This is a genomic window from Streptomyces sp. NPDC002309 (genome assembly GCF_053593375.1).
Genome location: NZ_JBSFCI010000016.1, coordinates 1 through 57401, shown reverse-complemented (window position 1 = coordinate 57401; position 57401 = coordinate 1). Strand labels below are relative to the sequence as shown.

48 protein-coding genes and 2 pseudogenes (1 of these 50 running past the window's edge) are annotated in these 57401 nt (G+C 71.6%); 27 read left to right on the top strand and 23 right to left on the bottom strand.

Annotated elements, in window-relative coordinates; genetic code table 11:
• Positions 1–800, bottom strand: partial view of a DeoR/GlpR family DNA-binding transcription regulator gene (locus tag ACWCPM_RS15565; RefSeq protein WP_450976690.1) — the 5' portion only. 31 nt of this gene lie to the left of the window's left edge; 800 of the gene's 831 nt are visible here — the first part of the coding sequence; its start codon is at positions 798–800; its stop codon lies off the left edge, out of view.
• 303 nt (positions 801–1103) lie between these two features.
• Between ACWCPM_RS15565 and ACWCPM_RS15560 the strand changes: the two genes are divergently transcribed.
• On the top strand, positions 1104–3437 hold the full coding sequence (locus tag ACWCPM_RS15560) for a hypothetical protein (RefSeq protein ID WP_450976689.1): 2334 nt from the start codon (positions 1104–1106) through the stop codon (positions 3435–3437).
• A 9-nt stretch (positions 3438–3446) separates the two neighbouring features.
• Here ACWCPM_RS15560 and ACWCPM_RS15555 read toward each other — a convergent pair whose 3' ends face one another.
• The 4 genes from ACWCPM_RS15555 to ACWCPM_RS15540 form a co-directional block, all read right to left on the bottom strand.
• Complete coding sequence (locus tag ACWCPM_RS15555) at positions 3447–5888, bottom strand: right-handed parallel beta-helix repeat-containing protein (RefSeq protein ID WP_450976688.1); 2442 nt, start codon at positions 5886–5888, stop codon at positions 3447–3449.
• A gap of 239 nt (positions 5889–6127) precedes the next feature.
• Positions 6128–6730 carry an Rv1733c family protein gene (locus ACWCPM_RS15550; protein WP_450976687.1) on the bottom strand — a complete coding sequence of 201 codons (603 nt, stop codon included), beginning with the start codon at positions 6728–6730 and terminating at the stop codon, positions 6128–6130.
• 176 nt (positions 6731–6906) lie between these two features.
• Positions 6907–7728: an MOSC domain-containing protein gene (locus ACWCPM_RS15545; RefSeq protein WP_450976686.1), complete on the bottom strand. Its 822-nt coding sequence runs from the start codon at positions 7726–7728 to the stop codon at positions 6907–6909.
• A 64-nt stretch (positions 7729–7792) separates the two neighbouring features.
• Positions 7793–8218 (bottom strand): DUF6643 family protein, encoded by a 426-nt coding sequence (locus ACWCPM_RS15540; protein ID WP_450976685.1) that lies wholly within the window; start codon positions 8216–8218, stop codon positions 7793–7795.
• Positions 8219–8530: 312 nt separating this feature from the next.
• Between ACWCPM_RS15540 and ACWCPM_RS15535 the strand changes: the two genes are divergently transcribed.
• The gene (locus ACWCPM_RS15535; RefSeq protein ID WP_450976780.1) at positions 8531–9790 is read left to right on the top strand and encodes a TerD family protein; all 1260 of its coding nucleotides are present in this window, start codon (positions 8531–8533) and stop codon (positions 9788–9790) included.
• A gap of 13 nt (positions 9791–9803) precedes the next feature.
• On the opposite strand, the gene ACWCPM_RS15530 is transcribed toward ACWCPM_RS15535, so the two are convergent.
• Entirely contained in the window at positions 9804–10997 is a 1194-nt protein-coding gene (locus ACWCPM_RS15530; protein ID WP_450976684.1) for a glycosyltransferase, read from the bottom strand.
• A gap of 39 nt (positions 10998–11036) precedes the next feature.
• Between ACWCPM_RS15530 and ACWCPM_RS15525 the strand changes: the two genes are divergently transcribed.
• Both ACWCPM_RS15525 and ACWCPM_RS15520 read left to right on the top strand, forming a co-directional pair.
• Positions 11037–11822, top strand: coding sequence for a glutamate racemase (locus ACWCPM_RS15525; RefSeq protein WP_450976683.1), 786 nt, complete (start codon positions 11037–11039; stop codon positions 11820–11822).
• Positions 11823–11929: 107 nt separating this feature from the next.
• Positions 11930–12478, top strand: coding sequence for a hypothetical protein (locus ACWCPM_RS15520; protein WP_450976682.1), 549 nt, complete (start codon positions 11930–11932; stop codon positions 12476–12478).
• Between the two features lie 77 nt (positions 12479–12555).
• On the opposite strand, the gene ACWCPM_RS15515 is transcribed toward ACWCPM_RS15520, so the two are convergent.
• Positions 12556–13611: an O-antigen ligase family protein gene (locus ACWCPM_RS15515; RefSeq protein WP_450976681.1), complete on the bottom strand. Its 1056-nt coding sequence runs from the start codon at positions 13609–13611 to the stop codon at positions 12556–12558.
• Positions 13612–13840: 229 nt separating this feature from the next.
• On the opposite strand from ACWCPM_RS15515, the gene lnt reads away from it, so the two are divergent.
• The 4 genes from lnt (at position 13841) to ACWCPM_RS15495 (ending at position 18881) form a co-directional block, all read left to right on the top strand.
• Positions 13841–15451 carry an apolipoprotein N-acyltransferase gene (lnt, locus tag ACWCPM_RS15510; protein ID WP_450976680.1) on the top strand — a complete coding sequence of 537 codons (1611 nt, stop codon included), beginning with the start codon at positions 13841–13843 and terminating at the stop codon, positions 15449–15451.
• Between the two features lie 68 nt (positions 15452–15519).
• A complete protein-coding gene (locus ACWCPM_RS15505) occupies positions 15520–15996 on the top strand; it encodes an NUDIX hydrolase (protein ID WP_450976679.1) in 477 nt (158 codons plus the stop codon).
• Positions 15997–16054: 58 nt separating this feature from the next.
• The gene (locus ACWCPM_RS15500; protein ID WP_450976678.1) at positions 16055–16855 is read left to right on the top strand and encodes a 3-hydroxybutyrate dehydrogenase; all 801 of its coding nucleotides are present in this window, start codon (positions 16055–16057) and stop codon (positions 16853–16855) included.
• Positions 16856–16931: 76 nt separating this feature from the next.
• Positions 16932–18881, top strand: a complete 1950-nt coding sequence (locus tag ACWCPM_RS15495) for a helix-turn-helix domain-containing protein (protein ID WP_450976677.1) — start codon at positions 16932–16934, stop codon at positions 18879–18881.
• 43 nt (positions 18882–18924) lie between these two features.
• Here the strand turns inward: ACWCPM_RS15495 and ACWCPM_RS15490 are convergent, their stop codons facing one another.
• On the bottom strand, positions 18925–20310 hold the full coding sequence (locus ACWCPM_RS15490; RefSeq protein ID WP_450976676.1) for an MFS transporter: 1386 nt from the start codon (positions 20308–20310) through the stop codon (positions 18925–18927).
• A 1224-nt stretch (positions 20311–21534) separates the two neighbouring features.
• Between ACWCPM_RS15490 and ACWCPM_RS15485 the strand changes: the two genes are divergently transcribed.
• The 7 genes and pseudogenes from ACWCPM_RS15485 to ACWCPM_RS15455 all read left to right on the top strand — a co-directional run bounded on the left by ACWCPM_RS15485 (position 21535) and on the right by ACWCPM_RS15455 (position 27647).
• Positions 21535–22023: a GNAT family N-acetyltransferase gene (locus tag ACWCPM_RS15485; protein WP_450976675.1), complete on the top strand. Its 489-nt coding sequence runs from the start codon at positions 21535–21537 to the stop codon at positions 22021–22023.
• A gap of 239 nt (positions 22024–22262) precedes the next feature.
• Positions 22263–22481: pseudogene (locus tag ACWCPM_RS15480) on the top strand (putative dsRNA-binding protein); the annotation flags it as partial.
• Positions 22482–22628: 147 nt separating this feature from the next.
• Positions 22629–24173, top strand: coding sequence for a hypothetical protein (locus tag ACWCPM_RS15475; RefSeq protein ID WP_450976787.1), 1545 nt, complete (start codon positions 22629–22631; stop codon positions 24171–24173).
• Positions 24174–24496: 323 nt separating this feature from the next.
• Complete coding sequence (locus ACWCPM_RS15470) at positions 24497–24706, top strand: DUF6243 family protein (protein WP_450976674.1); 210 nt, start codon at positions 24497–24499, stop codon at positions 24704–24706.
• A gap of 646 nt (positions 24707–25352) precedes the next feature.
• Positions 25353–25643: pseudogene (locus tag ACWCPM_RS15465) on the top strand (DUF4365 domain-containing protein); the annotation flags it as partial.
• Between the two features lie 97 nt (positions 25644–25740).
• Complete coding sequence (locus ACWCPM_RS15460; protein WP_450976673.1) at positions 25741–26844, top strand: hypothetical protein; 1104 nt, start codon at positions 25741–25743, stop codon at positions 26842–26844.
• On the top strand, positions 26841–27647 hold the full coding sequence (locus tag ACWCPM_RS15455; RefSeq protein ID WP_450976672.1) for a hypothetical protein: 807 nt from the start codon (positions 26841–26843) through the stop codon (positions 27645–27647). The genes ACWCPM_RS15460 and ACWCPM_RS15455 overlap by 4 nt, the downstream gene beginning before the upstream one ends.
• A gap of 213 nt (positions 27648–27860) precedes the next feature.
• Here the strand turns inward: ACWCPM_RS15455 and ACWCPM_RS15450 are convergent, their stop codons facing one another.
• The 3 genes from ACWCPM_RS15450 to ACWCPM_RS15440 form a co-directional block, all read right to left on the bottom strand.
• Positions 27861–28043, bottom strand: coding sequence for a helix-turn-helix domain-containing protein (locus ACWCPM_RS15450; RefSeq protein WP_450976671.1), 183 nt, complete (start codon positions 28041–28043; stop codon positions 27861–27863).
• Positions 28044–28113: 70 nt separating this feature from the next.
• Positions 28114–28326: a DUF4287 domain-containing protein gene (locus tag ACWCPM_RS15445; RefSeq protein ID WP_450976670.1), complete on the bottom strand. Its 213-nt coding sequence runs from the start codon at positions 28324–28326 to the stop codon at positions 28114–28116.
• Between the two features lie 73 nt (positions 28327–28399).
• On the bottom strand, positions 28400–29074 hold the full coding sequence (locus tag ACWCPM_RS15440) for a DUF998 domain-containing protein (protein WP_450976669.1): 675 nt from the start codon (positions 29072–29074) through the stop codon (positions 28400–28402).
• A gap of 102 nt (positions 29075–29176) precedes the next feature.
• Between ACWCPM_RS15440 and ACWCPM_RS15435 the strand changes: the two genes are divergently transcribed.
• From ACWCPM_RS15435 to ACWCPM_RS15425, 3 genes are all read left to right on the top strand, one after another.
• Entirely contained in the window at positions 29177–29797 is a 621-nt protein-coding gene (locus tag ACWCPM_RS15435) for a TetR/AcrR family transcriptional regulator (RefSeq protein WP_450976668.1), read from the top strand.
• Between the two features lie 378 nt (positions 29798–30175).
• Positions 30176–30349 carry a hypothetical protein gene (locus tag ACWCPM_RS15430; protein ID WP_450976667.1) on the top strand — a complete coding sequence of 58 codons (174 nt, stop codon included), beginning with the start codon at positions 30176–30178 and terminating at the stop codon, positions 30347–30349.
• 158 nt (positions 30350–30507) lie between these two features.
• On the top strand, positions 30508–30993 hold the full coding sequence (locus ACWCPM_RS15425; RefSeq protein ID WP_450976666.1) for a hypothetical protein: 486 nt from the start codon (positions 30508–30510) through the stop codon (positions 30991–30993).
• A 222-nt stretch (positions 30994–31215) separates the two neighbouring features.
• Here the strand turns inward: ACWCPM_RS15425 and wrbA are convergent, their stop codons facing one another.
• From wrbA to ACWCPM_RS15405, 4 genes are all read right to left on the bottom strand, one after another.
• Positions 31216–31818, bottom strand: coding sequence for an NAD(P)H:quinone oxidoreductase (wrbA, locus tag ACWCPM_RS15420; RefSeq protein WP_450976665.1), 603 nt, complete (start codon positions 31816–31818; stop codon positions 31216–31218).
• Between the two features lie 129 nt (positions 31819–31947).
• The gene (gene fmdA / locus ACWCPM_RS15415) at positions 31948–33198 is read right to left on the bottom strand and encodes a formamidase (protein ID WP_450976664.1); all 1251 of its coding nucleotides are present in this window, start codon (positions 33196–33198) and stop codon (positions 31948–31950) included.
• 24 nt (positions 33199–33222) lie between these two features.
• Positions 33223–33852 (bottom strand): AmiS/UreI family transporter, encoded by a 630-nt coding sequence (locus tag ACWCPM_RS15410; protein WP_450976663.1) that lies wholly within the window; start codon positions 33850–33852, stop codon positions 33223–33225.
• Between the two features lie 80 nt (positions 33853–33932).
• The gene (locus tag ACWCPM_RS15405; protein ID WP_450976662.1) at positions 33933–34211 is read right to left on the bottom strand and encodes an FmdB family zinc ribbon protein; all 279 of its coding nucleotides are present in this window, start codon (positions 34209–34211) and stop codon (positions 33933–33935) included.
• A 547-nt stretch (positions 34212–34758) separates the two neighbouring features.
• Here ACWCPM_RS15405 and ACWCPM_RS15400 point away from each other — a divergent pair.
• Both ACWCPM_RS15400 and ACWCPM_RS15395 read left to right on the top strand, forming a co-directional pair.
• The gene (locus ACWCPM_RS15400; protein WP_450976779.1) at positions 34759–35181 is read left to right on the top strand and encodes a hypothetical protein; all 423 of its coding nucleotides are present in this window, start codon (positions 34759–34761) and stop codon (positions 35179–35181) included.
• Positions 35182–35593: 412 nt separating this feature from the next.
• The gene (locus tag ACWCPM_RS15395; protein WP_450976661.1) at positions 35594–36604 is read left to right on the top strand and encodes a serine/threonine-protein kinase; all 1011 of its coding nucleotides are present in this window, start codon (positions 35594–35596) and stop codon (positions 36602–36604) included.
• Positions 36605–36695: 91 nt separating this feature from the next.
• Here ACWCPM_RS15395 and ACWCPM_RS15390 read toward each other — a convergent pair whose 3' ends face one another.
• A complete protein-coding gene (locus ACWCPM_RS15390) occupies positions 36696–36926 on the bottom strand; it encodes a response regulator transcription factor (RefSeq protein ID WP_450976660.1) in 231 nt (76 codons plus the stop codon).
• Between the two features lie 202 nt (positions 36927–37128).
• Positions 37129–39564: a SpoIIE family protein phosphatase gene (locus tag ACWCPM_RS15385; RefSeq protein WP_450976659.1), complete on the bottom strand. Its 2436-nt coding sequence runs from the start codon at positions 39562–39564 to the stop codon at positions 37129–37131.
• Positions 39565–39963: 399 nt separating this feature from the next.
• Between ACWCPM_RS15385 and ACWCPM_RS15380 the strand changes: the two genes are divergently transcribed.
• From ACWCPM_RS15380 to ACWCPM_RS15365, 4 genes are all read left to right on the top strand, one after another.
• Complete coding sequence (locus tag ACWCPM_RS15380; protein WP_450976658.1) at positions 39964–40545, top strand: hypothetical protein; 582 nt, start codon at positions 39964–39966, stop codon at positions 40543–40545.
• A 437-nt stretch (positions 40546–40982) separates the two neighbouring features.
• A complete protein-coding gene (locus ACWCPM_RS15375; protein ID WP_450976657.1) occupies positions 40983–42515 on the top strand; it encodes a DUF6777 domain-containing protein in 1533 nt (510 codons plus the stop codon).
• Positions 42516–43080: 565 nt separating this feature from the next.
• On the top strand, positions 43081–44718 hold the full coding sequence (locus ACWCPM_RS15370; protein WP_450976656.1) for a sigma-70 family RNA polymerase sigma factor: 1638 nt from the start codon (positions 43081–43083) through the stop codon (positions 44716–44718).
• Positions 44719–45313: 595 nt separating this feature from the next.
• On the top strand, positions 45314–47068 hold the full coding sequence (locus ACWCPM_RS15365) for an alpha/beta hydrolase (RefSeq protein WP_450976655.1): 1755 nt from the start codon (positions 45314–45316) through the stop codon (positions 47066–47068).
• A 382-nt stretch (positions 47069–47450) separates the two neighbouring features.
• Here the strand turns inward: ACWCPM_RS15365 and ACWCPM_RS15360 are convergent, their stop codons facing one another.
• The 6 genes from ACWCPM_RS15360 to ACWCPM_RS15335 all read right to left on the bottom strand — a co-directional run bounded on the left by ACWCPM_RS15360 (position 47451) and on the right by ACWCPM_RS15335 (position 52928).
• A complete protein-coding gene (locus tag ACWCPM_RS15360; RefSeq protein ID WP_450976654.1) occupies positions 47451–48188 on the bottom strand; it encodes a hypothetical protein in 738 nt (245 codons plus the stop codon).
• 43 nt (positions 48189–48231) lie between these two features.
• On the bottom strand, positions 48232–49170 hold the full coding sequence (locus ACWCPM_RS15355; RefSeq protein WP_450976653.1) for an ABC transporter permease: 939 nt from the start codon (positions 49168–49170) through the stop codon (positions 48232–48234).
• Positions 49157–49954, bottom strand: coding sequence for an ABC transporter ATP-binding protein (locus tag ACWCPM_RS15350; RefSeq protein ID WP_450976652.1), 798 nt, complete (start codon positions 49952–49954; stop codon positions 49157–49159). The genes ACWCPM_RS15355 and ACWCPM_RS15350 overlap by 14 nt, the downstream gene beginning before the upstream one ends.
• A gap of 40 nt (positions 49955–49994) precedes the next feature.
• Positions 49995–51101: an ABC transporter substrate-binding protein gene (locus ACWCPM_RS15345; RefSeq protein ID WP_450976651.1), complete on the bottom strand. Its 1107-nt coding sequence runs from the start codon at positions 51099–51101 to the stop codon at positions 49995–49997.
• Between the two features lie 195 nt (positions 51102–51296).
• Entirely contained in the window at positions 51297–51416 is a 120-nt protein-coding gene (locus ACWCPM_RS15340) for a putative leader peptide (protein WP_450976650.1), read from the bottom strand.
• Positions 51417–51641: 225 nt separating this feature from the next.
• Positions 51642–52928, bottom strand: a complete 1287-nt coding sequence (locus tag ACWCPM_RS15335) for an acyl-CoA dehydrogenase family protein (protein WP_450976649.1) — start codon at positions 52926–52928, stop codon at positions 51642–51644.
• Positions 52929–53496: 568 nt separating this feature from the next.
• On the opposite strand from ACWCPM_RS15335, the gene ACWCPM_RS15330 reads away from it, so the two are divergent.
• The 3 genes from ACWCPM_RS15330 to ACWCPM_RS15320 are packed head-to-tail and all read left to right on the top strand — an operon-like array spanning position 53497 to position 57372.
• Positions 53497–54327: an ABC transporter ATP-binding protein gene (locus tag ACWCPM_RS15330; protein ID WP_450976648.1), complete on the top strand. Its 831-nt coding sequence runs from the start codon at positions 53497–53499 to the stop codon at positions 54325–54327.
• Positions 54324–55304, top strand: a complete 981-nt coding sequence (locus ACWCPM_RS15325; RefSeq protein WP_450976647.1) for an iron-siderophore ABC transporter substrate-binding protein — start codon at positions 54324–54326, stop codon at positions 55302–55304. Before ACWCPM_RS15330 ends, ACWCPM_RS15325 begins: the two co-directional genes overlap by 4 nt.
• 4 nt (positions 55305–55308) lie before the next feature.
• Positions 55309–57372 (top strand): iron ABC transporter permease, encoded by a 2064-nt coding sequence (locus ACWCPM_RS15320; protein WP_450976646.1) that lies wholly within the window; start codon positions 55309–55311, stop codon positions 57370–57372.
• The last annotated feature ends 29 nt before the right edge of the window (positions 57373–57401 follow it).

Sequence of the window (57401 nt, the reverse complement as noted above, 5' to 3'; positions counted from 1 at the left end):
GCGACGATCAGCTGCCGCAGATGCTCCGCGATCTCCTGGCGTGCCTCGTCGGCCAGCCGGGAGTCGGTCACCAGCGTGTCGACCTGGTCGAGGGTCGCGAACGAACTCAGCCCCACCGTCCCCCACTTGGTGTGGTCGGCGACCACCACGACCCGCCGCGCCGACTGCACCAGCCGCCGGTTGGTCTCGGCCTCCGCGAGATTCGGGGTCGACAGACCGGCCTCCGCCGATATCCCGTGCACGCCGAGGAACAGCACGTCGAAGTGGAGCGTGGCGATCGCCTGGTCCGCGACCGGTCCCACCAGCGAGTCGGAGGGCGTGCGCACCCCGCCGGTCAGCACGACGGTGGCGGCGCCCTGGCGCTGACCGGAGGAGCGCTGCGCCGCGTGGAAGACGTCGGCCACCCGCACGGAGTTCGTGACCACGGTGAGGTCGGCGACCTCCTGCAGCTGATGCGCCAGCGCGTAGGTCGTCGTCCCGCCCGACAGCGCGATCGCCGAGCCCGGCGCCACCAACTGCGCCGCGGCCTTAGCGATGTCCTCCTTGGCGCTCAGCTCCAGGCCCGACTTCGCCTCGAAGCCCGGCTCGTGGGTGCTCGCCTCCGGCACCGGCACCGCGCCGCCGTGCACCTTCTCCAGGACACCCTGGCGGGCCAGCGCGTCCAGATCGCGGCGGACGGTCATGTCGGACACGCCGAGCTTGCGGGTCAGCTCGTTGACGCGCACGCCGCCGCGCCGCCGCACCTCGTCGAGGATCAGGGCGCGCCGCTGCTCCGCGAGGAGGTTCTGATTCTCACTCACGTACGCTCCGGTCCTTTCCTCGAGCCGTCCTGCAGACCCCCGCACCTGCTCCCACTAGGACATTCTCGCGCCCCCGGTGCGTGAGCGTCCCATGTTCGCACGGCTGGACCCGCGTCGCGCCACCGGCTGCGCGACGCGCACATGTCACCTGGGTCTCGTCCGTCGCCCGCCCCCTCACACGGATCGGGGAGATTCCGTGACGAGGGGTGTGCAACGCCTCCCCACGGGAGATCCTGGTGCCGCATGGACATGCTGACGGCGTGTCCCGGGGACGTGCGAACGACAACGGGGGAAGTGCGGAGAGTGGACAGCGCGCAGGAACGCGGCCTGGACGACAGGGCGGCAGGCCCCGCGGCACGGTCGGCGGAAACCGGAGCCACCCTGGAACTCCTGGTCCACGGCGTGGGCGGCGCCACGCCCGAGCACATGCTGGACGATCCGCGCACCGTGCGCGTCTCCGGCGACGACACGGCCGCGGTCTTCCGCCGCGCCGACGACGTGGACGCGGAGAACCGCCCCGCCGGCCACGCGACCGACGGCCGCCCGGTGCCCGAGGCCTACGTCTGGTGCAACCTCACCTCCGGGAACGGCGCACGAGCCCTGTGGCTGCTCTTGGTGCCGTTCATGGTGGCCAACCTCGCCCACTGGATGCGTCCCTCGGCCCGCGACCGCGCCCGCACGATCCGCCTCTACGGGCTGCTGGTGCGGCTCGTCGGTCTCAGCCTGACGGTGCTCCTGGTCGCGGCCGCGTGCGAGGTCGCGCTGGACCTCACCGCCTGGCAGTGCGCGGGCACGCGCGCGTGCTCCGAACGGCACACCTGGCTGGGCTTCCTGTCGCCCACCGCGTCCGGCGACGGCTGGTGGAGCCCGCCGGGCCGCCGTCTGGCCCTCGCGTCCCTGGTGCCCGCCGCCCTGGTCGGTCTGCTCTGGTACCTCTCCCGGCGCACCTGGAGCGCGTACGAGTCGGAGCAGCCGCTCGTCCGTGAACCCGCCGAGGAGCCCGCCCGCAGCGCGCTCGGCCGCCCCGGCTTCTGGTACGGCCGGCGCCTGGTCGCCCGGCTGCGCGGCGCCCACACCGCAGCCGGTCTGCTCACCGTGGCCGCCGCGGTCGTCCAGGCAGCCGCCCGCCGCGACCGTGAGACGGGCGGCCCGGCGGCCCTGGAGGCGACGGGCCGGGTGCTGGAGGCGGCGCTCGTCCTCGCCGCGGTCGCGGTGGTCGTGGTGGTCTGCCGGCGCGGCCGCAGCGAGAAGCACCTCGACCGGGAGATCGACGCCACCCTCGTACGGCACCTGCCGCTCGCCGCCCTGGTCCTGCTCGTCCTCACCCTGGTCCACGCCTGCTGGGAACGCCCGGCGTGGGAGTCGTCCGGCCGGCTGCCCGGCCACGCGGCCTTCGGAGGCATCGCCCTGGCCCAGGGACTGCTGGTGATCGTCCTCGCGGTCGTCGCCCACCTGCTCCACCGCAGCGACCCCGACCCGCGCGCCGCGATGCGGGGCCTCGCCGGACCCGCGGTCGCGATGCTGGCCTGCGCGCTGGGCGGCGTGATGTCCGGCGGACTCTCACAGCGCGTGGCCGACTGGCTGGACGGCACCCGGGCCTCCCTGCCCGGCCCGCCGGTCGTGCTGACCTGGCAGGCATCGGTGATCCCGCCGCTGCTCGTGATCCTGCTCCTGCTCGCCGGCTGGCAGGCGTGGCGCACCCTGCGGCAGGTCCGCGCCGAGCGCGCCGTCGTCGAGGAGGACTACGCGGGTGAGGCCAAGGATCCCGACCGCACCCGCCGTATCGCCCGCACGCGCGCGATGGCCACCCTCACCGACCGCGGTCCCCTCCTCGTCGCGGCCGTCGCCGTCGTCTCCCTGATCCTGGGCACCGGCGCGCTGGTCGGTGCGCTGGCCACGGACAAGGCCCCCGGAGCGGCGGCGCGGCACACCCACCCGATCGTCCACGGCGTCGCGGACACCTCCCAGGCACTCGGCTCCTGGCTGGTCGGCTTCGGCTTCATCCTGTTCGTCACCCTGGGCAGACGCGCCTACAAGGACATGTCCGCGCGGCGCACCGTCGGCGTTCTGTGGGACGTCGGCACCTTCTGGCCGCGCGCCGCGCACCCCTTCTCACCGCCCTGCTACGCCGAGCGCGCGGTGCCCGACCTGACCTGGCGGATCACCACCTGGACCCGCACGACCGGCGGCCGGCTGGTCATCTCCGGCCACTCCCAGGGCAGTGTCCTCGCCGCCGCCGCTGCCTGGCAGTTGACGCCGGCCGTGCGCGGCCGCGTCGCGCTGCTGACCTACGGCTCACCGCTGGAGCGGCTGTACGGCCGCTGGTTCCCCGCCCACTTCGGCCCGGCCCCGCTCGCCGCCCTGCACGAGGAGGTCGACCGCTGGCGCAACCTGTACCGGCTCACCGACCCGATCGGCGGCCCCGTTCACGTGCCCGGCGGCGACGGTCCCGAGGTCGACTGCGAGCCGATGCGCGACCCCCTCGCCCACGCCCGCGGCGATCTCCATCCGCTGCCCGCCCCGATCCTCGGCCACTCCGACTACCAGGCCGACCCGGCCTTCGACCGGGAACGCGGCCGCCTGCTCGACCGGCTCCACCCGGGGCTGCCCGGCCAGCGCCCCGGGGACACGCCCTGACGCGCACGCTCAGGTCGGCTCGGGCAGATCCTCCGCGTAGAGCAGGGTCAGCTCGTCCGTGCTCGGCTCGTCGACCTGGGCGACACGGCTCGCGTGGCGTTCCACCATCGCCTCGAAGGTCTGCCGCGCGGTACGGCCGTTGCCGAACGCGGGGCCCTTCGGCAGGTCCGTGAAGTACTTCAGCAGCGCCTCCGCGGCGCCCGGCGCGAGCCGGTACTCGTGCTCCTCGGCCTGCTGCTCCACGATCCGCAGCAGTTCGCCCGGACCGTAGTCGCCGAAGGTGATGGTGCGTGAGAAGCGGGACGCCACACCGGGGTTGACGGACAGGAAGCGCTCCATCTCGGCCGTGTAGCCCGCGACGATCACCACGACCGCGTCCCGGTGGTCCTCCATGAGCTTCACCAGTGTGTCGATGGCCTCCTTGCCGAAGTCCCGCCCCGCGTCCTCCGGGGACAGCGCGTACGCCTCGTCGATGAACAGCACGCCGCCCCGCGCCCGTTCGAACGCCTCCTGGGTGCGGATGGCGGTCGAGCCGATGTGCTCGCCCACCAGATCGACACGGGACACCTCGACCAGATGGCCCTTGTCCAGCACCCCGAGCGAGGCGAGGATCTCGCCGTACAGCCGCGCGACCGTGGTCTTGCCGGTACCGGGGGAGCCCGTGAAGACCAGGTGCCGCTTGACCGACGCGGCCTTCAGACCCGCCTGCTGCCGGCGCCGGCCCACCTCGATCATGTCGGTGAGCGCCCGCACCTCGCGCTTGACGCTGTCCAGGCCCACCAGGGCGTCCAGTTCACCCATGACGGCCTGGGAGGTCCTGCCCGGTGTCTGCGGCTGCGCGGCGGTGACGAGAGGCTCCTGCTCGGTCGTGCGCTGCCCGGGGATCGCGCCGAGCAGCCCCGGTGCCTGACCCGTCGTCTGGACGGCCGGCTCGGGGGGTGCCGTGGGGCTGCGCAGCCCGGCGCTCTCGTCGCTGGTGCAGTCCTCCACGACCGGTCCCGTTCCCGACTCGGCGTCGGGGCCGCCGTCCGCGAACTCGTAACCGCCGCGCGCGCACCGCTCCGTGCGGCACTTGCGGAGCGTCGTACGGCAGCCGTCGAGCACATGGAAGCCGTATCCGCCGCTGCCCCGCACCCGGCAGTCGAGGAAGCTGCCGCGACCGCCCGCCGAGACGTAGAACCCGGCCTCGGCGGGGGAGTCGACCGTGCACCGCTCGATGGTGGGGTCGGCCCCCTTGGTGACGATGACGCCGGTCTGGGTGCCGTCCAGCGTGCAGTTGCCGAGGGTGCCGCCGCTGCCGTGGTCCCGGAACCACGCGCCGGTCGCGGCGTCCCTGATCCGGCAGTCGTCGAGCTGCGCGGTCGCGCCGTCGCTCACCGACACGGCCGTGTTGCGCACCTGGAACAGGTCGCTGTCGACGACGTCCGCGCGCGAGCCGCGGTCGAGGACGAACAGCGCGTCGGGCACGTCGTGCACTCGGCAGGAGTCCAGCACCGCCGTGGCGCCGTCGCTGACCCAGACCGCAGGGTAGTCGCCGGTGCTGTCGAAGATCTCGCACTGGTTGGCGTCCACGCGCGTGCCCGGGTCCCACACCGACAGGCCGTTGCGCCCGAACTGCCGCACGCTGGTGCGGGTCATCGTCAGGACGGAGCGGGAGCGCAGATCGACCGCGTTCTCGGGGATGTCGTGGATACGGCAGTCGGCGAGGGTGAGCACGGCGTCCGTGTCGAGGGTGACCCCGTCGCCCGTGGTGCGGTGCACGTCGCAGTCCGTGAGGTGGGCCGTGGCCCGGCCGGTGATCTGCACTCCGCTCCCGCGGACCTCGTAGACCTCGCACCCCACGGCCTCCAGCGCGGAGTTCTCCCCGGTCGCGGTGAGGCCCGAACCCGCGGCGTGGTGCACCCGGCAGCGTTCCAGACGCGGATGCGCGCCGCCGCGCACGGCCACCCCGGCCTGCCCGGCGGCGACGACCTCGCAGTCCTCGAACACCCCGGCGCCGCCGTCGACCACCGCGATCCCGATGCCCGCCGGGTTGTCGACGGTGCACCGGCGCACGGTCGGCCGGGCGCTGCCGCGCACCTCGATCCCGGTGGCGGACCGGGTGACGACCCGGACGTCGGTCAGCTCCGGCGTGCCCTCCTCGACGAGCAGCGCGGGTGCCGCCGCGTCCTGGCCCTCCACGTGCAGGTCCTGGATCACCGCGGAGGCGCGCACGGTGAGCGGCACCCCGTCGGCGGGCGCGATCCGCACCGATCCGGGGGAGCCCTCGGGTCCGCGCAGGGTCACCGCCCGCTGCACGACGAGGTTCTCCCGGTAGGTCCCCGGGGCGATGGTGAGGATGTCACCGTCGGCCGCGGCCTCCAGGGCGGCGGCGAGCGAGGCGTACTCACCTGTGCGGCGCCGCCACCGCGAGGTACCCGCGTGCGTCACCTGGACCGTGCCCTGTGCCATGGCGTTGCCGTGCCCCCACCTCGGTCGTACTGATGCTCGATCGCCCGCGGCCACCACGGCCACCACGGCCGGTGCGGACCCGCGACCGCGCCCCGGCCCCTGTGACCGTCGCACGCTCGCGCGCTCGACACCGGCGCGCCCCTGAAGCAGGCTCGCGCGCAGGTCGATGCCGAAATTCGCTTCGGCCGGTCCACCGTAGCGTGCGCGCGGACGCCGGGTTGACCGGAGCCGGAAGGCCGTCAGATGCCGGTGCCGGTCCTGCCCCAGTCCGGGCCCACCCGGTCCCATTCCTGGTCCCAACGCGCGTACCGGCGAAGGACCATGCGCCACACGACGAGCCGTCTGCCGCCCTCGATCACGCACAGGGTCAGCAGTGCCGCGCCGAACCCGGCGAGCACGGCGTGCGTCGTCGCCGTCGCGGGGTCCAGGGGGCGCGCCACCGCACGCCCCTGCTCGTCGGCCCAGAACGTGAACCGGTCGCCCGGCGCGGGGTCCGTGAGCCGGGCGGCGACGGGCCCGTGCCGCTCGGTGCCGTCGGGGGCGGTCCAGTGGGCCCGCACCCACGTTCCGGTGTCCGCCGCCGCCGTCTCGGGGTCGGCGGCGAGCGTGGGCCTCTCCAGCTCCCGGATCACCGTGGCCGTCACCAGGTGACGGGACTCCTCCTGCTCCCGGACCGACCGGTGCAGGGCGTCCTGGGCGGCGGAGCCGGCGACAGCGCCGATGACGGGCGCGACGAGGAATACGAACAGCAGGGCGGCCAGTGCCACCCATGCCTCCCTGAGGTCGGTCGTGCGGCACAGCGGATTGTGCCGCCAGCGCCACAGGCCGCGAACAGCGAGCATCTTCCGCCCCCCTCCCGCTCCATGACACCCCCCGGCGGAGCCGTTCACCCCCCCCGTACCGGTCAAGGAGTGAGCGGCATCACCTGGTCCCCGGATCTCTCACGAACGCCTCACGGGATGTCCAACGCCCGGGTCACGCCCGCGGGTTCCCGCCCGGCGCACCCCGGCGGCATGGCCTACTCGAGGACGCGCACCGCGTCACCGACGCGGATCGTGCCCGGGGCGCGGGGCACGAGGTGCTGTCCGAAGATCAGGCGGCCGGCGATCCGGCGGTGCCGTCCGAGGGTGCGCAGGGGCTCCCGGCCGCGCTCGGCCGTCTCCTGGTCGGTGGTCGTCACGACGCACCGGCCGCACATCCTGGCGACCCGGAACTCGACCTCGCCGACGGCGATCCGCCGCCAGCCGTCCTCCGCCCAGGGCGCGCTACCTCCCACGACCACGTTCGGCCGGAACCGGTTCATCGGCAGGGGGCCCTCCTCGGCCGGACCGTCCTCGGCGATCAGCGAGTTCAGGGCGTCCAGCGAAGCGGCCGAGGTGAGCAGCACCGGGAAGGCGTCGGCGAACGAGACGGTCTCGCCGGGCAGCGCGTGGTCCGGATCGACCGGCCGGCGCGTGGCCGGGTCGTCCATGTGGACAAGGCGCGCAGACACACCGAGGTACGCGCTGCACCACGCGTGCGCGGACCCGTCGGCGAGGACCCCCTCCACCTTGTTGCCGAAGATGTCCAGCGTGACCGTGCCCGCCGCCTCCGGGACGGGCACGGTCAGCGGCTCCAGGCCGGGCCCGGACAGCCGGACGCCGCCGGGCACGAGCTCGGCGGCGGCAAGCGCGAGACGCGGGTGCTGACGTTGGGTGACGACCCTTCCCCCGTCGTCGATCAGCACCCAGCGTCTGTCCCCGGCCAGACCCCATGGCTCGACGACGGCCTCACGGGGCGCCAGGCCCCGGAACGCCTTGACCGGATGGACATGAATCGACAGCAGCTCCGCGTTCCCCATGAGGCCATCGTGCCAGCCGGCGCCGACGGCCTCACCGAGACCTCACCGAGAGATCACCGGGAGATCAGTAACCCCGGTACTGCTGGTTGTTGTAAGGGTCCTGGTACGGCGCCGGGTTGGGCCGGGGCGCCGCCGGGCGCATCGCCTCGTAACCCGTGCCGGGCGCGGCAGGGCGGGGCTGCTGCGGGCCGGGGTAGCCGCGCGGCGGGCCCGCCTGCTGCGGGATGTACGCCGTGGGTGCCTGCTGCAGCGGAGCGGGCTGCTGCGCCTGGGGGTAGCCGTACATGGGCTGAGAGGGGGCCGCCGGAAGGGCGGGCAGCGCGGACGGCAGGGCGGGCAGGTGGCTGCCGGGGGTGTCGTACGCGGCGGGGACCCGGATCGGGGCGATCTGCGGGGTGCCCCGTTCGGCCACGAGCGAGTCGTAGATCGGGGTGTCCGGGAAGGAGGCGGAGTAGTAGCCGCCGCCATAGGTGGAGCGGGGGGAGGTCATGGCACATAAGTTAAGCCAACGATGTGCTGGTTGGGGAGACCGATAAGAGGGTTGTTTTCCGTGTCGGCGGTGACGTGCGATCCCCAATGCGAGCGAACTTGGGAAAAAAGGGCATCGGGCGGTGTTCGGATCGTGTAAAGGCTCAGCTCCCGGGGGGTTACCGGCGGTTGACCATTCTCTTTCCGTACTCCTCCCGTACTCCTCATGTGCGTTCCGCGGGATGGGCAATACGTTGGGAGACGGCGACGAACGCGATGGGACGCCGGGGCGTGAGACCTGGCGTGGGGAGAGCTGATGGGGGCGGACATGTCAATGCCGAAGGGATCGAACGTCCCGGTGCCGACGACGGCGCTGCGGGTGGAACTGGGGTGGCGCTCCGGGCCGGGTGTGCCCGACACCGACGCCTCGGCGCTGCTGCTGGTGGGCGGGAAGGTCCGCTCGGACGCGGACTTCGTCTTCTACAACCAGCCGAGGCACTCCTCCGGGGCGGTCCGGCACGAGGGCAAGCGGGACGACGGCGGCCGGGTCACCGACACCCTGATCGTCGACCTCGCGCGCGTGGAGCCGGCCATCGAGACGGTCGTGCTCGTCGCGTCCTCCGACGGCGGGACGTTCGCGCAGGTGCCGGATCTGTACATCGAGGTCAAGGACGCCGGTCCGGGCACCGTGGCGGCGCGGTTCGACAGCACGGGCGCGACGGTCGAAACGGCGTACGTGCTCGGTGAGTTCTACCGGCGCCAGGGCGCCTGGAAGTTCCGTGCCGTCGGCCAGGGGTACAGCAGCGGACTGGAGGGCCTGGCCACGGACTACGGCATCACGGTGGACGAGCCGCAGCACACCGCGCCCGGCGCGCCGCCCGTCGCCCCCGCCCGGCCGTCGCACGTCACCCCGCCCCCCGCCCCGGTCGCGCCGCCGGTCGCCCCGCCCGCACCCGTCCAGCTCACCAAGGTCACGCTCACCAAGGCGTCCCCCTCGGTCTCGCTCACCAAGCAGGGCGGAACGTCGGGTGCCATGCGCGTGAACCTCAACTGGCAGGTGCGCAAACAGTTCTCGGGATGGGGCAGCAAGCGCGGTCGCGCGGTCGCCCTGCACGCGGACCTCGACCTCGACCTGTGCGCCCTGTTCGAACTCAGCGACGGCAGCAAAGGCGTCGTACAGGCCCTCGGCAACACCTTCGGGTCGCTGAACCGACCGCCGTACATCCACCTCGACGGCGACGACCGCACCGGTGCCGCGGCCGACGGCGAGAACCTCACCATCAACCTCGACCACAAGCAGGCGTTCCGGCGCATCCTCGTCTTCGTCACCATCTACGAGGGCGCCCGCTCCTTCGCCGACCTGCATGCCACGGTCACCCTGCGTCCGCAGTTCGGCGCACCGATCGAGTTCTCCCTCGACGAGTGCACGGTCCCCTCCCCGGTGTGCGCGCTCGCGCTCATCACGAACACCGGCCAGGACCTGGTCGTCCAGCGCGAGGCCCGCTATCTGGTCCCCGACCGCGGGGTGAGCATGCAGCGCGCCGTCGACCACGCCTACGGGTGGGGCATGAACTGGACGCCCGGCCGCAAGTGAGTCCGCGGCCGGCTCACCCCTCGTCGGGCAGGGCGTCCGGACGCGCGTAGGTGCGGCCCTTCCAGGCCGCACCCCGTCCCCTGTAGTGCCGCACCGCCGAGTCGACCGTCATGAGGAGGTACAGGGACGCGGTGAAGGGCAGCAGCGGAGCGAGCCACAGGGGCTGCGCGTAGTAGCGGAGCATGGGGAGGTAGGTCCCCGTCATCACGAGCCAGGCCAGCGCGCCCAGCACGGCGGTCGCGGTGCTCCCGAGGGCCAGGCCCGCGACGAGCGCGACCGGCGGCACCAGGTACACCACCGCGAGTCCGGCGACCGTCCCGGCCAGTAGGAGGGGGTTGTGCCGCAGCTGGGCGTAGGCGCTGCGCGAGACCATGCGCCACAGATCGTGCAGCCGGGGATAGGGACGCACGCTGTCCACCCGGTCGGCGAGCCCCAGCCAGATCCGCCCGCCGCCGGCGCGGACCGCCCGCGCCAGAGCCACGTCGTCGATGACGGAGTGCCGGATGGCGTCGGGGACGCGTGCCCGCGCGGCGGCCTCGGTGCGCAGCAGCACACAGCCGCCCGCCGCGGCCGAGGTCCGCGCGCCTTCCCGGCCGATCCGGCGGAACGGATACAGCTGCGCGAAGAAGTAGACGAAGGCCGGCACGACGAGCCGCTCCCACCGGCTGACGACGCGCAGCCGGGCCATCTGGGAGACGACGTCGAAGCCGCCGCTGTGCGCCGCCGCCACCAGCTCGCGCAGACTGTCCGGCGCGTGCGCGATGTCGGCGTCCGTGAGCAGCAGGTACTCGGGATCACGCGCGCGTGCCAGGGCGATTCCGTGGCGTACCGCCCAGAGCTTGCCGGTCCAGCCCGAGGGCGGCTCGCCCGGTGCGTCCACGGTCAGCGGCAGCCCTCCGCACCGCCGGGACAGCTCGCGCGCCAGCCCCCCGGTGCCGTCCGTACTGCCGTCGTCGATCAGGAACACCTCGGCCCGCCCGGGATAGTCCTGCGCGAGCAGCGACGGCAGGGCGGCCGGGAGCACCCCGGCCTCGTCGCGCGCGGGGACGACGACGCAGACGGACGGCCAGACGGCGGGCGGGGTCCGGGGCGGCAGCCGTACGTCCGTGCGCCAGAAGAAGCCCTGGCAGAGCAGCAGCCACAGCCAGGCGGCGAGAGATCCGGCGACGATCCACAGGAGGGCGCTCACCCGCGCAGTCTGCCCCACGGGGACGGCCGCGAGGGGGCCATCGTCTATCGTGACCGGGTGAAGATCGCGCTCATGGACTCCGGAATCGGTCTGCTGGCGGCCACCGCAGCGGTACGGCGCCTGCGGCCGGACGCCGATCTCGTGCTCTCCCTCGACCCCGACGGCATGCCCTGGGGACCGCGCACGCCGGAGGACCTCACCGAGCGCGCCCTGACAGTCGCCGAGGCGGCCGCCGCACACCGTCCCGACGCGCTCATCGTCGGCTGCAACACCGCCACCGTGCACGCCCTGGACGCCCTGCGCGCCCGTCTGGAACCCGCGCTGCCCGTCGTCGGCACGGTCCCGGCGATCAAGCCGGCCGCCGCCGGCGGGGGACCCGTCGCGATCTGGGCGACGCCCGCCACCACCGGGAGCCCGTACCAGCGCGGGCTCATCGAGGACTTCGCCGACGGCGTGGACGTTACCGAGGTCCCCTGCTGGGGCCTCGCGGAGGCGGTCGAACGCGCCGACGAGACGGCCGTCGCCGCGGCTGTCGGCGCCGCCGCCGAGCTGACCCCCGACGACGTCACGACCGTCGTACTGGGCTGCACCCACTACGAACTGGTCGCCGAACGCATCCGTGCCGCCGTGCAGCGCCCCGGCCTGCCTCCGCTCGTCCTGCACGGATCCGCCGGAGCGGTCGCCGCCCAGGCGCTGCGGCGGATCGGCGCGCGTGCCGACCCGTCGGCCACGCGGTCCGGCGCGGTGACGGTCCTGCTGAGCGGCCGCGAGGGCGCGTTGCCCGCGGCGGCGCTGACGTACGCCGAAGGCCGCATGCTCACGGCCGCCAGCCCCGTCCGGTGACCCCCGGTCACTGACCGGAACATCTCGGTCCGCGCCGGTCCTCGCGCCCGGTCGTCACCGTGAGCGACCCCCTACCCGCTCAGCGAAACCTGAGTAGTCTCAATGACATGAGGCACCACCCCCACGGCAAGCGCACCTCGCACCCCGACATCTGGACCGGCCGGGCGACGAACCGGGTCCAGTGGTTGCTGGCGCTGGTCGGCGCCGCCTGCCTGGCGCTCGGCATCCAGCTGGCCGTCGCCTCCGCGTGGACGGACGAGGGCCTGGCACCGCTGGTGATGTCCGTCGTCGGCTGCATCGCCGCCGGACTGCTGGTGTTGTTCGGCACACTCGCCTTCGTCCACGTCGCGCTGCGGGTGGACAAGGAGTGCCTCGAGGTGCGCTGCGGCCACATCGGGGTGCCGCGCCGCCGCATCCCGTTGTCGCAGGTCGCGGGCGCGGAGTTCGTACCGCACGTCACCCCGCGCCAGTGGGGTGGCTGGGGCTACCGCTGGCGGCCGGAGAAGGGCACCGCGGTCGTCGTCCGGTGCGGCGAGGGACTGGAGCTGCGGCTGTGGGACGGCCATACGTTCACGATCACCGTGGACGACGCCGAGGCGGCGGTCCGGGTCATCAAGGAGCGCCTGCGGCCGACCACGCCGGGCGCCGTGCGCTGACGCCTCGCCCGTCGGGAGCGGCTGCCCCGTCGCGTCGCCGGTGCGGCACACGGACCTCGCGGTGAGGGGGCCGCGGATCAGGGCACCGGGCTCTCCGAAGCGACGACGTCCCGCCCACGCGTGGGCGCCGGGACCAAGGGCCGAGCCGTGGCCAGCCCGGCGAGCAGACCGGCACCGACCGACACCGCCGTGAAGCTGAGCGCGTTGCCCACCGCGGCGATGGCCGCGAGCGCCGTCAGTGCCGCCGCCGCGCTCAGCGCGACCGGTGTGGGCCGCGCGGTGCGCCACAACGCGTACAGCAACCAGCAGAAGGCCGCGGCCAGCAGCGTCACTCCAACGGCCCCCTGTTCCGCCGCCTGCTGAAGTAGTACGGAGTGCGGCTTGCCATCGGACATCGGCGAGGCCGCCGAGGTGGCGCTGAGCTCCCCGAAGCGCCCCGGACCGACCCCCGTGACGGGGTCCTGGCGCGCCAGTGCCAGCGCGTCGCGCCAGAGCTCCACCCGGTGCCCGGTCAGCGGCCCCTCCAGGGCGGAGGCGAGTCCCGTGGGCAGCGTGCCCCCCGCGACCGCCCAGGTCAGCCCGGTCACCGACGCCGCCGCCGCGGCCAGTCCGGCGAGGCCGATCCCCCGGTGGCCCATGCGCCCGCCGGCCGCCAGCGAGCAGAGCAGCACCCCCGTACAGGCGACGACCCCGGTGATCGTGCCGAGCACGGCCGCCGTCGCCACGATCGCGACGGCCAGCGCCCACAGGGCCGGTCGCAGCGCGGGCAGGGCCGTGGACCGGGCGGCGCAGCACGCGGCGCCGACCGCGAGTGCCAGCAGGGCTGCGGTGGCACCCGCGTGTCCCAGCGGCGCGACCGGAGGCGGTCCGGGGGGCAGGTGGGGAGCCGTGATCGTCAGCGCGGCTCCCGCGAGCGCCGCGGTCACGGGCGCGGCGACCGGGGCGATCGCCCCGCAGACGCGGCCCGCGGCGTATCCCGCCGTCACGGCCAGCACCGCCAGCAGCTCGCCTTCCGGGCGGCCGCCGTGCGCTGCCGCGGTGATCAGCGACCAGAGGGCACAGGCGCCGAGCACGACCACCCCCGCCGCGTCCGAGGCGCCGCGTCTTCCGTCGTCGGCCTGCGCCTCGGGCACAGACGTCACTCCCGTGGACCCCACCCGTCCCCCCGAGACCGGTCGTTCCCCCGACCTGTTCGGGCCCGGGCCGTCCCGTCGCGCGACCTGGGCTCGGCCACACCGTAACGGCTTGTGGGCGGTTTGAGGACGTGTGTCACCGACTTGCCCGGGAACGGCGCCGCGGCCGTGCGACGGAGCGTCCCGACCGCGCTGTCGGCCGCGAAGCGGGCCGCCGTAGACTCCCGGAGTGACCGTCACCGCAACCTCCGTGGACGAGTCGGACGCCGCAACCCCGCGAACCGCGCCCGAGTCGCGCGCCGCGCGGTCGCTGCGCCGCCTGGTCCCGGCCGCCGCCGCAGCGCTCTCCGGAGTGCTCCTCTACGTCAGCTTCCCGCCGCGCACGCTGTGGTGGCTCGCGCTGCCGGCCTTCGCCGTCCTCGGCTGGGTCCTGCGCGGCCGTGGCTGGAAGGCGGCCCTGGGCCTCGGTTACCTCTTCGGCCTCGGCTTCCTGCTGCCGCTGCTGGTGTGGACCGGCGTGGAGGTCGGCCCCGGACCCTGGCTCGCGCTGGTGGTGATCGAGGCGCTCTTCGTGGCCCTGGTGGGCGTGGGCGTCGCGGCGGTGTCCAGGCTGCCCGGGTGGCCCGTGTGGGCGGCCGCCGTGTGGATCGCCGGTGAGGCGGCACGCGCGCGCGTGCCCTTCAACGGCTTCCCCTGGGGCAAGATCGCGTTCGGGCAGGCGGACGGCCTGTTCCTGCCGCTGGCCGCGGTCGGCGGGACACCGGTGCTCGGCTTCGCGGTCGTCCTGTGCGGCTTCGGGCTGTACGACGTCGTGCGCGTGGGCCTGACGGCGCGGCGCACGCGCGCGGTGCGGCGGGGTGCGGCGGCCGTGGCGCTGCTCTGCGCGGCGGTGCCGCTGATCGGCGCGTTCGCCGCGCGCCCGCTGGTGAGCGACCGGGCCGAGGACGGCACCGCGACCATCGCCGTCATCCAGGGCAACGTCCCGCGCGCGGGACTCGACTTCAACTCCCAGCGGCGGGCCGTGCTCGACTACCACGCGCGCGAGACCGAGCGCCTCGCGGCCGAGGTCGCGGCGGGCAAGGTGGCCAGGCCGGACTTCGTGCTGTGGCCGGAGAACTCCTCCGACATCGATCCCTTCGCCAACCCCGACGCCTACGCGGTGATCGACGGGGCGGCCAAGTCGATCGGGGTGCCCGTCTCGGTCGGCGCCGTCGTCTTGCGTGACGGCAGACTCCTCAACGAGCAGATCCTTTGGGACCCGCGGAAGGGGCCCGTCGACACCTACGACAAACGGCAGATCCAGCCGTTCGGCGAGTACCTGCCGCTGCGCTCGATGCTCGACATGATCAACAAGGACTGGACGTCCATGGTCCGCCAGGACTTCAGCCGGGGCGGCGATCCGGGCGTGTTCGCCATGGACGGTGCCACGGTCGGCCTCGTCACCTGCTACGAGGCGGCGTTCGACTGGGCCGTGCGCTCCGAGGTCGTCGACGGCGCGCAGCTGATCTCCGTACCGAGCAACAACGCGACCTTCGGCCGCAGCGAGATGACCTACCAGCAGCTCGCCATGTCCCGCGTCCGCGCCGTCGAGCACAGCCGGACCGTCGCCGTGCCGGTGACCAGCGGCGTCAGCGCGATCATCATGCCGGACGGGACGGTCAGCCGGCGGACGGGCATGTTCGTCGCCGACTCGCTGGTCCAGGAGGTGCCGCTGCGTTCCTCCCGGACCCCCGCGACCCGGTTCGGCATCCTGCCGGAGGTCGCCGTGGTGCTGGTCGCCGCGGGCGGCCTGGGCTGGGCGGCCGCCGCCGCGCGCGGGCGGCGCGCGGGTGGCCGGTAGCGGTACGCCGGCCGTACACGCCGGGAAGCCGTCCGGGACCGGGGACGGCTCCCGTTAGGGTCGGTCCCATGGCTACTCCTGACTTCATCCGCACCCTGCGGGCGTCCGCCGGCCACCAGCTGCTGTGGCTCCCCGGGGTCACCGCGGTCGTCTTCGACGACGACGGCCGGGTGCTGCTGAACCGCCGTTCCGACACGGGACGGTGGTCGCTGATCGGGGGCATCCCGGACCCCGGGGAGCAGCCCGCCGCCTGTGCCGTGCGGGAGGTGCTGGAGGAGACCGCGGTGCGGTGCCGCCCGGAGCGGGTGGTGACGGTCCAGGCGCTGAGGCCGGTCACGTACGACAACGACGACGTCTGCCAGTTCATGGACATCACGTTCCGCTGCCGGGCGATCGGCGGGGAGGCACGCGTGAACGACGACGAGTCGCTGGACGTCGCGTGGTTCGAGGTCGACGCGCTGCCTGATCTCCATGAGTTCGGGCGGCTGCGGATCAAGCAGGCCCTGATCGACTCACCCACATGGTTCGACCCCACCAGTTTCTAGCGAAGTATGGGGGCTGACCATATGGGTCGCCGGGCGAGGGCTGCCTAGGGTCGACCCCATGACCGCGTCCCGTGCCCTCCCGGGCCCCCACGCCCCCCTGCTCGACCTCGGCGGCCGCACGGCCCTCGTCACCGGCGCCGCCAGTGGCATCGGCCGCGCCTGCGCCCTGCGGCTCGCGACCGCCGGCGCCGAGGTCAGAGCGGTCGACCGGGACCAGTCGGGCCTGGAGGCGCTCGCCGAGCAGGCGGCGGGCCTGCCGGGCGGCGTCGAACCGCGCGTCCTCGACCTCACCGACCTGGACGCCGCCGAGGCCGCGGCCGCCGGCACGGACGTTCTGGTGAACAACGCCGGACTGCAGCTGGTGCGGCCCATCGAGGAGTTCCCGCCCGAGGTCTTCCACACCGTGCTCACCGTGATGCTGGAGGCGCCCTTCCGGCTCATCCGCGGGGCGCTGCCGCACATGTACGGCCAGGGCTGGGGCCGCATCGTGAACGTCTCCTCGGTGCACGGCCTGCGCGCCTCGGCCTTCAAATCGGCGTACGTGGCGGCCAAGCACGGTCTGGAGGGACTGTCCAAGACCGCCGCCCTGGAAGGGGCGCCGCACGGCGTGACCTCCAACTGCGTGAACCCCGGCTATGTGCGCACGCCCCTGGTCGAGAAGCAGATCGCCGACCAGGCCCGGGCGCACGGCATCCCCCACGAACGCGTGCTGTCGGAGGTCATCCTCCAGGACAGCGCGGTCAAGCGGCTCATCGAGCCCGAGGAGGTGGCGGAGGCCGTGGCCTACCTGTGCGGCCCGCAGGCGTCCTTCATGACCGGTGCGTCGCTCGTGCTCGACGGCGGCTGGACCGCGCACTAGTTCGACCCTTCTTCGGGGTGCCCGGAGTTTTCCACAGGGCTGACGGGGCGGCCCGGCGATGAGGAATCCTGTGACCATGTCCCGCGATCACGTGCAGTCCGCCGAGCGCCCCACCGGGGACCCCGAGGCGCCCCTGGACGGCGCCGAGGCGCCGTTCCTGGAGCTGCTGGCCCGTGGCGCGTCCGCCGACGCCTACGAGCAGCCCGTGCCGCTGGCCCGCGCCCAGGGCAGGCCGGCCTCGTGGATCGCGGCGCTCGAACACGCCAAGCTGCTCGCGCTGCGCGTCCGCTCGGAGCTGGAGGGGCGGCGGCGCCGGGAGGCCGAGCTGTCGGCGCTCTTCGAGACCGCGCACGATCTGGCCGGGCTGCGCGACCTGGACGCCGTGCTCCAGGCCATCGTGCAGCGCGCCCGGTCGCTGCTCGGCACCGACGTCGCCTACCTCAGCCTGAACGACCCGGCCCGCGGCGACACCTACATGCGGGTGACCGAGGGCTCGGTCGCGGCCCGCTTCCAGCAGTTGCGGCTCGGCATGGGGGAGGGACTGGGCGGCCTGGTCGCGCAGACGGCCCGGCCGTACGTCACCGACGACTACTTCAAGGACGGCCGCTTCCAGCACACCGACACCATCGACACGGGCGTGCGGGACGAAGGGCTCGTCGCCATCCTCGGCGTTCCCCTGATGCTCGGGCACCACGTGATCGGCGTGCTCTTCGCGGCGGACCGGCGCGCCAGGGTCTTCGAGCGGGAGCAGATCGCGCTCCTCGGCTCCTTCGCCGCCCTGGCCGCCGCCGCCATCGACACCGCCAACCTGCTCACCGAGACCCGCTCGGCACTCGCCGGCCTGGAGCGCGCCAACGAGATCATCCGGGACCGCAGCGGCGTGATCGAACGCGCCTCCGACGTGCACGACCGGCTCGCCGAGCTGGTGCTGCGCGGCGGCGGGGTGCACGACGTGGCCGCCGCCGTCTCCGAGGTCCTCGACGGCACGGTCGAGTTCACCGACGCCGGCGCGACACCCGCGCGGGCCCTGGAGGCTTTCCGCACCGAGAAGCACGCGGTCCGGCACGCCGGCGACTGGATCGCCGCCGTCGCCGCGGGCGGTGAACTGTTCGGCGCGCTCGTGCTGCGCGGCCAGCCCGGGCTCGACCCCGTCGACCAACGCACGCTGGAGCGCGCGGCGATGGTCACCTCACTGCTGCTGCTCGCCCGGCGCTCCGCGGCGGAGGCCGAGCAGCGTGTCCGCGGCGAGCTCCTCGACGACCTGCTCGACGCCCGCGACCGGGACCCGCGCCTGCTGCGCGAACGCGCGGCCCGGCTGCACGCCGACCTCGACGCCACCCATGTCGTCCTCGCCGCCCGCCTCGACGGTCCCGCGGCCGACGCCGACCAGGAGGCGGACGCGCGCCGGCGCCTGTGGTCCGCCGCGTCCCACCTCGCCGCCACCCGGCACGGTCTGGCCGCGGCCCGTGACGGCGGCACGGTCCTGCTGCTGCCCCTGGACACCGGTGACACCGCGACGGACCTGGCCCGCCGTACCGCCCGGCACCTGGGCACGGCCGTCCACGAGGCGGTCACGGTGGGCGCGTCCGCCCCGGTCGAGGACCTCACCGCCCACCCGGACGCGGTCGCCGCCGCCTACGACGAGGGACGGCGCTGCCTGGACGCCCTGCGTCTGCTCAGCCGCGGCGGGGACGGCGCCGCCGCCGAGGACTTCGGCTTCCTCGGCGTGCTGCTGGCCGGCGACCGGGACATCTCCGGATTCGTCGACCGCACGATCGGACAGGTGGTGGCGTACGACGAGCGCCGGGGGACGGATCTGCTGCGGACGCTGGACGCCTATTTCGCCTGCGGGATGAGCCCGGCCCGCACCAAGGACGAACTCCACGTACACGTCAACACGGTGGCCCAGCGTCTGGAGCGCGTGCGCCGCCTGTTGGGCGACGACTGGCACACCCCGGCCCGTGCCCTGGAGATCCAACTCGCCCTGCGACTGCACCGCTTGGCGAGCTCCCCGACACGCACCTGACCCCCGCACGCGACGGAGCGTGCGAGGGCCGGCGGTACGGGTCTCAGACGGTGTGCGCGTCGGCCGGCTCGGCCTTCGAGGACGCCGGACCGGTGTCGGCGTCGACCGCGCTCAGATCCCGGTTGCGGGTCTCCTTGGCCACCGCGACGGCGACGATCGTCAGGAGCGCCGCGGCGATCACGTAGAGCGAGATCGGTGTGGAGCTGTCGTACTCCGACAGTAGCGCGGTGGCGATCAGAGGGGCGGGCGCGCCCGCCGCGACGGAGGCGAACTGGGCGCCGATGGAGGCGCCGGAGTAGCGCATCCGGGTCGCGAACATCTCGGAGAAGAAGGCGGCCTGCGGCGCGTACATCGCCCCGTGCAGGACCAGGCCCACGGTCACGGCGAGGATCAGGTTGCCGAAGCCGCCGGTGTCGATGAGGGAGAAGAACGGGAACATCCACAGGCCGACGCCGACCGCGCCGATCAGATAGACGGGACGGCGGCCGATCCGGTCGGAGAGCGCGCCCCACAGCGGGATGACCGCGAAGTGCACGGCCGACGCGATGAGCACGGCGTTCAGGGCGGTCTGCTTGGAGATGCCGGCGGCGGTGGTCGCGTAGACCAGGATGAAGGCGGTGATGACGTAGTAGCTGATGTTCTCGGCCATGCGGGCGCCCATCGCCACCAGGACGTCACGCCAGTGGTGGCGCAGCACGGCGACCAGGGGCGTCTTCTCGGCCTGTGCGGTGCTGTCGGACCTGCGCGCCTCGGCCTGGGCGCGCGCCTGCTGGAACACGGGCGACTCGTCGACGGACAGCCGGATCCACAGCCCCACCATCACCAGCACACCGGAGAGCAGGAAGGGAATCCGCCAGCCCCAGCCGATGAAGGCGCTCTCGGAGAGGACGGCGGTCAGCAAGGACAGCACACCGGTGGCGAGCAGTTGACCCGCGGGCGCGCCGGTCTGCGGCCATGACGCCCAGAAGCCGCGGCGTCGCGCGTCCCCGTGCTCCGAGACCAGCAGGACGGCGCCGCCCCACTCGCCACCGAGCGCGAAGCCCTGGACGAGCCGCAGCACCGTCAGCAGCACCGGGGCCGCGCTGCCGATCGTGGCGTGCGTCGGCAGGAGGCCGATCGCGAAGGTCGCCCCACCCATCAGCAACAGGCTCAGCACCAGCAGCTTCTTGCGACCGAGCCGGTCGCCGTAGTGCCCGAAGACCAGCGCGCCGAGCGGCCGCGCCGCGAAACCGACGGCGTAGGTCAGGAACGACAACAGCGTGCCGACGAGCGGGTCTTCGTCCGGGAAGAACAACTGGTTGAAGACCAGCGCGGCGGCGGAGCCGTAGAGGAAGAAGTCGTACCACTCGATGGTGGTGCCGATGAGGGACGCGGCGACGATGCGCTTCAGTTTGTTCGGCGTCGGTGGGGCGGATGCTGCGGAGGTCATGTGCGCCACTTCCTCGTGTGCGGTGGGGACGGGTACGTGTCGCCACACGGTAGAAACATGCAGGTCAGGCGCACATGTGGCGGGGCAACATAGTTCGAGGGTTGGCTATGCGTGCAGCCACCATGCCGGCTCGTGGAAAGGCGACTCAGGGGATCGATGGCGGTCGAAACGGGTGCCGTCCGGGACGCGCAGTTAAGGATGATTTGACGGTACGGTGCTGACTCCCGTGCTGGTTTGGTGCTGACTAAAAGCCCACGTCATCACCCGTCTTCACCTGTCCCGTGCTGACTTGGTGCTGACTACGCTCCGTTGAACTCGGACATCTTGTGGCTGATCGGCTCAGGGCCGTTGCGTGGTAGGCGACCTGACTGATGGCTCGACCCGGCTTTACCGTTCGGCTCTGCGGGCACGGACAGAGCGCTGCGGTGTGGTGGTGGCGCGTTCGTCCCAGCAGATTCTTCGTCTGCTGGTGGTACACGCCTGACCTCGCTCCTGACTTGCGACAAAGAGCGGGAACATCGAGTGCCAGGCTGAGTCGGTCCGCACCTGGGCCGGATCTTGATGAGTGGTACGTGGTGCTAGCGAGTGGGCCGCGATACCACATGGCACAGGTTGTAGAGACCGTCCGTGGGCGTCCAGGTCAGTCCAAGGTGAGCGCGTAATGCCAGGTCAGGGGCTTTTGGTCCAGAGGAGTCGACGCAGTCGGTGATAGGCGTGTGAGAGCGGCGTGCGACGAGAAGCGCCGCGGGTGCGGCCTGGCGGGGCTTCCGCACGGGTGGGTCCCCCACGCCGGTGCGGGCGCCGTTGCACTCGGTTGTCCTCTTGGGAGCCACCCGAAGCAAGAACGCAGCGACGGCACGCGTTATACGACCCGATGCGCAACACACGACTCGGGGACTTGGTGCGATCAACCAGGACTCTCTCCTTTGCTAGCGCAAAGTTCAGCGTCTCCTGATGCGGCTCACGAGGTCAGCCTGAAGTCGTCCTGCACAGGCCGGCTCTCGCCACGGCAGGCTCAGGGGCAGCAGCGGTTGACCACCCTGTTCTCCGGCTCCTCCGCAGCGGTTCGGGCGTCCCAGTTGCTGTCGGCGGGCGGCCGATGCGGCGACGGTGACCTGGTCGATCGGGGCCTGGGCAGACGGTTCCCGGGAGCGGTGCAGGAACGCCTGCCTGAGCAGCCGACCCGCCGCACGAAGACACACCCCGGTGCGAAATACTGCCCCGATGAGTTCACGCACTTCGCCGATCGGCCAGCCGATCACGATACGGAGGGCCGTTGCGCGGGATGCCAAACGGCTCACGCGGCTCGTGCGTGGCTCAGGCGCCTACGAGGGTAAGTACGCGGCCGCAGTCGCGGGCTACCGGGTCGGTCCTGATTACATCGAGGCCCACCGCGCCTTTGTGGCCGTCGGCGCTGACGAGCATGAAGGCCGCGTGCTCGGATTTTACTCGCTCGTGCTCGTGCCACCGGAGCTTGACCTGCTGTTCGTCGCCGACGAAGTGCAAGGACGGGGTATTGGACGGCTGCTCGTGGCGCACATGCAGTCCGAGGCCCGTGCCGCCGGGCTCGACCGTCTCAAGGTCGTGTCGCATCTTCCCGCCGAGGACTTCTACCACCGCGTTGGTGCGGTGCGGACCGGGACCGTGTTTGCCAACCCGCCCGCCGTGCCGTGGGACCGTCCCGAATTCGAGTTTCGCATTCCTCCGGAATGACGCGGTGTGCCGGTTGGCGGGGCACCGGCTTCGCCTGCATGGTGGCCGGCATGCAGGAGCCGCTGGACGCCGCGCGCTCCGTGTGTGCCGTCGCCTCAATGACCCTCGATCCGGCCAAGAGAAACGGTTGGGGCCGGGCCGCCGGCGACGTTCTTCGCGGAGGGCGTCGATAAACCGGAGTAACGCCAGGGTGCCGTGCGCCTCGCAGACGACCGTTCGCACGATTCGCTACTCAGTATGTGTACCCGCGCTGTAGGGCTGCAGCGCATCCGAGGCGGCGGGCAGCCGGGCCGCCGCCCAGGGGTAGGCCGCCCATCCCTGATCGAGGACTGACCTACGACTACGACGAGGAGGGCCCGGACCACCGCAAGGTCTTCCGCGCCACCGTCCGCACCGGAACAGGTTGCACGGCGGAAGGCACCGGCCAGTCCAAGAAGGCGGCGCGGGCGGCGGCGGCACGAGCACTGCTCGACGCATACCCAAAGGTGGCTGCGGCGGCGGGCGCCGAGCGGAAGGCGACACCCGCGAACCTGCCTACCGCGTCGCCGCTGCCCTACGCGCAGCCGGGCAACCGACATCGGGATGTCGTGAGTGACCTGGCGGCGATGTTCGAGCTTGGGCATCGCGCGGACGGGCTCCTCGCCCAAGCCCTCACCCATGCCTCCTGGGTCCACGAGAACCAGGCGGTGGCGACCGCCGCCCGCCAGCGCGACAACCACCTCCTCGCCCACCACGGCTCGCACGTGGTGAACCACCTCGCCGCTCACGTCCGCGTCCGCCAGGCCCTCGCGCACGGCCTCACCCCCGACGAGGACGAGGCACGCATCCTCACCACCTCTGACGATGACACCGCCCGGCTCGGTGCGACCCTCCAGCTCGCCGAAGGGCTGCTGACGAGCCGCGGTGAGAGCGGACAGAGCCGCACAGCGGTGTCGGACGCCACCCAGGCGGTCGTCGCCACAGCCTGGCGCATCCACGGGCCTCGGCTGCTCAGGCGCCGGCCCGCCGTCCTCGACGACTGGCTCTCCGCCTTGGAACACCAGCACGACCCGGTGACCATCCTCGCCACCATGGCCACCACATACGGGATCGACCACGATTACACGTACGACGTCTCGGGGCCGGACCACCTGAAGAGCTTCACCGCCACGATCAGGCTGCGGGACGCTCGAGGCCGTGTGCACCGGTGGACCGAGCGTCTGCCCGGAACCCCCGGGAAGCCGGAGGCGAAGAGGGCGACCGCCGAGGCCGTCCTCGACATCCTCGCCACCCCCGTCAACGGTGCCGTCAACGATCTCCCCGCCCCGGAACGGGACCTGCTCGTCTTCCTCCTGCGCGCCCAACTCGATGGCCTCGGCCAGCCGACGGAAAGGCAGCGCGCCCGCATGCTCGCCCGCGGCGACCTCGGCACCGACCTCCTCACCACCGGCGACACCGAGGCGCTTCTTGCCTGGGCAGAACGCATCCGCCAGCTGCTCGGGCCGGACGGCACAGCCGTACCGGACGCCCTGCGCGAGCTGTACCCGAAGGTCCTCGACGACACCCGACTCGGGCCTGGATCGCTCCTACGCCGTATGGCTGCCGAACCTGGATCAGACGTCGCGAGCGTGGTTCGGCGAAACGCGGCGGACGCCGTACGGCGAGCGCTGAGCAGCGGGCCGAAGGCCGCCTTCGTTCGCGTCGTCGTGCAGGACTGGTGGCGCGATCAGGCCCCGGCCACCGGCGTCACGGTCCGCGACGACATGCGTCAGGAGATCTTCCGCCCGCTCCCCATCCACCTCGGCGCGCTGGACGAGACCCTGAAGTGGGGCGGCGAAGCCGCCGAGGCGGCCGATACCCGCATCGACGTCGAGCTGACGGTTCAGGACGGCACGCTGCACCTCTGGCTCGGCCTCGACAAGGTGGACGTCCGGGCGGCTTGCGACGATTTCGCCCGCCTGCTGTCGCACACCCTTCCGTACACCGACTGCCTGGTCGCTGACGACCATGTACTGCTGCGCCTGCACGGCGATCTCGAGACAGATCCACTTCATCCCTTGGCCGCCGCAGGCATGGACGCCTACGCCTCCGGGCCGAAGGACCGGCGACGGCTCATTGAGCAAGTCGCCGACGGACCTGCGGAAGCACAGGACAAGCAGCCGTATTCGTGAGCCCGCAACCCGAGCCGGGCCACGTTCTTCGCTCCGCTTCAGCGTGGCAAGGGTGTGACAGGAATGGCGCTGCAGAGCCCCCGCTGGCTCTGGAAGGAAACGGCTACCCCTGGGCGCTCACCGAAGGCCCGGCCGACGCCGGGACGGCGAAAAACTTGGTATGCGGAGCCGACGGGACCAGGTAACGTCTTGCTCATGTTCTTCCAGACGCCGATTTACGAGTGAGAGCGTGATGGGCCCCTGCTGACGTCCTTCGACTTCGCCGTGCCCGTCCCCCCCACCGATGAATCCGTAGATCACTTCACAACATTCCGGGAGAACCCGTGAGCAAGAACATCAACAACCCCGTGGGCATGGGCGGCGGCCAGCGCAAGAAGCTGTCCCGCGCCGAACGGCAGAACAACGGTCCGCACCGCAACCTCGACCGCCAGGGTGCCGCCGACCAGAAGGCGGAGCTGGTGCGCAAGATGCGCGAGAAGACAGCCGCAGCCGAGGGCGTCGGGCAGACGGGCGACAACACCGTACAGAGCTGACGCACCGCCACCGCAGGGCGGCACCGCACGGGGCAAGGCCCGAACCGCGACACGTGGTCCGGGCCCTGTTGCCGTACCAGGCGCGGCCTGCCCCGCTCAGCTCTCGGCCGAGCACCCGCGTCTCAGCCGACCAACCGGGGCAGCCGCAGATTCAGCAGCCCCGTCATGTCACCACCCCGAGCTGCACCCGCAGCGTCACCACCAGCGCGTTCCATGTGCCCAGCCCGGGCGACACACCGCCTCGCTGAGTTGGCCAGCGTCGACGCGCCTCAGCGGGCCCTTCGAGTCTGAGTCGGGTGCAGTAAGCCGTCTAGAGAGGTTCGAGTGCCTCCGGCGGCAGGCCCGGTGGGCGGATGGTCGAAATCGGGTTCAGTGCATGAACTTCACCATGTCGCTGACCTGCGAAAATCACATCCCAAAGTGCGAGTGGCCCGATACGCCGAGTTGGTGCAGCCCGGTGCCGCTCATTCGCTTTCGTCGTTGGTGACGGTCTCGAAAATGGTGTCGGCACAGGCATCGTCACGGCTGATCGTCAGCGGAGCGCTGGATGCGGTCGGGCCTGACTGTCAGTGGTGCCACATACCCTGAATGAGCACCTCAGTCGGCTACTTGTCGACGGGCCGTGTCCAGCAAGGAGGGTGGGGCGATGGCTGATCGAAAGACTGTTACGCGCCAGACGTTCATCGGTGAGAAGGGCATCGCCCTGATCGAGCGACGCTGCCTGGAGATGGGCCACCTCTTCCATCCCCGGCGCGTCGATCACGGCATCGACGGACACATCGATCTAGTCGACCCCGACAGCCGTGCCGTGCTGAACCTGACCCTGCTGGTCCAGAGCAAAGCGCGGGACCGGCGCTTCTCTGGCGAGACGGACGACGACTTCCACTATCTCTGCGACCAGCGCGATCTTGATCACTGGCTGTCCTGTAACTCGCCGGTAATCCTGGTCTTTTCCCACCCCGGGAGCGATGAGGCGTGGTGGGTGGAGGTCAAAGGCGGCGTTCCCGGACGCGGTCAGCCGTGCTACCCGCCGCGTGGACATCGACAAGCACACCCAGCGCTTCGACCGGGACGCCGCGCAGGCACTGCTGCGCTTGGCGATGCCGCGGACGACGGGCCTGTACCTGCGGCCCGCGCCGATCACCGAAGTGCTGACCACGAACCTGCTGCCCGTCATCGAGATGCCGCCGACCGTGCATCTGGCCCCGACGGCCTTCACTGACTACCGCGCGGCCGGTGGCGCACTGGAGACGCAGGGCCGGCGTGAGTCCGGCTGGATCCTGCGGGACAACCTGGTCCTGTCGTTCCACGACCTGCGGGACTCGCCTCTGCGGGTGCTCTGTGACGGAGATCCCGAGCGGCACGAGACCAGAGAGTGGGCGGACAGCAACGACCTCGACACCCAGCACCGCTTCGCTGACCTGCTCTCCCGGACCGTTCAGGGCTCCTATCCGGAACTGCGGTGGCATAAGGACCGCAAGCACATGCACTTTCGCGCGACCTCGCACCTGGGACCCCGCAAGGCGGGCAAGGGACCCGGATCACGCGGCCGGACCGTGTTCGGTCCGCACACCTCGAAGTCCGACCCACAGCGCGTCGGCTACTACCACCACGCCGCACTGCGCACGAGATTCCGGCGCCTGGACGGTGTCTGGTACTGCCGGCTGGAACCGGACTACTGCTTCACCACCGACGGGTACACCGAATACCCTTTCGCCGACCGGCTCCTGGCGGGGATCAAACGTCTCGACCGGCATCCGGCGGTCCGAGGCTGGACCCGCATGTGGGCCAACTACCTGCGCCAGGACGCCGGCTTGTTCACGGAGGCACGGCCCGTCCGGTTCGGCGAGCTGGCCACCATGACGGTCGAGCGCGGTATCGACGACCTGTTGTGGGGGCCGGCGCCGTCCGGGGCCGCACCCGAGGACGGCCAGGACCCGTCCGCCGGAGGCCAGGAAGGTCTGGACGCTGTACTGGCTGTCGCGGATGCGGACACCCAGGATCTTCTCAGCCTGCTCCAGGACGGCGAGAGCGACGAGGGCGTTCCTCGGCGAAGAAGCCCTGGAAGCAAAGCCAGGTCTGCAGGGCTGCGGACGCCCCATCAGGGACGGGCGAGCGGTGCGAGGCGAGGTCGATGATCAGCTCGGTGATCCTTGACGAACCAGAACTGGAATTCGGCGGAGCGGCCCGGCACATCGATCCACGGTTCGGGATCACGAACTACGGTCCCGCCGATCTCGGCGCGGCCGACGTGCCCAGGGCGATCCGCGTCGGCCTGGTCGGTCCTGCGGACCAACTCGACGGGCTGCGCCGATGGCTGGAGCGCTGCCGGGAACCCATCCCGGCCAAGGACGAGAAGTTCCCGCATCTCTTCCCGGAATTCCCCGGCTGCGACACCGACCGCGGTCTGCACACCACCCTTGTCTTCAGCGACCGCAACACGCGGGCGATCAGCGGCCGCGACCTGCGCGCCATCGAGACCGCCGGCCAGCCGGCAGCCCTGACCAAGGCCGTGAGCATCTACGCGGAAGAGATCAGGACCCTGGCTGACGATAACCGTGTCGACGTCCTCCTGGTCGCCAGACCCGAGCAGCTCATCGACACCGCCAGCCGATCAGCCCGCGGCCCGAAGGAGGCCGACGAGCTTCCAGCCCGGGACACGCTCGACGAGCCGCCACCGGCCCAGTTCGCCAACTTCCACGACCTTGCGGTGGGAAGGGATGCGTATTGCGGTAGTCGAACTGGGCGAGCAACCCGAGCATGTCGCAGCCAGTGCACCGTAGCCACTGCGGGAAGACCCGGGACGGGACGCCGAGGTCGTTGCCCTCGGCGGACCGGCTGTGCTTCTTCGGCTGCGCCAACGAGGCCCCCGAGCAGCGTGATTGAGACGTCAGACATCTCGATCAACAGCCCGGGGGCCTCGCTCGTCCGGGACGCGTAGTTCAGGGTGATGTGACGGTGCGCGGTGCTGACTCCCGTGCTGGTTTGGTGCTGACCAAAAGCCCACGTCATCATCCGTCTTCACCTGTCCCGTGCTGACTCGGTGCTGACTCCGCTCCGTTGAACTCGGGCATCTGGGATTGATCGGCTCAGGGTCGTTGCGTGGTAGGCGACTGGGCTGAGGGGCTGAGTGAACCGTGCCGACTTCGGCGGTCTACAGCGGGGTGAAACGCGGCGGCCTCCCGGAACGCTTACGGTCCTCAAGGGCCGGAAGACCGCCGGTGGCGAACCGGCCCCGCCATGCGCGTACCGTGTCCACGTGCAGGCCCGTCTCGCCGGCGATCCGCGCGTTGGAGCGTCCACGTGCCGTACGCAGTACAAGGTCCGCGTCGCGCATCCGGGCCTGGTGGGGAGCCGCCGCGACCGTACTGCGGGCTGGAACAGGTCCGGCGGCGCGGATGCTCGGGTTACTTACCGCTGCCTTCGGCGAGGGTGTGTGCGACAAGCGCGTTGGCGTGGCCGTGGCCGAGTCCATGCCCGGTCTTGAGCCAGGTGACGAGTTCCATGTGCTTGGTCAGGGGCGAGGAGCGGATGAGGTCCTTCCAGTCGGCGATCGGGCGGCCGTACTTCTTCTCGATCGAAGGGAAGTAGCTGGCGGGGCCCTTTACCGGTCCGGTCATTGCGGTGTCCTGTCTCTCTGTAGTGATCTTGATTGTTGTCTTGGTTGCGCCCGCGATTCATGGGCGGGCGCTGCTACTTCTGTGCTGCGGGGAGGGTCGTCATCAGCCGGGCGGTGACGGCCGTGAGCCACAGGAGGCCGAGTCCGGCTCCGGCGGTGAAGGCCAGCACGGTGGTGGAGGAGGCGGCGAATCCGGCGAGGATCCCCAGCGGTACCAGGCGTGAGCTCACGGCCCATCCGCGCTGCCGGTGCGTGGCGAAGTGTCGGGCCAGGACGAGGAACGCCGCGGACAACGCGAGGAAGCCCACCATGGCGCTGAGCATGTGGACGGCGCCGTGCCAGCTCAGGGAGGCGGCGGGAGCCTGGGGGGCACCGGCGGGGAAGCCCGCCCCCGGGTCCGCAGTGAACACCGCGGCGAGGGCGAACGAGACGCCGAACACACGGATGAGGCGCGGCGCCCAGGTGCCGGCAGGTGCGCCGTCCAGTGCGCGGCGGATCCCGGCCGCACCTGCGGCGGCCAGCATGCCGGTCAACAGAAAGCTGGTCACCTGGATCCAGCCGAGATCGCCCAGGCTGAGCTGACTGATCGCGTTGCGGGTGAAGTCGAAGCCGTCGCGGGTGAGCCCCTGGACGGCACCGAGGCCCAGGAACAGCGGACCTGCCGTGACGCCGCCCGCCAGCAGAACCCGCGTCGTCGGCCATGCCGACGCGGAGCGGGCCGTGACCGGGACGCCGATGTTCTGGGTCATGCGATTCCCCCATGTGTAGAACTAGACGGTGTGGTACTCAGCGGAGCCGGGCGCTAGATTAGTCACCTAAGAACTGGACTGTCCAGTACTGAAAGGTGGGCGATGGAAGCGAGCGAGCAAGGCCGGTCCGCACGCAAGCACAGGGCGATCCTGGACGCCGCGACCCAGGCGTTCATGGCCAAGGGGTACTCGGGGGCCAGCATGGACGACATCGCGAAGCAGGCCGCAGTCTCCAAGCAGACCGTCTACAAGCACTTCGCGGACAAGGAGCAGCTGTTCGCCGAGATCGTCATGGCCACGACCGACCAGGTCGACGCCATGGTCGACCTGGTGGCCGACATCCCGGCCGACGCCGAGGCGCTCGAGGAGAACCTGACCCACCTGGCCCGCCAGTTCCTGGCCGCCCTCACTCAGCCCCAGGTCCTCCAGCTGCGGCGCCTGATCATCGCCAACGCCGACACTTTCCCCGAACTCGGCGCCACTTGGTACGAGCAGGGCTTCGAACGCGTCCTCGCCACCCTGGCAGCCACCTTCCAACGCCTCGCCGACCACGGTCTCCTCCGCGTTGCCGACGCGCATCTGGCCGCCAACCACTTCGCCGGCCTGCTCCTTTGGATCCCCGTGAACAAGGCCATGTTCCACGGCAGCCCCCAGTACACGCAGAGCGAACTCGAGCACTATGCGGACGCCGGCGTCCGGGCCTTCACCGCTGCCTACAGCTGACCCCAGCGACCCGCACCAAGTCGCCTCCCGGCACGCCGGTCAGACGCTGAACCAGTTCTCCCGGTTCTTCGCGAACTGAGCTGGAACCCAAACCGTGGGGCAGGTCAAGGTGTCACCCAACCCTGCAGCAGTCCCGATGGTCGGCGAATACCTCGAAGCCTGCGCGTCCTTGACGACCGGCACGCACAACAGTGCAACGGCCGCGATGAACGGACGCCCGAACGCCGCCAAATACGCGTGGCTGCTGAAAGGCGGAAGAGTCCTGGCTGGTCGGCACCCGGGACGCCCTGAAGGCGGACGGCCTCACCTACACGTCGATCACGTCCGCCCTCTCGGAGGCCCTGGTGATGCCTGCCGTCGACGGATCGGTGGCTGTCCGTGCCGTGGAGCGAGCAGCGGACGCTCGCGGACACACCGTCTGACCCGGAGACGAGCGAGGCTACCGTTCTCTACACCTTCTCGGGTGGGGACGCTCCCGTGCTGCGCGGCAGGATGAACGCCGGGCAGTACGAACAGCACCTGGCGAAGGACGACGACGCCTCGGTTCGGTGACCTACGGCTGAACACGGAGACCAAGCAGAGACGGCCGACGGAAAGGCTTACGTGAGCGCACACAACACCAACCGTCTGAACCAGCGCCTCGACGTCTGCGTCAACAGTCAGAGGAGCACATGGGCGGTCATCGTCCACGTCAAGCCGGGGTGGTGCTGATGGTCGGAATTCCTGAACGTAGATGGGTCGTGGCGGCGGTCCTGGCCCTGTGCCTCGGATCGGCCGGCGCCGCCTGGTGGCTGCTCCGCGAGCCCGCCCCCTACGCACTGCGGGACGCGCCCGCTGTGAACGTGACGGTCCGGCCCGTGGAGTCCCGCTACCCCGAGGCGGAGGAGGTCGCCCGTGAGGTCGAACCGCTCGTCAAGGTGTACGTCCAGCGCCTTCAAGCCGGTGACGTCTCGGACCTCGCCCGTATCGGAGCGCCGTGGTACACCGGCAAGGAGGGGGCGGCACAGAGCCTGATCTCCAGGTACGGCACGCACGCCGACGAGCCGGTCGAAGCAGTCGTAGCGGACCCCGTCGCACCGGGTCTGGCCACCGTCGAACTTCGCTTCGGCGGCGGGCAGCGACAGATGGTGGATCTCACCCGGAACGACGATGTGTGGTGGCTGGCACTGGGGAACGGTGATCCTGTGAAGCCGTAAGCATCTGCCTCCCACGCGTGAGTGCGACCGCTGCCCACAACTGTTCTTGTGGGCAGCGGTCGCTGCATTCCCTCGATGCGCGGAGTGAGCCGGCGTTCCCGGACAGCCGAGGATCACCACCCGTATGCGTTCAAAGCCGGGCAGCCGACGACCGTGACGTCGTCGTGCAGGGCGGGACGCTCCGGCTTGCGGCAGGAGGCCACTGACGAGGTCCCGGCCGCGTCAGCCGCCGAGTCGCTCCGCGATGTCCACGAGATGCCTTCCCTGGTAGTCGGCCGCGGTCAGTGTGGCCTCGTCGGGGCCGCTCGTGCCACCGCTCGGCCAGCTGGTGCCGTAGGGATTTCCGCCCGCCGCGTAGATGAGCGGGTCCGTGTACCCGGGCGGCACGATGACACAGCCCCAGTGGTAGAAGACGTTGTTCAGCGACAGCAGCGTCGACTCCTGCCCGCCGTGTCGGTTCATGGACGAGGTGAAGCTCGTGGCCGGCTTGCTGTTGAAGACCCCGGCCTGCCACAGGCGGCCGGTCCTGTCGATGAACTCCTTCAGCTGGGCCGAGGTGTTGCCGAAGCGGGTCGGCGTGCCGAACGCGTAGGCGTTCGCCCACTCGAGGTCCTCCGTGGTCGCCACCTGTACGGAGTCCTTGGTTGCGTCGACATGCGCACGCCAGGCCGGATTGCCGTCGATCGCGGTGTCGGGCGCAAGCTCGGCGACCCGTCGAAGCCGCACCTCCGCCTGCCTGTCGGCGGCGCCCTTCGCCACGGCCTCGGCGAGCCGGTGGACGTTTCCGGTGGCGCTGTAGTAGATCACTGCGACACGCACACTCACAGTTCGCTCCCGTTCCTGGTAGTGACCAGAAAGCACGGTACGGGTGCTATGTGCGTATCGCTGATATTTGGGTGTGCTGCGCGCGGCCCCGCGGCCTTCGGCCGCGGGGCCGCGTCTGTCCTGTCGCGGTCAGGCGGAACTCACCGCACAGGCCCCGCGGTCGGCCCTCATCGGGCCTTCGGCGGAGGGCCGGATGTCGAAGTCGAATATGGCGCTGGGCACGTACAGCGAGCAGCAGGCGTTGGGGATGTCGACGATGCCGCTGATGCGTCCCTCGATCGGCGCCGAGCCGATGAGCAGGTAGGCCTGCTCGCCGCTGTAGCCGAACTTCTTGAAGTACTCGACGGCGTTGAGGCAGGCCCTGCGGTAGGCCAGCGTCGCGTCGAGGTAGTAGTTCGTGTCGGTGTCGTGGTCGACGGAGATCCCGATGAAGGTGAGGAACTCCGTGTAGCGCGGCTCGACGTTGCCGGGCACGAACACCGGGTTGGTCGAGATGCCGTACGTCTCCATGCCGCCCTTGATCAGGTCGACGTGGAAGTCGATGAAGCCGCCCATCTCGATGGCCCCACAGAACGTGATCTCCCCGTCGCCCTGGCTGAAGTGCAGGTCGCCTCCGGAGAGCTTGGCGTCTTTGACCTGCACGGGGTAGAAGACCCGCGAACCTCGTGTGAAGTTCTTGATGTCGTGATTGCCGCCGTTCTCGCGGGCCGGCACCGTGCGCGCGCCCTCCGCGGCTATGCGCGCGGCGAGGTCTCCGGTGGCCGTTCCGGCGAGTGCGTTGGTGCTGTCCGGCGGTACGGCCAGGGGCGGAACCCGGTTCGGGTCGGTGTCGATCAGTGCCTTCTCGCGGGCGTTCCAGCTGGCGAGCATTTCGGCCGACGGTGCCGTTCCGAACAGCCCGGGGTGGGTGATTCCGGTGAAGCGGATCCCCGGCAGGTGACGGGAGACCGCCTGCTGTCCGTGGAAGTTCCATACCGCCTTGTAGGCGTCCGGGAAGTAGTCGGTCAGGAAGCCGCCGCCGTTGGCCTTGGCGAAGATGCCGGTGTAGCCCCAGTTCTGGCCGGCCGCGTCGCCGGTCTGCTGCGGTACGGGGCCGAGGTCGAGGATGTCGACGACGAGCAGGTCGCCGGGTTCGGCGCCCTCCACGCCTATCGGCCCGCTGAGCATGTGGGGGATGGTCAGGTCGATGTCGCGCACGTCGTTGGCGGAGTCGTTGTCGCCTATCTGGCAGTCGGTCCAGTCGCGACACTCCATTCGGAACTCGGCGCCCGGCTTCACCATGGCGGCGACGGGGACGTCCGGGTGCCACCTGTTGTGTCCCGGGGTGTCCTGATCGCGCATCGACTTGGTCTGGTCCACGCTGAAAACAACGTCGGGCATGACAGCTTCTCTTTTCTGATCAGGTCAGGACGGGGATGCGGCCGACGCGGCGGCCCGAGCCGCCTCCCGCGACTTCCTGGTGAGTGGCCACAGTGCTGCGAACACCACGACGCCGAAGACACCGAGGGCGATCGCGATCTCCGTGGGGTGCTTCCAGTAGCCGGACAGCAGCAGCGCGGCGGGGATGACACCGGTGACCCAGCCCTCGATCGCCGTCACCCAGCCGACATAGGAGTTGAGCTCCGTCTTCTTGAGGCCGAGGACCACGAAGAACAGGGCCCACAGGAAAGCCCAGTACAGCCAGATCACACCGAACGGGTAGTCCTTGAACAGGTGGAAATTGACGAACGAATACCCCAGGGCCACGATCGCCACGAACAGCGAGTAGTAGCCGACGCCGATGTTGTCGATGCCGGCGAGCAGGACAATTCCCACATAGAGGTAGGTGAATCCGAACAGATAAATTCCGGATGCCGCGAGAATTTCGTCCTGGGCGCCGTTTGCCGTGAAGATGAGATAGGTCGGTGTCAGCACCTGCAGTGCACCCACGAACAGGTTGAACACCCCGGCGGATTTGGCGTCGACCTTCCCCAGCAGCAAGAGCCCGTTCATGAAGAGCACTGCGCCGACGAAGAGCAGTCCCACGTTGGCCACGGGACGCACCTCCTAAGTCCGCGTGCGGGAAGGAGTTGTCGAAACCCGCACGAGACGTCCTGCCACGTCCACCACCGACCTCAGGGGCGAGGCAATCGCGAGAGCGCGGGGTGCGGGCGCCGCGGCGCCGTTCTGACCGGCGGCACGTCGGAAACCACCGCCGGGGCGTCACGGGACTGTTCCTCCCGCTCATGGAGAGAGGCGACCGTCTGCGACGTCCGCCTGAGGCCGGGCGAGGAATACACGCGCCTGGCCGTGCCCGCGCACACAGGGCAGCCATGGGCGGGAGGCGCAGTACCGATCGCCAGCTTCACATCGAAAGGCCCACAACGGCTGCATAGAAATTCATAGGTAGCCATCAGCACTCCGGGTGTCGATTGGGCGCTGGCCAACCCGAGATTCTTGGCGCGGCACTTCGGACGGTGCGCGTCGCAATACTTCCTTACTTTCAAGGAGACGACTCGACGATGCACGTGTCAAGTCACGGAGCCATTCCCCTGCTTGCGCGGAAGGGCCGGCCCGTAGCTGAATGTGGAGAACGTGGTGCGGATGCCGCAGGGGTCGGCGTGGACGACGTCGTGAGCTGCTCCGACAGGGCGGCCCTCCGCGCACCGGCACCCGCGAAGTGGTGGAGGACCGGTTCGGCGGGCGCGCCGTCCGTCCGGAGGAACGGCGGCCGTGGGCCGTGGATCGGCGGCGGATCCCGCCGGAGATCCACTTTCACCTCGTGATCTTATGTCCGTTGTGACCTGATTCACCCGTTTTTTTCTGGACGGGCGGCATTCACCGGCTTTAACGTCGATGAATAGCTTGATTTCTGCCATGCGACGGCAGTGGCGCCGCGCATATTCGTTTCGCGAGGAGAATCACGGCGGCGCACGCCGGGAAGGTGGATCAGTGAGCAGCATGGACGCCGTGTGGGTACGTGGCGTGAATGGCATTCAGATGCATCACGTGACCGACCTTCAGGATGCGGGACGGTTCCTCGGCAACGCGGCAATGGCTCTGCGGGCCGCGCACGTGCGGACCGGCACCGACCGGTACGCGGGACTGGGCGACGAGCTCAAGGCCCTGGTGCGGCGGGTGCGGGAGCTGGAGGACGAGGCGCGGTCGGTCATGCACGAACTGCACTCCAGCGACCCCGAGCGCTTCGCCCGCTGCCGGGACGGCCACGAGCCGTGGCCCGGTGAGATCCCGGCGGGATTCATTCCGCGCCACACCTGCAAGGACGAGTGCCTCTACCACGACCGCGACGTCCTCGAAGCGATCATGCAGTGCACCTGCGGTCGGCCGCCGTGCCAGGCCTGCGAGATCGGCGGAGCGCTCTGACGTTCTGACGCCCTGCCGCCCGACGACGGCCCGTGTCGGACTTCCCGGTCATCGGGGAGCCCGCGCGGGCCGTCGTCGGGCGCTCGCGATCTCAGTCGAACCACTCGTAGGACTTCCGGCGGAGGCCCTCCGCGTGGCGGCGGCAGCTTCGGCGCGCTCGCAGGGGCCGGGAGACGTGGGCGTCCGTCCAGCTCATGAGGGGCTGGGCGAGGCTGCCGTCGGACCTGAGGACGGCACGGCGGAACCGGATGGTGCACAGCCCGACGTCGGCGATGTCGATCGAGGTCCCACCCGTGGTGAATCCGGCCGGAAAGCCCGGCAGGCGCCTGCTGGATAGAATCGCAAGTGGGTACGAGCGGCCTGGAGCGTAGGCCGGTCATCAGGCCGTCCCGGTGAGAGGGCGCCGATGGACATGGCGGCGAACGACATGAGCCTGTACACGGGCCGGCCTTCCGGCCTGGTCGGTCAGCAGATCGCGGGCTACCGGATCGAGCAGGTGATCGGCCGCGGTGGCATGGCCGTCGTCTACCGTGCCAGGGACCTGCGGCTGGACCGCACGGTGGCCCTGAAGCTGATCGCCCCGGAGCGCGCCCGCGACGACACCTTCCGGCGGCGGTTCGCCCACGAGTCGAGGGTGGCGGCGGCCATCGACCACCCGCACATCGTTCCGATCTTCGAAGCCGGGGAGACCGACGGCGTCCTGTACATCGCCATGCGTTACGTCTCCGGTCTCGATCTGCGGGCCATGCTGGACCGGGAGGGCGCGCTCCCCGTCGCGACCGCCCTGCGGATCGCCGTCCAGGTGGCATCCGCCCTCGACGCGGCCCACGAGCACGATCTGGTGCACCGCGACGTCAAGCCCGGCAACATCCTGGTCGCCGCGGGTACCGACAGCGAGCATCCCGAGCACATCTACCTCACGGACTTCGGGCTGACGAAGAAGTCGCTCTCGCTGAGCGGGTTCACCGCCGCCGGCGAGTTCGTCGGCACACTCGACTACATGGCGCCGGAACAGATCTCCGGCCGGCCTGTCGACGGCAGGTGCGATCTCTACAGCCTCGCCTGTGTCGTCTACGAGACACTCGCCGGCGGTCCGCCGTTCCAGCGTGAGGAGGATGTGGCGCTGCTGTGGGCCCACCAGTACGACCAGCCGCCTCTCCTGACCGAGCGGCGGCCGGGGATCGCGTCGGCCGCGGCCGATGTCCTGGCCAAGGCCCTGTCCAAGATCCCCGAGGACCGCTACGGCTCCTGTCTGGAATTCGTGGCGGCGCTGCGTGACGCCACCGGGAGCGGCGCCGTCCTCGGCCACGCGCGGTCCCTCGCGAATGCCTCCCGGTCTGTCGGTAGCGCGGACCCGGAGTGGCCTTTGGAGCCTCCGGACTGGGCCAGGCCGGTGTTCCGGGGCCCGCCGGGGTGGCGGTAGACGGCTCCGGCCGCGCTGCGGGTCGGGATGCGGGGCGAGGTGCGAGTCGGGTCGGCGTGACGCGCGCGGCCGGCGGGTGGCTCCTTGGTGGTCACAGTCCGAGGGAGATGGCCAGCCGGGTCAGTTCCGCGGTGCTGTTGATGCCGAGCTTGGCGCGGATGCGGCGGAGGTAGGCGTCGACCGTGTGCTGGGAGAGTCCCATGTGGCGGGCCGTCTGCAGATAGGTGCGTCCGGCGGCGATGTGCCGCAGCGTCTCCTGCTCGCGCGGGGCCAGCGCGGGGGCCGGGGATTCGACGAGCGGCGTGGCGATGGTGAGGCTCATGGGATTCACTCCGATGGGTCGGCTCGGCCATCCCTGCTCACGTCCGTGGAAGCGGATGGCATATGCCGTTATGTCGCATTTTGTCCTCGTGTGAAAAAGCTTGACCTTGCGACTTCATGACAGCGTCCGTGGACTGTCACAGGCGCGTCACAAGGGGCGGTGCGGCTTCCCTGGCGGGGGCGCGAGGTGGGATCGGCGGGTGTCACCCCGCGAGGGACTGCTCGGCCCAGATGGTCTTGCCGATCGGCGCGTGCCGGGTGCCCCAGCGCTCCGCGAGCTGGGCGACCAGCAGCAGCCCACGCCCTCCCTCGTCGTAGGTCCGGGCCCGCCGCAGATGCGGAGCCGTGCTGCTCGAATCGGAGACCTCGCAGATCAGCGTGTTGTTCTCATGGATCAGCCGCAGCTGGATGGGCGGCCGGCCGTAGCGGATCGCGTTCGTGACCAGTTCGCTGACCAGGAGTTCGGTGACGAAGCCGACGTCGTCGAGCCCCCAGGCCGTGAGCTGGTCGGTGCTACGCCGACGGGCCTCGGCGACGATCGACGGGTCGGGCGGCAGCTCCCACACGGCGACCCGGTCCTCGTGGAGGGCCCGGGTGCGGGCGACGAGCAGGGCGACGTCGTCCTCGGGACGGTGCGTCAGCAGTCCCGTCAGCAGCCGGTCGCAGAGCGCCTCCAGCGTGGCGGCGGGACGGGTGAGGGCCTCGAACATCCGGTCCAGGGCGTCGTCGACGTCGTGGTCCCGGATCTGCAGCAGACCGTCGGTGTAGAGAGCGAGGACGGTGCCCTCGGGAAGCTCGGTCTCCACGCTCTCGAACGGCAGCCCGCCGAGTCCCAGGGGTGGGCCGGCAGGGACGTCCAGGAGGTACACATCGCCCTCGGGGGAGACCACGGCGGGCGGGGGATGGCCGGCCCGGGCGATGCTGCACCCCCGGGACACGGGGTCGTAGACCACGTACAGGCACGTCGTGCCGATGCCCCCGGCGGCGTCCCCCGCGCCCTTCGGACCGGCCTCGTCGGCGGCGAGGTGGATGATCAGGTCGTCGAGATGGGTGAGCAGCTCGTCCGGCGGCAGGTCGACGTCGGCCAGGGTGCGCACCGCCGTACGCAGTCGGCCCATGGTGGCGGCCGCGCGCATGCCGTGGCCGACGACGTCGCCCACGACCAGGGCCACCCGCGCCCCGGACAGCGGGATCACATCGAACCAGTCGCCGCCCACGCCGGACTCGGTGCCGGCCGGGAGGTAGCGGGAGGCGATCTCCACGGCCGAATGGGCCGGGAGCGACTGCGGCAGCAGACTGCGCTGCAGGGCCATGGTGTTGGTGCGCTCCCGGCTGTGGCGGCGCACGTTGTGGATGCTGACGGCCGCCCTCGTGGCGAAGCGCTCGGTCAGCCGCAGGTCCTCCGGCCCGAAGGGGTCCGGGCGCCGGTGCCGGCCGAGCACGGCCAGGCCGACGGTGGTTCCGCCCGCCCGCATCGGCACCGCCATGATCGAGTGGGTGCCGTGCTGCCTGATCCAGGCGGCCCCGGGATCCTGGGCCACCCAGCGGGCTACGGCCGGGTCGTCCGCCGCGTAGACGGCTCCGCGCCCCGCGGCCAGGCACTCGACGGGCGGTGACGCCGCCGGACAGACCGTCGTCGCGCCGATCCCGACGGCCGACACCGGGTCTGCCCCCAGGGCCGACCGCACGGCGGTACGGCACAGGGTGACCGGCTCCGCGACGGGGAAGGAGTACGGCTCGGTGCCGCTCGGGGGCGGGTCGAGCAGGTCGACGACCACGAAGTCGGCGAGCCGGGGGACGGTGACGTCGGACAGCTCCTGCGCGGTACGGGCACTGTTCAGACTGGTGCCGATGAGCGAGTCGGCGTCGGCGGTGAGGGACGCCGGCTGCGTGGCGCGCTCGGTTCCGCTGCGGTCGTGCGCTGCCAGGAAGACGCCCCGCACCCGGCCGTCCGGGTCCCGCAACGGGGTCAGCGAAGCCTCCCCGCCGGGTTCGCCGCCCGCACCCGCGCCGTGCGGGAACGTGCCCACCTGCTGGGGCTCCCCTGTCTCCAATGCCAGGCGCATCCTGTGTTCGGTCTCGTCGCTCACGGCGTCGGGCACGATGTCCGGCAACCGCAGCCCGCGCATCGCGTCCTCGGGGAGGGACAGCGCGCGCTCCATGCCGGCGTTCGCCCGCAGCAGCCGCAGGTCCGTGTCGAAGATAGCCGTGGCGCAGGGGGACTGGGTGAACGCCCACTGCTCCACACGTTCACCCCAGGATGTGCGCGGCCTGCCCGGCACGGGGGACACCACGAGCCACTGCGCCACCCCGCCGCGGGGACGCCGGTGGTGCGCGAGCAGTCCGACGTCCACTCGGTGGCCGTCGCGGTGCCGTAGCGCCACGGTTCCGCTCCACCGGTCCTGGCCGGACGGGAGCCGCCGGGTCGTGGGCCATCGGGAGTCGGTGTCGCCCAGCAGGCGGGCGGCCGGCAGCCCGATCACCTCGGAGGTCTCGTAGCCCAGCAGCCGACGGGCGCACTCGTTCCACCCGATCACGATGCCCTGCTCGTCGATGGTGGCCGTCGCCGTTCCGGCCGGCTCACGGGAGCGGTCCGGGTCCTGCGGCCGCTCACCAGGAGAGACGGGAAATCGTTCCATCGCCGCTCATCTCGCCCTCGTCAGCTCCTTCTTCCGCCGTCCCGCACGGGGACCCGCACGGCAGAGGACTCCACTGACAAGCATGATCTAGCGCGGCCGGGAGCACCAACGCAGCGCTGACGCGAACGAGATGGCGCGCGGTGGTCGCGGGGCGGTGACCACGGGACTGCGGTGGGGGTGGCCGCCGGGCGTGACCGCGGGGCCGCGGGGAGGGGCGGCCGCCGGGCGCGGAAACGTGCCGAAAGTTAAAATTCAGACACGGCGGAGCGGTTCGCGCCGGCCGAGACGCGCCCCTGTCCGTCTCCCGGCCGAGCGGTTCTCGTGCCCCGGACACCTGGCCTGCTGGCCTCCCGGCCACCGGGCCCTCCGGCATCACTCCGAGCAGCAGAAGTGGAAGACATGGCCAGCCCCGACGCCGACTTCCTCGCGACCCACGTCATACCCGCCGACGGACTGGCCGCCTGGGAGGTTCCCGACGTGTCCCGGCCGACCGTGCCGCTCGACGCGCTGCTGCCCGTCCAGCTCCTCGAACGGCGTGGCGACTGGGCGCGCATCATGTGCTGCAACGGCTGGTCGGCCTGGGTCGACGGCCGTCTCCTGGTCCCCGTACCGCAGCCCCCGCCGGAGTCCGCGGCGCCGCCCGCCCGCTCGGCGGAGCTGCGTCGGCTGCTCGCCCTGGCGATGGACGGGCTCGGCCACTACGAGCAGGCCACCGATGACCTGGCGGCGGGACGGGCCGACGGCGAGACCTTCCGGGAGCAGACCGAAGGGTTGCGGGCCGGGATCGTCATCGACGGCGAGGCGGCGTGGCTCTACGACGTCGAGCAGGAGCGTTGGATGTACTGCGACGGCGCGCGGATCGGCACCTACGCGGTCTCCTCCGCGCCGTCCGTCGACGAGGCGCCCTCGTCGGCGCCGTCCCCGTCCTCGAACGAGGTGCCGAAGCGGACGCAGATCGTGGACTGGCCGGGGGAGCCCTGACCGGCGGGACCGGTGATCGAGCTTGGGTCCGATGGCGCCGGAGCGCACAATGAGATCAAAAGCGCGAGTGCGCAGGAAGTGCCCCCCGTCGTCGACGGGGTCTTCGACCGGCGCGGCTCCTACGCCCGGCAGGAGGTGAGGCCGTGACCCCCGGACCGGAGCCAGAACGTCCGACCGGCCCGCCCTCCGGGCCTCTGACCGGGCGCCCCTCCGGCGGATCGGCGGGACATCCGCCACCGCCGCCCCCACCCGGCCACCGGGGGCCGGGTGCCCCGTCGTCCGGTCCCGGCGGGGGGTCGGCACAGGGTCCGGGCGGGCCGCCTCGGGGCCCGCGCGGGGGGAGCGGCCCTGGCGGCTCGGACGGCGACTCGGACCGACCGAAGCGGCGACGCGGCGGCGGAGGGGGGAGCCCCTGGCGGCGGTCCGTGCCGCGGATCATGGCGGTCACCGCCGCGGTGGCAGCCGTGGGTCTCGCCGTCGTCTTCACCCGCCCGGGCGGCGGACCGGCGGAAGCCGGCGAGGTCATCCTGCAGCCCACGAGTTCGACCGGGCCGGACCCGTACACACAGTCCACCGCGAAGACGACCTCGTCATTGCCGTCTGCCGCGCCCAACACGCCGGCGCCCAAGGACAACGCCATCCGCAGCGTCACCGGGTCGGAACCCGGGCTCTACGGGGGAACCCTCAACACCGCCAGCTGCGACGTGGAGAAGCAGATCCGTCATCTGACCTCCGATCGCGCCAAGAACAAGGCCTTCGCCTCGGTCCTGGCCCTGCGGGAGTCCGCGGTCGACACCTATCTGCGCTCACTGACCCCCGTGCTGTTGCGCTCCGACACCCGCGTCACCAACCACGGGTACCGCGACGGCGCCGCGACCGACTACCAGGCCGTGCTTCAGGCGGGAACGGCTGTCCTCGTCGACGGCCGCGGTGAGCCGAAGGTGCGTTGCGCCTGCGGAAATCCGCTCACCCGTGCGGTCCCTCAGAAGACCGCGCCCCAGGAGAAGGGGACCCCGTGGTCGGGGTACCGGCCGCAGAACGTCGTGGTCGTCAACCGCTCGGCGAAGGAGATCAAGGAGTTCGTCATCTTCGATGCGAGCGACCGGAATTGGGTTCGCCGCGACTCGGGTGACCAGGGCGATGCCGACCGGAAGACCACTGCCCCGGCAAGACATTGGCCCCTGCCGCCGAAAGAGCCACCGGCCAAGGAGCCACCGGCGAAGGAGCCACCGGCCAAGGAGTCGCCGCCGACTCAGGAGTCGCCGGACGGGCAGTTGCCGGAAAACGATCCGGGCCGAGACGACGTCGAGCCGCAGCCTGACTACGACTCGCCCGAGCACAAGCCCAACGACCCCGGAACCAAGCCGGACGAGAACAAGCCGGACCAGGACAAGCCTGAGCACAAGCCGGAGCAGAACGAGCCTCAACACAAGCCTGACCAGGACAAGCCCGAGCACAAGCCGGACGAGGACAAGCCCGAGCACAAGCCCGACGAGGACAAGCCGGACCAGGACAAGCCCGAGCACAAGCCCGACGAGGACAAGCCGGACCAGGACAAGCCCGAGCACAAGCCGGACCAGGACAAGCCTGACGAGGACAAGCCGGACCAGGACAAGCCCGAGCACAAGCCCGACAACCCCGGAACCAAGCCGGACGAGAACGAGCCCGAGCACAAGCCGCAGGAAGAGGAGAAGCCTGAAGAGGAGAAGCCGCAGGAAGAGGAGCAGCCTCAGGAGGAGCAGCCGCAGGAAGAGCAACAGCCCGAGCAGAACCCCGAAGTGGAGCAGCAGCCACAGGAACAGCAGCCTCAAGAGGAGCAGCAGCCCCAGCAGAACCCGGAAGAGGAGCAGCAGCCCCAGCAGAACCCGGAAGAGGAGCAGCAGCCCCAGGAGGATCAGCAGCCGCAGCAGCCCGAGCAGGAGCAGCAGCCTGCTCCCGACATCAACCCCGGCCCGGGCAACCAGGGTTGATCTGCGCCGGAGCCGGGCACGGAGCGGGCGCTGCCCCGTCCTGACCGGGCCCGCGCGGCGCCTTGCCGCCCGGACACGGGGGGCCTCGTGGGTGTCGGCACCGAGGCCACCGCATCTGCCGTCCATCATCGCGGCGGCGAAGCCGACGAGGGACGTCATGTGCGCGAAGGCCCTCGGGACGGTGGGAATCCTCGGTCGTGGCGATACGGTTCATGGCTTTCCTCCCGTTCGGTGGAGTGAGTTCCTGTCGAGTGCGGACTTCCGGGTCCGGGTTCGTTCTCCGGGTTTCGTTCTCCGGGTTCCCTCTCCCGGTGAAGCCCGCACCTCAAGTAGGCCCTGAGGGAATCCCGGGGTCATGGCACGACAAATCGTGACTTGACCGAGTGCGTGACGTCAGATAAGGGCCGCGCGGGCGCCGACTGTGACGGCCCCCATTGCGCCGCAGGGTCGGCCCCGTGAAGGCTCTCGCGGAACACGTGTCCGAAGAACTGTTATCCCGGGGCCCCCGATCGATCTCCCAGGTATCGGACAGGATCGTTCGGCGTCGAGGACAGGAAGACTTTTGATGAGTACAGAGCGCACGAGGGAGTCCGCGGCACTGGTGACTGCTGCCGCCGAGGGCGATCCCAAGGCTCAGGACGCTCTGGTCAGCGCGTTCCTGCCGCTGGTCTACAACGTCGTCGGCCGGGCTCTGAACGGTTCGGTCGACGTCGACGACGTCGTGCAGGACACCCTGCTCCGTGCCCTCGACTCGCTCGGCTCCCTGCGGGCTCCCGAGAACTTCCGCTCCTGGCTCGTGGCCATCGCGATGAACCAGGTCCGGACGCACTGGCACGACCGTCAGTCGGCCCCCGGCGCCGTCGAGGAGGCCCAGGACCTCGCCGATCCCGGCGCCGACTTCGTCGATCTGACCATGGTCCAGCTCCAGTTGACCGGGCAACGCCAGGAGACCGCCCGCGCGACCCGCTGGCTGGAGCCCGACGACCGGGGACTGCTGTCGCTGTGGTGGCTGGAGTGCGCGGGCGAGCTGACGCGGTCCGAGGTCGCCGCCGCACTCGAACTGTCCCCGCAGCACACGGCCGTACGCGTGCAGCGTATGAAGGCCCAGCTGGAGGCGGCCCGGGTGGTCGTGCGGGCGCTCGACGCGCGCCCGCGGTGCGAGGAGCTGAGCGGGTCGCTGGCTGCCTGGGACGGCCGGCCCTCGGCGTTGTGGCGCAAGCGAACAGCCCGGCACGCACGTGAGTGCGCGCGCTGCTCCGGGCTGTGGAGCGGGCTGATGCCCGCCGAGGGGCTGCTGGCCGGTCTGGCGCTGGTCGTCGCGACGCCCGCACTGCTGGACCGCGTGCTCGCCGCCTCCGGTGGGATGACCGCCGTGGGATCGGCGTCCCGGCCGGGCCCGTCCGGCGGCAGCGGCGGCTCGGGCACCGGAGTCGGACACCGCGCCGCGCAGGGGCGGGCGGGCTCGCGCAGCGCGGCCCGTCGGCGCAGGCGCGTCCGGCGCCGGGCCGCCGGAGTCGCCGTCCTCGCTGCCTGTGTCACGGGTGGCGGCCTGTGGTACTTCGACTCGGACCCCGACACCGCGAGCGAGGAGGCGTCCGCCGCGCGGACGACCGTCTCCCCCGCGGCTGAGGTCTCGACCGCCGGCACCGCCGAGGCATCCCCCTCCGCCTCCAGGTCCGCGTCGCCGTCCGCCTCACCGTCGAAGAAGGCGAGCCCCTCCAAGTCCCCGCGCCCGACCAGGAAGACGGTGCCGGCCCCGCGGCCGTCCGCCACACCGACACGCACCGTGTCCACCGCCCCGAAGACGCAGCCGGTGCCGACGGGTGACGTCGCGCAGGTGGTGGCCCTGGTGAACAAGGAGCGGTCGGCGGCCGGTTGCGGTCCGCTCGCGGAGGACGGCCAGTTGAACCGGGCCGCCCAGGGACACTCGCAGGACATGGCGGCCCGCGACTTCTTCGACCACACCAATCCCGACGGCGCCGACCCTGGGCAGCGCACGACCGCCGCGGGCTACAACTGGTCCACGTACGGCGAGAACATCGCCCGGGGCCAGCAGACCCCTGAGGCCGTGATGGACTCCTGGATGAACAGCCCAGGCCACCGCGCCAACATCCTCAACTGCTCGTTCAAGGACATCGGCGTGGGCATCCACGAGGGCTCCGGCGGACCGTGGTGGACGCAGAACTTCGGCGCCAGGCAATGAGAGAGCCTGGCGGGACCGACGGGTGAGGCCCTCCCAGGGACCCGGCTCCGTGGTGAGGGCCGCCGCTCCGGGGAGGGAGTGGGCGCGACCCGACGGCGGTGCGGCCCGCCCGAGAGGCCGTGAGTCGATGAGCGTGTTCGGATAGATCACCGGGTACCGCCACACCCTCCGGTCGGCCTCGGTCAGACCCGGCATCGGGGTCCGGCCCGCCGGGCGCCGCTCACGCGCACACCGCCGCGCAGCGGCGGGACCTGGAGGGGGCGTTGGTCCGGCTCAGAGCGCGGCACCCACCCTCGTCCTGTCCCTGAGCGACGGCTACGGCATCCGCCTCATCCTGCGCGACCCGACGGTCACCCTGGACGGCGCGCTCGGCTCCGTCTGGCGCCACGTCTCCGCCGCGCTCGGCCTGCCCGGCACCCTGCCCACGGAGTGACCCCGCGGCACCGCGGATCCCCGTGACCCCGGCGGCGACCGCTCCGCCATTCGGCGGCGACCGGCTCGCGCGCCCCGCCGGACCACGGTGGGCTTGCGGTGTACGCGTGCCGGTGCCCCGCGCGTGGGCGGCGTCGGGCGCCCAGCCGTGAATGGACAAGGCATGCACATATCCGCACCGACGGGCCGCCGCCGGGCCTGTGCCGCGGCCGTCGCCGCCGTCGTCACCTGCGCGACCGCACTGGCCGGACCGGGCCTCGCCACCGCCGACGGCACACAGGCACCCAAGTCGTCCGCCCCGAAGCTGAACTGGAGCCCCTGCGTCAAGGGCAGCCCCTTCGACTGCGCGACCGCGAAGGTGCCGCTGGACCACGGCGACCCCGGCGGACGCCGGCTCGAACTGGCCGTCGTCAAGCGGAAGGCGACCGCACCGACACGGCGCATCGGCACCCTGTTCTTCAACCCGGGCGGCCCCGGAGGGCCCGGCACCGTGCAGATGCCCCAGAACTACGACCTCCTCCCGCGCGAGGTCCGGGAGCGGTTCGACGTCGTCAGCTGGGACCCACGGGGGATCGGCAACAGCACCGCGGTCAACTGCTTCACGAGCACCGCCGAGGCGGAGAAGTGGACGGCGGCCAAGACGACCGGCGTCCCGGTGGGCGCGAAGGAGCGCGCGGCCTGGATCAGCGCGTACCAGGACCTCGGCAGGCGCTGTCAGCAAAGGGACCCGGAACTGCTGCGCCATGTGTCCACCACCGACACGGCACGCGACCTCGAAGAGCTCCGCAAGGCGGTGGGCGACCCGCAGCTCACGTACCTCGGCATCTCCTACGGCACCTACCTGGGCGCCACCTACGCCAACCTCTTCCCCGACACGGTCCGGGCCATGGTCCTGGACAGCAACTGGGACCCGCGGGCCTGGACGGACGACGCCTCGCAAGCCGCGGCCCGGCTCACCACCATGCTGCGGCTGGGATCGGACCGCGGGGCCGCGGCGGTCCTGGACGGGTTCCTGGAACTGTGCGGGGCCGCCACCACCGCCCGCTGCCCGTTCTCCGCGGGCAGCCCGCAGGAGACCCGGGAGAAGTTCGACGAGTTGCTGCGGCGACTGCGGACGGAACCCGTGGGCGAGTGGGGCTACGGCCCGACCGTCGGTGACGTGGTGAGCGGGCTCTACTCCGTCCTCCCGGGATGGGCGGACCTCGCCGACAGGCTGCAGGACCTGTGGCAGGGCCGGGCGCCGCGGCCGGCCGTGCTCCCGCCCGCGCCTCCCGTGGCGAAGCCGAGTCCGTACCTGGGAGAGGAACAGGCCGTCGCGGTCGTGTGCGGCGACAGCCCCAACCCGCGCGACCCCGGCGCCTACCCGGCCATGGAGGAGGCCAGTGCCGCGACGGCGGGAGACGCCGGGCGCTACTGGACGTGGGCCACCGTGGCTTGTGCCGCCTGGCCGGGGACCGCCCAGGACGTCTACCGCGGCCCGTGGAACAAGCGGACGGCCCACCCCGTCCTCGTCGTCGGCACCACGAACGACCCCGCGACCCCGTATTCGGGTTCCCAGGCCATGGCCAGGGAACTGGCGGACGCCCGTCTGCTCACCCACGAGGGTTACGGGCACACGGCCCTGATCAACCCCAACAGTTGTGTGCAGGCGCACGAGAGCCGCTACCTCGTCGACGGCACGCTGCCGCCGGCGGGGACGAAGTGCCGGCAGGACAGGCCGCCCTTCTCGGCGGGCTCGGCGGACACCCCGGACGCGGCGGAACGCGAGGGCTCTCCCGACTCGGCGGAACCGGAAGGCTCTTCGGATCCCGCGGATCCCGCGGATCCCGCGGATCCCGCGGATCCCGCGGACGAGCCGCGGGGCGCCGTCTCCGCGGGTGAGGGCGGCATGGCCAACATCCTCACCAGCCGTCCGTGACGACGGCCGTCAATGACGACAGCCGTCCATGACAGGCAACTGCCGCCCCGGACAACAGCCGTCGTCAGTAGGGCAGCGGACGCCCGGACGGGGTCCGCAGGTCGAGAGCCGTCGGGCGGCGCGGAGGCCGGGGACGCTTCTCCTCCTGGATCCGCTTCATGACCGCCTCCTCCTCCGGGTCCCGCGGATCGCCGTCATGCGCTCCGCGTGCAGGTGAACCGTCTCCTCGGCCGGAGGCCGGCCCTGGACGAGCGACCCGATCACCGGTTACGCCGGACCATTCCCCTCGGCCGGCGGGCCCAACCCCCACGGGCGCCTCCGTAACGGGCGTCACGGGCCGGGGCCTTGACCGGTGGGCGGGGCGGAGACGCCGGGCGTCCCGTCAGCCGACCGGGTCGCCCGGTCCCACAGCGTGTGTCTCCAGGTCAGGAGCCGCCAGCAGTTCGGCGATCAGTTCCGGGGACCCGCCGACGTAGGTGCTCGCCAGGTCCACGTCGCTACCGACGCACCAAGCGCGGTCCTGAGGCCACCACAGGTCGGGCAGCTCGCGGAACTCGTCCAGCGCGGTGGGGGAGACGGCGTCGGCGAGCGCGCCCGCGAGCAGTACCTCCTCCCGGCCGGGGGTCTCGAAGACGGGGAACCGGCCGAAGTCCCAGCGTCCGTAGCCGCACCAGAGCCCGAACCAGCAGTCCTCCGGGGTCCGGGTGTGCCGTTCCAGGACCGGGATCAGAGCAGTGGCGACGGGCAGCGGCGTCGACCCCTCCTCCGGGCGCTCGTCCCAGACCCCGGGCAGCTCGAACCCGGAGGCGTCCTGGTACTCGTCGCCCAACCCGATCAGTTGGTGCCAGCGTGCGGTCGGCGTCACCGTCCGCCCGTGGGCGGCGGCCACCGTCGCCCAGCGCACCGGCCGCTCGTCCAGGCCGGCCGGGTGCAACACCCGAACGTATGAGGGGAATCCGGGCACGGCCACGCCGCCCACAGTGCCGAGGCCGCCGGGCTCGCCGAATCCTGCCGTGCGTCCCGTCAGCCAGTCGGCCGGGGTCAGGTCGGCGGTGCGCACCCTCAGGCGACCGTACTGTTCCGGAGCGAGGTCCCGGTCGACCGGGCGGTAGTCGTTCACACCGCCCAGTCTCACCGACCGGGACCACGGACGAGGTTGCGGGTCAGCGGGTGACCAGCAGCCCGCGGTGGCGCAGTACCCGCCGCTCCAGCGGGCTGAAGAGCAGCAGGTCGACGGCGACACCGACGAGCAGGATCAGCAGGATGGCCAGGAACACCTGCGGCATGCTGCTGTTGGTGCGCCCGTTCTCCAGCAACTGGCCCAGTCCTATGCCCAGATCGGGCGAGGAGGCGATGATCTCGGCGGCCATCAGGGACCGCCAGGCGAACGCCCAGCCCTGCTTCAGTCCGGCGAGATAGCCGGGCAGCGCCGCCGGCATCACGATGTGCCGGGCCTCGCGCAGCCCGGTCGCGCCCAGGGTCCGCCCGGCGCGCAGGAACAGCGGCGGAATCTGGTCGATGCCCGCGACCAGGCCGTTGGCGATGGAGGGGACCGCGCCGAGCAGGATCACGGCGTACATCATCGAGTCGTTCAGGCCGAGCCAGATCACGGCGGGCGGCACCCAGGCCACCGACGGCAGCGACTGCAACCCGGACAGGACGGGACCGACGGCCGCCCGGACGAAGCCGACGCGGGCGACCAGCAGGCCGAGCGGGGTGCCGATGGCGAGCGCCATCAGGAAACCGAGCAGCCCGCGCGAGACGCTGGTCCAGATGTAGCCGAGGAGCGTGCCCTGGAGCCAGGCAGCGCGCAACTCGCCCCACACGTCGGACGGCGACGCCAGTTTGTAGTCGGGGGCGACCTCGGCCCACACCAGCAACTGCCAGACCACCAACACCAGTACGACGGCGGTGACGGGGGGCAGCACCTTGCGCGTCAGCGTCTCCCGCAGCGGTGTACGTGCCACCGGTGCCGACTCCAGGGCGTCGAGCCCCGCCTCCAGTCCCGCCAGGTCATGGGGGTCCTGCGGCTTCCCGGCGGCCGTGGGGCCGTCCTTGCGCACGTCGGCCTCGGTGCCGACGCCGTGGTCAGTGCCGGCCATGGCGGCGGATCTCCTCACGCAGTTCCTCGGTGATCTCGGCGGCCAGCCCGGCGACCGCGCTGTCCTCCAGACGGCGCGGCTGCGGAATGCCGACCGTCCACTCGCGCGCGATCCGCCCCGGGCGGGAGGACAGCAGCACGACGCGCTGTGCCAGCCGTACCGCCTCGCGCACGTTGTGCGTCACGAACAGGACCGAGACGCCCGTCTCGTGCCAGACGCGGGTCAGCTCGTCGTGCAGCACGTCCCGGGTGATCGCGTCCAGCGCGGCGAACGGCTCGTCCATCAGCAGCAGTCGGCTGTCCTGCGCCAGCGCGCGGGCCAGTGCGACGCGCTGGCGCATGCCGCCGGACAGCTCGTGCACCCGCTTGCGGTACGCGCCTCCGAGCCGTACGACCTCCAGCAGCCGTTCCGCCTCGGAGCGGCGCAGGGGAGCGGTGACCCCACGCAACTTCAGCGCGAGCTCGATGTTCTTGCCGGCCGTCAGCCACGGGAAGAGCGCGTGCTCCTGGAACATCAGGGCGGGCCGGCCGTCCGTGCTGATCGAGCCGGAGGACGGCAGGTCCAGCCCCGCGACCAGGTTGAGCAGGGTGGACTTGCCGCACCCGGAGGCCCCCAGGAGGGTGACGAACTCGCCCGGCGCGACATCGAGGGTGATGTCGTCGAGCACGAGCTGCCGCCCGCCGGGCGCGCCCGGCGCGGGAAAGGACTTCGAGACATGCTCGACACGGGCGGCGTACGTCGCCTGCGGGGCGTCCTCGGCGGCCTTGGCGATCGTGGTGGCCATGGTCGTCACCTCCTGGGAACTTATGGGATCCGGTCGGTCGTCAGGGCGTGCCGAGACCGGCGTCGTCGACCTCGTCCTTGCCCTCGGCCTTGAGCACCCCGTTCAGCGGCGCGAGGTCGTAGATGCCCTTCAGCTGCGGCTCCTCCAGCAGACCGGCCTTGACGGCGTGTTCGGCCTGGGCGTCGAGGGTGGCGGCCAGCGGGTCGTCGAGGAAGGTGATGGACTTCCACGCCGGGTCGATGACCTCGGCGGGCAGCTCCTTGCCCGACAGCTTCTTCAGCGCCGCGTTGGCGGACGCCTTCGCGTCCTCGGGGTTGGCGTTGATCCACTCGTTGGTCTTCACCGAACCGCGCAGCACGGCCTCGACGACGTCCGGGTGCTCCTTCAGGAAGCTCTGCGACACGATGATGTTCGTGATCACGAACTTCTTGTCGGGCCACAGGTCGGACTCGTCGAGGAGCACCTTCGCGCCCTCGGAGACGAGCTTGGACGCGGTCGGCTCGGGCACCCAGGCGCCGTCCACGGAGCCGGACTTGTAGGCGTCCGGGGTGATCTTGTTGTCCGTGCGGACCACGGAGACGTCACCGCCGCCGCTCTGCGCGTCGACCTTCCAGCCCTTCTCCGCGATCCAGTTGAGGAACGCGACGTCCTGGGTGTTGCCGAGCTGGGGCGTGGCGATCTTCTTGCCCTTGAGGTCGTCCAGGGTCTTGATCTTGTCGGGATTGACGACGAGCTTCACGCCGCCGGAGGCGGAACCGCTGATGATGCGCAGGTTCTTGCCGCCCGACTTGGTGAATCCGTTGATGGAGGGGGAGGGGCCGATCCAGCCGATGTCTATGGAGCCGGAGTTGAGCGCCTCGATCTCGGAGGGGCCGGCGTTGAACGTCGACGCCTTGATCCTGGTGCCGCCCAGTTCCTTCTGGAGCAGGCCCTCCTGGACGCCCACCAGGGCGGTGGCGTGGGTGAGGTTGGGGAAGTAGCCGATCCTCACTTCGTCGGCGGACAGCTTCTCGGCGTTCGCCGCGACCTCCGGCTGCTTGTCGTCGGAGGTGGACTCGGCACCGTAACCGCAGGCGGTCAGCAGGAGTGGGAGCGCCGCTGTGACGGCGAGGGCGCGCAGGGCGATGATCGGTCTTGCGGCAGACACGGAGGTGTCCTTTCAGGGAAAGGGCTGATCAAGAAGGTGCTGAACGTGTGGGGGGTGCGGCGCGGAAGCGGGCGCCGGAGCGCCGCTCACCGCGCCCTTCGAGGTGCAAGGGCGCGGGAGTGGAGGCGGGGCGGAGGCGGGTGGAGGCAGGGCGCGGAGGGCGCGGCCGGCCGAAGGGCGTCGCTGCGGACGGCCTCAGACGGGCCGACAGATGGCGCTGGACGTGCGGCCGAGGTCGATGTGGCGGCGCGAGGTCAGCAGCGGGAGCGACCGGCCGGCCCGGCCGTGGCGGTCGCATCGGTCGAACGCTCGCATGGCCCACCCCCCGGGATTCCTAGCTTCCCTACCTGACTGCTAGGGATCGTGGCAGAAGGTCGCCCTCTCCCCAAGGGGGTGTTCGTATGATGGACGACCTCATCTCGCAGTTCGGAATCCGGTCACCGGCGGGATGCCGGCGAGGCCGCGACGGCCGGGGCGGACGGTGCGAGGAAGGACGTGAGGTGCCACGTTCACGGCCGCCGGTGGAGTCCGGTCCCGGGCTCAGACCGGCAGGGCGAAAGGAGGATGCGTGCCGTCGAGGAAGTAGTCCCCGACCTCACGCAGCCGGTGGGTGCCGGGCTCGAACAGGGTGTGGGTCCGGGCATTGCGCCAGAAGCGGTCGAAGCCCAGCCGCGCCGAGGCGGCGCGGGAGCCGATGACGTCGAGGGCGCGGGTGGTGGTCTCCCGCGCGGCCCTGGCGGCTGCCGCTTCGGCCATCGCCGCGAGGACGGAGATCTCCGCGTACTCGTCGTGGGCGAGGTCCTCGCCACGGGCCAGCCCGCCGTACAGGGCCGCCAGTGCCTGATCGGTGAGTGCGGACGCGGAGCGGGCGAGGACCACGAGTTCCCCGTAGGCGGCCCGCACCTGCGGGTCGTGGGAGGTGCCGGCCGGACAGGAGGGCGGCCAGGGGGCGTGGCCCGGCCTGCTGTACTCACGGGCTTCCGCGAGAACTCCGTCGGCCATTCCGAGCAGCACCTGGACGGAGAAGAGGCGTCCGACCGGGGACGCCAGGGCGGTCGCGGGCGACAGGACGTCCTCGTCCGCGGGCAGGGAGCCGAGGACGTCGTCGGCGGTGACCGGAACGGCGTCGAACTCGACGCTGCCGCCGCCCGCGAGTCGCTGGCCGAAGGTGCCCGCGTCGTCGTCGATCCGCACGCCCCGGTGGCCGGGATCCACGACGACGGCGAGCGGTTCGCCGGTGTCCGCCCGTACGGCCCGAACGGCGAGCCGGTCGGCGACGAGGACCCCGGTGACGTAGCTCTGCCGGCCGTCGAGCACCGAGCCGTGGGGCTTCCCGGTCAGTCTGGGCGGGGCCTCCCGGGGCGCGAGCCCCCCTCCCCAGCACCACTGCTCCGCCGCGGACCGCCGCTCCAGCCGGGCGGCGCGGTCCGGCTGGGCGAAGCACCGGGCGCTCCACGACAGGAAGTAGTGACAGCCCAGCAGTTGACCGATCGCCCCGTCCGCCGCGGCGATCTGCCGGACGACGGAGTAGGCCGTCGGCCAGTCCGTGCCGCCTCCGCCGGAGCCGGACGGTGTCAGGAGCGTCAGCAGCCCCGCCTCACGCAGCCGGGACACTTCGTCGAACGGTGCCTTGCCTGCCTGCTCCCTGGCCACCGCGTCGGTGGCCAGGTCGTCCGCCGCTTCGCGGGCCACGCGCAGCCAGTGCGCCCGACCGGGCCCGGTCCGGTCGGCCGGCGCGGACTTCTCGGGTTGCTCGCGTGCCCCGGATGCCGACTCGTGTGCCCCGGATGCCGATGCGGGTCCCGGCGGTGCGGCGGCTACGCCCATGGCGGTCGTCTCCTCACCGTCCGTCCAGGCACGCGGAGCCTGGGCCGTGGCCGGGGCCGCCGTCGTGTGCGGTGGGGGTCGCCCACCAGGCGCGGCCGTCGTGTGTCGGGGAAGTGCCGTGGTCATGGCGGTCGTCCCTCGGAAGTGTGCGGGTCCGTCAGGCGGGGCGGGTGACATGCCCGGCAGTCCGGCCGGCTGGAGGAAGGGTGTGCGGGGGCACGGGCGATGCGGGGAGAGCCGGGTGCCTTACGCGGGACAGCGGGCGGCGCTGACGACGTGACCGAAGTCGAGATGCCGGCGACGAACGAGTCGTTGCTGCGTACGGGACATGAACAGCATCCTGTGCGGCTGCTCCGCACCCGTCAAGGCTTTCCTAGTAATTCGATAGGAAACATAGGGAAGGAGCTCTCGCGGCGGGTCGCCGCCTCGGCGTGGAGGGGTTGTTTCCGGTCACGGACCCCGGATCTGGCGAATCTTCGTCTTGCGCCCGGAGACCCCCTGCTTCAACCCGGTCTTAGGTTAGGCTAACCTTCGCAACGTGCGAGCTGCTGAAGAGACCCCCGGGCCCGTGAGTCCACGTGGTCATGAGCTGTCGGCCACGGATGTCACCGTGGCCTACGACGGCGTCGATGTCGTGCACGGTGCTGCGCTGAAGCTGCGACCGGGCGAAGTGACCGTGCTGGTGGGGCCCAACGGCAGCGGCAAGTCGACGCTGCTGCGCACCCTGGCGCGGCTGCAGCGGCCGAGGGCCGCCGAACTCGTCATCGACGGCGAGACCGACGCCCTGGCGCTGACTCCCCGTGAGTTCTCACGCCGTGTCGCCCTGCTGACGCAGGGGCGGCCCACGCCCACCGGGCTGACGGTCCGGGACGTCGTCGAGTTCGGCCGCTACCCCTACCGGGGACGCTGGGGTCGCGGCGACACGGAGGGCCGGGCCGCGGTGGACCGCGCGCTCGCCCTGACCGGCGTCGCGGAGCTCGCCGAACGGGGCGCCGAGCACCTCTCGGGCGGCCAGCTCCAGCGCGTCTGGCTCGCCGGCTGCCTGGCCCAGGAGACCGGCGTCCTGCTCCTCGACGAGCCCACCACCTATCTGGACCTCCGGTACCAGATCGAACTCCTCGACCTCGTCCGCGACCTGGCGGACGAGCACGGGATCGCGGTCGGCGCCGTCCTGCACGACCTGGACCAGGCCGCGGCCGTGGCCAACCGGATCGTGCTGCTCCACGAGGGCCGGATCATCGCCGACGGCCTGCCCGAGGACGTCCTCACGGCACAGCGGCTCACCGACACGTACGGCATCCGTATCGAGGTCGACACCGACCCCCTCACCGGCCGGCTGCGCACCCGCGCCATCGGCCGCCACCACACGCGAAGCGAAAGGCTCAGTACCACCTCATGAGACGCCTCCTGCTGACCGCGGCGGTCACCACCGCCGCGGCGCTCACCCTGACCGCCTGCGGGACCACCGAGCCCGCCGCCGACGACGCGCCGAAGAAGACCAGCGAGCGCATCACCCTCACCGACGCCACCGGCGCCAAGGTGGAACTCGACGGTCCGGCCAAGAAGGTCGTCGGAACCGAGTGGAACGTCGTCGAGAACCTGATATCGCTGGGCGTCGACCCCATCGGCGTCGCCGACGTCAAGGGCTACAAGACCTGGGACACCGCGGTCGCGCTGAAGAACGAGCCCAAGGACATCGGCACGCGCGGCGAGCCCAGCATGGACACCATCGCCTCGCTGTCCCCGGACCTCATCGTCGCCACCACCGACCTGCCGCCGGCCGCCGTGAAGCAGCTGCGCGAGGTCGCCCCGGTCCTGGAGGTCCGCTCCGCCGACGCCGCCGACCCGATCGGGCGGATGACCGAGAACCTGGACCTCATCGCCCAGGCCACCGGCACCACCGACAAGGCGGACGAGCTCAAGAAGCGGTTCGACGCGAAGCTCGCCGAGGGCAAGAAGGCCCTCGCCGACGCCGGACTCACGGGCGCCGACTACGCCTTCGCCGACGGCTACGTCGTCTCCAACCAGGTCTCGATCCGGCCGTACACCGGCGGCTCGCTCATCGGCGCGGTCAACGAGAAGCTCGGCCTGAAGAACGCCTGGGCGATCGAGGGCGACAAGGACTACGGACTCGCCTCCACCGACGTCGAGGGCCTGACCGAGCTGGGCGACGTGCAGTTCGCCTACATCGGCAGCGAGGGCGACAAGGCCAGCACCCCGTTCGCCGGCGCGCTGGCGAAGGACAAGGTGTGGACCTCGCTGCCGTTCGTGAAGAAGGGCAACGTGCACCGGCTGCCCGACGGCATCTGGATGTTCGGCGGCACCGAGTCGATGGAGCTGTACGTCGACGCGGTCGTCGAGGCCCTGGCGAAGTAGCACCGTGGCCGTCACCGCAACCGCTCCCACCACCCGCCCGACGCCCGCCACGTCCCGGAGCGGCGCCGCCGCGGTGACGGCCACGCTGGTCCTGCTGGTCGCCGTGCTCGCACTGGTGGACATCACGCAGGGCACGGCCGCGGTCGGCGCGCCCGAGGTGTGGAAGGCGCTCACCGGCGAGGCCGAGCCGGGCGACTCGTCCGTCGTCGTCGCCTCCCGGCTGCCCCGCATGACGGCCGGCCTGGTCGTCGGGATCCTGCTGGGCATGGCGGGCGCCGCCCTGCAGGCCGTCAGCCGCAACGTCCTCGCGTCCCCCGACACCCTCGCCGTCAACGCGGGTTCGTATCTCGCTCTCGGCGTGGCGGCCGTCACCGGCGTCTCGCTCCCGCTGTTCGCCTCCTCCGGCGTGGCGTTCGCCGGCGGCCTCGCCGCCGCCGGCGTCGTCCTCGGACTGTCCGGTCCCGGCTCGGGCACCGTACGGCTCGTGCTGGCCGGCAGCGCCCTGATGCTCGGCCTCGGCGCCGTCACCGAGGGGCTGCTCCTGCTGTTCCCGCAGCAGACCGAGGGCCTCTACCGCTGGAACCAGGGCAGCATCGCCCAGAACGGGTTCGACGGCGTGCTCCAGACGGCACCCATCGGTGTCGCCGGTCTCGTCGGGCTGCTGCTCGTCGCCCGGCGGCTCGACGCCCTGGCGCTCGGCGACGACGCCGCTCGCGGCCTGGGCGTCCGGGTCCGCACCACCCGGGTCACCGTCGTCGTGTTCACGGCGCTGCTCTCCACGGCCGCCGTCACGCTCGCCGGACCGATCGGCTTCGTCGGCCTGTGCGCCCCCGCGCTCGTACGCCCCCTCGCCCGCAGGTTCCGCGGATTCACCCGCACCCGTGCGAACATGCCGCTCGCGGGGCTCGTCGGCGCGTCGCTGGTGCTCGGCTCCGACGTGCTGCTGCGTGCCGTCGTCCCCACGGAGCTGGCCGTCGCGGTGCCGACCGGGGTCGTCACCAGTCTGGTCGGCGCGGTCTTCCTGATCGCGATGGCCACCCGGGTGCGGGACGGCGCCGCCGCCGCGCCCGACCGGCTGCGCATCAGGAGCCGAACCGTCTTCCTCACCACCACGGCCGTCCTGGTGGCCCTCCTCATCGGGGTCACGATCGCCGCCGTGCTGCTCGGCGACAGCAAGCTGCTGCTGGGCGACGTCGTCAACTGGGCGCAGGGCAGGGCCGGGCGGACCGTCGGCTTCGTCCTCGACACCCGGGTGCCCCGGGTCGCCGCGGCGCTCCTCGCGGGCGCGGCGCTGGCACTGGCGGGGACCCTCGTACAGTCCGTGACCCGCAACCCCCTGGCCGAGCCCGGTGTCCTCGGAGTCTCCGGCGGCGCGGCGCTCGGTGCCGTACTCCTCGTCACGACCGTGCCCCTGGCGGGGTCGTGGACCGTGGCCGGCGGGGCGTTCGCGGGCGCGGCGGTCAGCTCCCTGCTCGTCTTCGGGCTCGCGGCGCGGGGCGGGTTCCAGCAGAACCGGCTCGTCCTCGTCGGGTTCGGCGTCGCGACCGGCGCGAGTGCCCTGATCAGCCTGCTCATCATCCTCACCGACCCGTTCAACGCGACCAAGGCGCTCACCTGGCTGTCGGGCTCCACCTACGGCCGGACGCTGCCCGACGTGGCGCCGCTCGCCGTGGTCCTCGCCGTCGGTGCGGCCGTGGCGGTGCTGCGGCGCACGGAACTCGACCTGGTGTCGCTCGACGAGGACACCCCGAGGCTCCTCGGGCTCGACGTGGCCCGCGGGCGCCTGGGCTTCCTCGTGGTGAGCGTGCTGCTGGCCGCCACCGCCGTGGCCGCCGCGGGCACGATCGGCTTCGTCGGCCTCGTCGCGCCGCACGCGGCCCGTGCCCTCGTGGGCCGGCAGCATGTGCGGGTGGTGCCGGTCGCGATGCTCCTCGGCGCCCTTCTGGTCTGCACGGCCGACCTGATCGGCAGGACCGTGATCGCACCGGCACAGCTCGGCGCGGGCCTGATGACCGCGGTGATCGGGACGCCGTACTTCCTGTATCTGCTCGTCCGCAGCCGCCGCTAGCGGCGGCTGCGGACGGCTGCGGACGGTCA

Bases quoted from the DNA above. Each gene is read 5' to 3' on its own strand.
- ACWCPM_RS15520 (WP_450976682.1), top strand. From the start codon at position 11,930: ATGAGGCACCACCCCCACGGCAAGCGCACCTCGCACCCCGACATCTGG.
- ACWCPM_RS15385 (WP_450976659.1), bottom strand. From the start codon at position 39,564: ATGGAACGATTTCCCGTCTCTCCTGGTGAGCGGCCGCAGGACCCGGAC.
- ACWCPM_RS15370 (WP_450976656.1), top strand. From the start codon at position 43,081: ATGAGTACAGAGCGCACGAGGGAGTCCGCGGCACTGGTGACTGCTGCC.
- ACWCPM_RS15490 (WP_450976676.1), bottom strand. From the start codon at position 20,310: ATGACCTCCGCAGCATCCGCCCCACCGACGCCGAACAAACTGAAGCGC.
- ACWCPM_RS15380 (WP_450976658.1), top strand. From the start codon at position 39,964: ATGGCCAGCCCCGACGCCGACTTCCTCGCGACCCACGTCATACCCGCC.
- ACWCPM_RS15450 (WP_450976671.1), bottom strand. From the start codon at position 28,043: ATGCGCGACGCGGACCTTGTACTGCGTACGGCACGTGGACGCTCCAAC.
- ACWCPM_RS15540 (WP_450976685.1), bottom strand. From the start codon at position 8,218: ATGACCTCCCCCCGCTCCACCTATGGCGGCGGCTACTACTCCGCCTCC.
- ACWCPM_RS15395 (WP_450976661.1), top strand. From the start codon at position 35,594: ATGGCGGCGAACGACATGAGCCTGTACACGGGCCGGCCTTCCGGCCTG.
- ACWCPM_RS15350 (WP_450976652.1), bottom strand. From the start codon at position 49,954: ATGGCCACCACGATCGCCAAGGCCGCCGAGGACGCCCCGCAGGCGACG.
- ACWCPM_RS15550 (WP_450976687.1), bottom strand. From the start codon at position 6,730: ATGCTCGCTGTTCGCGGCCTGTGGCGCTGGCGGCACAATCCGCTGTGC.
- ACWCPM_RS15555 (WP_450976688.1), bottom strand. From the start codon at position 5,888: ATGGCACAGGGCACGGTCCAGGTGACGCACGCGGGTACCTCGCGGTGG.
- ACWCPM_RS15495 (WP_450976677.1), top strand. From the start codon at position 16,932: ATGTCCCGCGATCACGTGCAGTCCGCCGAGCGCCCCACCGGGGACCCC.
- ACWCPM_RS15440 (WP_450976669.1), bottom strand. From the start codon at position 29,074: ATGACCCAGAACATCGGCGTCCCGGTCACGGCCCGCTCCGCGTCGGCA.
- ACWCPM_RS15375 (WP_450976657.1), top strand. From the start codon at position 40,983: ATGGCGGTCACCGCCGCGGTGGCAGCCGTGGGTCTCGCCGTCGTCTTC.
- fmdA (WP_450976664.1), bottom strand. From the start codon at position 33,198: ATGCCCGACGTTGTTTTCAGCGTGGACCAGACCAAGTCGATGCGCGAT.
- ACWCPM_RS15435 (WP_450976668.1), top strand. From the start codon at position 29,177: ATGGAAGCGAGCGAGCAAGGCCGGTCCGCACGCAAGCACAGGGCGATC.
- ACWCPM_RS15535 (WP_450976780.1), top strand. From the start codon at position 8,531: ATGCCGAAGGGATCGAACGTCCCGGTGCCGACGACGGCGCTGCGGGTG.
- ACWCPM_RS15325 (WP_450976647.1), top strand. From the start codon at position 54,324: ATGAGACGCCTCCTGCTGACCGCGGCGGTCACCACCGCCGCGGCGCTC.
- ACWCPM_RS15485 (WP_450976675.1), top strand. From the start codon at position 21,535: ATGAGTTCACGCACTTCGCCGATCGGCCAGCCGATCACGATACGGAGG.
- ACWCPM_RS15390 (WP_450976660.1), bottom strand. From the start codon at position 36,926: ATGAGCCTCACCATCGCCACGCCGCTCGTCGAATCCCCGGCCCCCGCG.
- ACWCPM_RS15505 (WP_450976679.1), top strand. From the start codon at position 15,520: ATGGCTACTCCTGACTTCATCCGCACCCTGCGGGCGTCCGCCGGCCAC.
- ACWCPM_RS15500 (WP_450976678.1), top strand. From the start codon at position 16,055: ATGACCGCGTCCCGTGCCCTCCCGGGCCCCCACGCCCCCCTGCTCGAC.
- ACWCPM_RS15445 (WP_450976670.1), bottom strand. From the start codon at position 28,326: ATGACCGGACCGGTAAAGGGCCCCGCCAGCTACTTCCCTTCGATCGAG.
- ACWCPM_RS15405 (WP_450976662.1), bottom strand. From the start codon at position 34,211: ATGGCTACCTATGAATTTCTATGCAGCCGTTGTGGGCCTTTCGATGTG.
- ACWCPM_RS15340 (WP_450976650.1), bottom strand. From the start codon at position 51,416: ATGCGAGCGTTCGACCGATGCGACCGCCACGGCCGGGCCGGCCGGTCG.
- ACWCPM_RS15425 (WP_450976666.1), top strand. From the start codon at position 30,508: ATGGTCGGAATTCCTGAACGTAGATGGGTCGTGGCGGCGGTCCTGGCC.
- ACWCPM_RS15400 (WP_450976779.1), top strand. From the start codon at position 34,759: ATGGACGCCGTGTGGGTACGTGGCGTGAATGGCATTCAGATGCATCAC.
- ACWCPM_RS15355 (WP_450976653.1), bottom strand. From the start codon at position 49,170: ATGGCCGGCACTGACCACGGCGTCGGCACCGAGGCCGACGTGCGCAAG.
- ACWCPM_RS15335 (WP_450976649.1), bottom strand. From the start codon at position 52,928: ATGGGCGTAGCCGCCGCACCGCCGGGACCCGCATCGGCATCCGGGGCA.
- ACWCPM_RS15545 (WP_450976686.1), bottom strand. From the start codon at position 7,728: ATGGGGAACGCGGAGCTGCTGTCGATTCATGTCCATCCGGTCAAGGCG.
- ACWCPM_RS15455 (WP_450976672.1), top strand. From the start codon at position 26,841: ATGATCAGCTCGGTGATCCTTGACGAACCAGAACTGGAATTCGGCGGA.
- ACWCPM_RS15365 (WP_450976655.1), top strand. From the start codon at position 45,314: ATGCACATATCCGCACCGACGGGCCGCCGCCGGGCCTGTGCCGCGGCC.
- ACWCPM_RS15475 (WP_450976787.1), top strand. From the start codon at position 22,629: ATGTTCGAGCTTGGGCATCGCGCGGACGGGCTCCTCGCCCAAGCCCTC.